Genomic DNA, 57,671 nt, shown 5'->3' with positions numbered 1-57,671 from the left:
CCTTCGACCGCGCCGCCAGCCGCGGCATGCGCCTGAACATTCCCGCCGGCACCGCCGTGCGCTTCGAGCCGGGGCAGAGCCGTGAGGTCGAGCTTGTTGACCTGGCCGGGCATCGCCGGGTGTTCGGGTTTGCCGGGCGGATCATGGGCGACCTATAAATCATGTAGTGCCTGCACCGGCCCCTTCGCTGGCAAGCCAGCTCCTACAAGGGATCGTATTTCACCGGTATTTCCGTGGTGGAATGCCAATTGCAGGAGCTGGCTTGCCAGCGATAGCGAGTAATGCGAGCGGTCTCGAAAACCATTGAATCCCGAGTCAACCCCATGAAAATTTCAAAACAGGCCTACGCCGACATGTTCGGCCCCACCGTCGGTGACAAGGTCCGCCTGGCCGACACCGAGCTATGGGTCGAAGTGGAAAAGGACTTCACCACCTACGGCGAAGAAGTGAAATTCGGCGGCGGTAAAGTCATCCGCGACGGTCAGGGTCAAAGCCAGCTATTGGCCGCCGATGTCGTCGATACGCTGATCACCAACGCGCTGATCATCGACCACTGGGGCATCGTCAAGGCGGACGTCGGCCTCAAGGACGGGCGCATCGCAAGCATCGGCAAGGCGGGCAATCCGGATGTGCAGCCGAACGTGACCATCGCCATCGGCGCCAGCACCGAAGTGATCGCCGGTGAAGGCATGATCCTCACCGCCGGCGGCATCGACACACACATTCACTTCATCTGCCCGCAGCAGATCGAAGAAGCCTTGATGAGCGGCGTCACCACAATGATCGGTGGCGGCACCGGCCCGGCCACCGGCACCAACGCGACCACCTGCACTTCGGGGCCATGGCACCTGGCGCGCATGCTCCAGGCTGCCGATGCCTTCCCGATGAACATCGGACTGACCGGCAAGGGCAACGCCAGCCTGCCCGAACCCTTGATCGAGCAGGTCAAGGCCGGTGCCATCGGACTCAAGCTCCACGAAGACTGGGGCACCACGCCAGCGAGTATCGACAACTGCCTGAGCGTCGCGGACCAATACGATGTCCAGGTGGCGATCCACACCGACACCCTCAACGAGTCGGGCTTCGTCGAAACCACCCTCGCCGCGTTCAAGGGCCGTACCATCCACACCTACCACACCGAAGGTGCGGGCGGCGGGCACGCGCCGGACATTATCAAGGCCTGCGGTTTTGCCAACGTGCTGCCCAGTTCCACCAACCCGACCCGGCCGTTCACCCGCAATACCATCGACGAACACCTCGACATGCTGATGGTCTGCCACCACCTGGACCCGAGCATTGCCGAAGATGTGGCCTTCGCCGAAAGCCGCATTCGCCGCGAAACAATCGCCGCCGAAGACATCCTGCATGACCTGGGCGCGTTCTCGATGATCAGCTCAGACAGCCAGGCCATGGGCCGCGTCGGCGAAGTCATCACCCGCACCTGGCAGACCGCCGACAAGATGAAAAAACAGCGCGGTGCGCTACCGGGTGATGGCGACGGCAACGACAACTTCCGCGCCAAGCGCTACATCGCCAAATACACCATCAACCCGGCGATCACCCACGGTATCAGTCACGAAGTGGGTTCGGTCGAAGTCGGTAAATGGGCGGATCTGGTGCTGTGGCGTCCGGCATTCTTTGGCGTGAAGCCGACGCTGATCCTCAAGGGTGGCGCCATCGCGGCCAGCCTGATGGGCGATGCCAACGCGTCGATCCCGACGCCGCAACCGGTGCATTACCGCCCGATGTTTGCCAGCTACGGTGGTTCTCTGCATGCAACCAGCCTGACCTTTATCAGCCAGGCGGCGCAGGAGGGCGGTCTTCCTGAAACCCTGGGCTTGAAGAAGAAAATCGCCGTGGTCAAAGGTTGTCGCCAAGTGCAGAAAACCGACCTGATCCACAACGACTATATGCCGGACATCGAGGTCGACCCGCAGACCTATCAGGTCAAGGCTGACGGCGTTTTGCTGTGGTGTGAACCGGCGGATGTGTTGCCGATGGCGCAGCGGTATTTTTTGTTCTGACACAGCAAAAACCCCGAATGCTGCAACATTCGGGGCTCGATTCATCCACTCTGCGTCGTCACACAGCGTTGTCGGCGTCTTCCAGATCGAGTATTTCTTGTGGAGTCAGCAGGTCGATGAGCTTACGCTCCGCAACCCTGGCCTCGGCGGCCAGGGCTTTGGACTGGATGTTGTAAGCATCACTCGTCATCGTTGCGCTGGTTATGTCCAGCCGCTCCATGCGCTCATAGATTGACTCATAGGCCAGCTCGAACCTGGAACGATATTTTTCTTTCAGGTACTCACCCCAGAAGTCACGGTGGGCGATCGAATCAATCTCTGCCTTCGAATCTTTCAGGCTGTTCACATGCTGCTCTGCGGCCCGCAGCTGGGCTTGAGTCACGTATTGCAGACCCGTGTATTGAGCCTGCGTGGGCTGCCCCGGCAAATCAAGCCTGTCCCTGAGGCTCACCCGATAAGAAAGCCGCACTTCGATTTGATCCATCAACAATAACTGATTGCCCTTTGCACGTGCAGTTACGCCGGAACGGAGAATCACTTTAATGCGCTCTTTTATGTCTTTCAGTGCAAACGCTTCAAGCTCATCCAGACGAAAAAGACCTTTGGCCAATTTGAGCAACAGAGTACCTGCGCCGTTGTCGCCCACCAGCGCCAAGGCTTTGTGAATCTGTACCTTGATTTCCAGTTGGCTGAACACCAACGCGGCACGATCACTACAAGTCTCTGGTTCACCCGCCGCCTTGAACAGCTCGCTACGCAGTACTGCATTTTCTTCAGCTGCATCCAGCACATCCCAAACCCGCTTTTTGAGATCCGTGTAGGCCTTTTTGTACTCAGCCGTTTCACTCAGCTTTTCCAATAACCTGAAAAACTCCTCGCTTTCACTGACCGTTCGACCAGCCTCTCCTGCGGACGCTTCTCTATCGAGGGCTTCTCTATCAAGGAGCGCCCACTGCGTCTTTCTTGCACCGAGCTCAGCGCGAGGAGTATCTCGTAGCCACCGATCAACCCGCTGGGCCGAGGGCGCTAAAGTGCCACCTCCCGCGCCACGATCCTGCGGGGCATCAGGTGGAACCGGCATCAAACCGGCCTGATCGTTATCCAGATAGATGCGTACCAGGATGTCTGCATACTGCTGCATGCCTTCATCAGAAAGGGGATTGCCGTTCAGCTCGGTAACTCCCAATATGTGATTGATGGCTGGTGCCTGCTCCGGTGACGGGTTCACCGCCCATTCAGGAAACGAGGCGAGCTGGTTATCACGCAGATCGACCATTACCAGACTTGCTTGATCACGCAAGCCCGCCGGCCATTCGGTGATGCCGGTCGCCTGTAATCGGACATCGATCAACGCCGTCATCTGACTGAAGTCCGGTAGTCTCACCAGCGGATTGTGGCTCAGGTGCAAATATGCGAGTTGATTCATTTTGGCCAGAGCGCCGACGGCTTCGTCCGTCAGCGTTAGGTTGTTGCTGGAAACGTCCAGGTAGACTAGCTCAGACATCTCAGCCACCTGAGTCGGGAATTCAACCAGTCCGTTGCCCTGCAGCTCCAATTGCACAATGGAAGGAAATGAATCCAGGAACTCATTGGGTGGCGCGGTAAGCCCCATGCCCCTCAGGTCCAAAAAATCCACATGAGGGAAGTACCCCGTCAGGGCGGGAAGCTCTCCGACGGTTCGACCGCGTAGGCTGAGCTCATAACCCATTCGTTTGCCTTGCTCCGTATATTTGGTTGTCCGTCTTTGCCAGCAGCGCTCGAGCAAATGAGCGACAACTTTCTTGTCAGACTGGTCGACCGCAACGCTACTTCCATCTTGCAGAGTGCGCGTAGTGAGTGTCGACACCCATACCTGCAACTCGTCCTTCAAGTTTTGAAGTTCTGACTCAAAACTGACCAGGTAAAATTCCCGGTCGCTTCCCAACTGTTCCAGAAATCTGTCAATCTGTGCATCGCTGTAGTCGGGAAAAAGTCTGAGCACCCGCTCCTCATCGGTTGCCAGCTGCCGGTTCGCGCCTGCCCCGCGCCCACTCAGTGGATAACCCAAACGGCCATCGCCCCAGCGTGTTGGTGCTTTAAAAAAGGGATTGACCGGCTGCATCTTCAAAACCGCGCGCAACTCATCCCGCGAGAGCGCATGTTGTCTGACCAACGCTTTCAACTCCGGCCCCTGCCCCACATGAGGCAACCCCAACGCGGCGCGATGGGTATCGGGCAAGGCATGCTGAAGGGCGGCGTAGAGATCGTCGGCGCCGTGCAAATGACCGTCATCCTCGTCACGGGCCTCATACCGACCGCCTTCGTTGCGCACCAGAATCTTGCGCCCAGCACTCTCGGGACCGACACTGGCGCGCAGTGTTCCGCTGAATGAACCGTCTCGAACTTCAACGCGCAAATCGCTCGGCCAACCCGGCAGCTTCTCAAGTGTGTTGAGCACGAGGTTCTCAGTATCCGTAGTCGTCAATGCCTCCAGGTACAGCCCCTCGTAGGCCCGCGACAGACGCACTTCGCGCTGGGCCCAGCGCAATTCCTGCGCCAGACGCAGCGGGATGGGTTTGGTTTGCTGTTTGTCGGCAAAATCCCATTTGGCCATTTGTTGTCGTTCAATACTGCTCGCGTCGGTCAACAGCCCTTCGATAACGCTAGTGGGCAAATTGCTATAACGCCCTTGAATCAGGTTTACCCGCGGGTCGCTGCTCCCTCTCTTACTGGCATAGTGGTCAATGAATAGCTCGGCTTTATGGTTTTCGGCAAGGCTGGCGATTTTCCCGCGCAGAGTTTCCACGCGCTCATCCAGGGTACCCAGCGGGGTTCCAGGCCTCTGGCCGAGCAGTATGTTGGTTTCGCGCTGATCGAGGCCTTCCAGGAGCGTTTTCAACAGCCTCCCGTCACGTAGCTGCGTATCGTGTATCTGCACGACCCGCTTCTTGTCCAGCGCCCCATTTGGATCTACGTATTCCCAGGTTGTCTTCGCCTGCATATCGATAACCCGTATCGATACCGTATCCGGCCACTTGCCGTAGCGCGTCATCACATGCAATTGGTCGATCGAATAATCCTTGGCAGGCAACGAGGAGCTATCGCTCTTCATATCAGCGATGAAACCCTCGCACTGCTTATAAGAGTCAAATCGACTGATCGTGTCGGCCAGCAACGGCGCAGGTGGCTCGCTCTCGACATACATCCGGCGCAAGACGCCTTCATGGGTGCCACTGACACGGCGAATTTGTTCCAGCTCCGTGTCGCTGAACTCACTGACGGAGTGCCCCAGGCGCCTCATCAGCCTGGGCCCCTCCCACGTCCGCGGGTTCTCGGCTTCATGGGTCCAGACACCAAGATCGTTGTGTTTCAACTCGGGTGAGTACGCCTCGGGGCGACTTGGATGCTTGATCTGATGATTGCCGGTTTTCGGATCTTTTTGCACGGCGTAGTGTTTGTCGTCCAGCGGCAGAATATCCTGGCCGCCGTAGCGATGCAGACCCAGTTCGTTGGGTGTCGATTTGGGCGGTGCTATTTTTTGTTCGTATGGTTTCAGATCGGGCTTCCACAGAAGACGCTTCCCGTCAGGCATCTTGATGGGTTTCAAAGTATCGACCACCCCTGATCTGTTGATCGCCGGTATTACTTTTGCACCCGTAGCGATAAAAGCGACATTCATCGCCACACTCGAAAAGTGTTCCCACATCTCTTTGTATTCGCCTTGCTCGAAATCCTCGATTCCCTCGAACGCATCGGACATCATCTGAGCGGTGCCAACCGCCAGCATGATTTCGCCAAGCCCCGGTACCACAAAGGCCGCAAGGTTGAACACGCTCTCGACGGCGCTAATGTAACTCTCCATCTTTTTGAGCCGCGCAAGCTTGTCTTCATCGCCGGTAGGGACTGCTACCGCCCGGGCATCATTGATGATTTTGTTGATTCGCTCCTGGCGCAGGTACGTCCAAAGATCACCTGGAACGACCTTTTCCCCTATCGACAGGCGCACGCGGCTCTGATTCGGAATCGGCGTGTAATCCTGGGCCTGTGAATAGGTTTCAGACGGATCAAGCAATCGGCCCAATGACCGGAAAAAATCCCCTTGGCTGCGCTGTGGAACAAAACGGCTAAAAAACCGCCGATAAGCGGACGTATGCAAGCGGGCCTTCAGGTCGACTTCAAAATCCGCAGACGATGCGTATTCTTTGAGAGGCTGAGCCGGATCACCCGGAATATAAGTGACCAGGCGCTCAATACGGTCGCTGTCCTGGCGATCGGGCCCGATCAGCAGGATCCCGCTCAGGTCGACATTCAGCATCTTCAGACCGGCATAGCACACCGCTCTCCCATCCAGAGTGATACTGGATTTATTACCCACTACCTGCAGTACCATCTGGTAGGCATCAGCGCTGATGCCCGACCTCACTCCATCGGCTCCCGGCGTCAGATACTGCATATAGGCAGCGTGGGCCGCCACCGCCAGCATGTGCTGTTGGTTGCGGCTTAGTGTGGTTTCTACTACCGCACGCTCCGAAGCGTCATCTGGCTTGAGAATGGCAAGGATATGCTCCTGATACAGGCGCCCCAGATCCAGGTTGCGACACAACTCGGCAAACGCCTCGGGGGCGATCGGTATGGCATATTCCATGACCACAAACCTGGTCGCCATGACCTCGCCATCGTAAGAGCCCCATCGAGTAATGATTTGACAATCTTCACAACTACTTTTTTGCGTTTCGTCGGGCGCGAAGTTACCCAACGCAGCTTCCAGCAAGGTGATGCCTTTGTAGAAATAGTTCAGTTCAGAATTTGTTTCGTTATCCCACACTAGAAACCCGTAAAGATCGCTCCTTGGTTGGGCCCCGACACGGTATTTACGAGCAAAATAAACGTCTCTGACATTAAGTGTCAGTTTGAATTTATCTTGAATGGCTTGAGTCAATAACGGCTCGGCAAACTCAAAAACATCAAGAATACCACTCATGGTTTTTTCGAGATTATTGAGCGAGCTACGATAGGCGACATGGCTTTCTTTAGAGGCTTTTTTCAGTGAAAACGATGCTTTTTTGTACCACTCGGGAAGAGCCAACAGATGGGCGCCGAGCTCTTTCTGCCTATCGTTGGGTGCATCCATATACCACTGAGGGATTTTTCCCTTCAAGAACTCAAAATTAACCCCATTATTATCGGGCGACAAAGACGGAAAACCTTCCATAGTTTTAACAGCTCCATGATCTGAAATTTACAACAACCTTTGGAATTTATAGGAGCATTCAGCCTACTCCTCGGCACACAAAACAAAGACAAATATCCTCATTTGATTCGCGAGAAACAAGCATGACACTTTGAATAAACTGTCACTAAAAACAACTAAAAACCACCCAATAAAAAAGATCGACTATCCCCCTGAAAACATTGGACCCACTTGCAGAAAATAAAGAGCCTTGAATACAAGACTATACGAATTAAATTCAGGGCTTGATTCGGGGGCAAATCGAAGGTCTGATCCTGCGCCTGAACGGTAGTATTTGACCCTCTCTAAAGAGGCTAAGCTGCCCAGACCTTCTGCCAGGAAACCGGCCATGCACCTCAGCGACTTCATCAGGCAACACGTGGACCGTATCGTCGATGAATGGGAACAGTTCGCCAGAACGATCACCCCGGCGGCCGAAAACCTCGACCGAATGGAACTGCGCGATCACGCCAAGGCGATTCTGCTGGCCGCCGCACGGGACATGACGACCGCGCAAACCAATAGCGAACAAGCCGCCAAGGCCCGTGGCGAAGGCCCGGAGAAAACCCCGAGCCTGGACGAAGCTGGTGCCAGCCACGGTGAGCTACGCCATAACGTGGGCTTCGACCTGGTGCAGATGACCAGCGAATTTCGCCATTTGCGCGCCTGCGTGATTCGCCTCTGGGTCGACAGCCTCGAATCCCCCGACATGGCCTACTTCCAGGACATGATCCGTTTCAATGAGGCCATCGACGAAGCCCTGGCCGAATCCACCGCGGCCTATGCCGAGCAGGTCAATCATTCGCGGGACATTTTTCTGGCGATCCTCGGCCATGACCTGCGCACGCCATTGCAGGCCGTCAGCATGTCCACCGAATTGCTGCTACGCAAAACCACCCTGGAAGGTGATGCACTGAAATGCGCGAACCGCATCAAATTGGGCGCGCGGCACATGACTGCAATGATCAACGACTTACTGGAACTGGTGCGTAGTCGCCTGGGCAAAAGCCTGCCGGTCGAGCCAGCGCCGATGGACCTGGCCGAAAGCGCGCGAGCAGCCATCGCCGAAGCCTGTGCCGGCAACCCGGAATGCGATCCGGCCTTGATCGTGTCCGGGGACACTCACGGGGTATGGGATGCCGCACGGCTGGACCAATTGCTGCAAAACCTGATCGGCAACGCCCTGCAGCATGGCTCGGACAAAAGCGATGTCACGCTCACACTGATCGGCGAACCCGACAGGGTACGACTCACGGTGCACAATTACGGCGTTGCGATTCCCGAGGAGGCCATTGGCACCATTTTCGATCCGCTGGTACGCAACGCCTGCGAAGAACTCGGCCAGCCGACCACCAGTCTCGGGCTGGGGTTGTTTATCGTCAAGGAAGTGGCGGATGCGCACCGGGGAACGATCGACGTGACATCCAGCGATGCGGACGGCACGACGTTTACGGTGGTTTTGCCCAAACGCTTGTAGCGTTCTCACTATCAGTACTGCCAGTTCCCCGGGCTGACCTGTAGTGGCGGCCATCAAAACGTATTCGTCATCAAGCCGCGCGCCGATAGCTTCGGATCAATTACGACCCTACTCCACCACCAACCGCCCCAACCGCTGCCGCAACATCCGATTCTCCGCCCTCAGCTGCTGGACCTCCTCAAGCAGGTCCAGCGCCAGCGCAACCCCTTCCCATTCCAGCTCCAGATCGCGCCGCAGCTTGGCGGCGCGTTTGGCCAGGGTCAGTTCGTAATCGGTGAAGCGCCAATCCTTGGGCTGCCCGCCCTGAGGTTCGAGGATGCCGTGTTCGACGATTTCGATCACGTAGACGTCCGACAGGTCGGTCGCCTCACAGAATTCCGCCAGGTCCAGTTGAACGATCAGGGGGCTGCTCATGATGGGCTACTCCGTCGCTGGGTTCAGAAATTTTCTCGCGGGTTGAAGGCAGCTTTCTTGGCCAGTTCCTGCCACAGCGCCTTGACGTCATCGTCTGCAGCCTTGGGCATCACGGCTTTGAACTGGATGAACAGGTAACCGCGTTCACCCGCCTTGTTCATCAGGCCGTGGCCCTTGGCGCGCATGCGTTGGCCGTTCTGGCTGCCGGCCGGGACCTTGAGGTTGATCTTGCCGGTCAGGGTCGGCACGGCTACTTCGGTGCCCAGCGCCAGCTCCCACGGTGCCAACGGCAAGGTGATGATCAGGTTCTCGCCTTCGACGTCGAATTTCGGGTGTGGCGCAAAGCGAATGGTCAGGTACAGGTCGCCATTGGCGCCCCCACCGACTCCCGGTGCACCCTGGCCCTTGAGGCGGATGCGCTCACCGTCGGTCACCCCAGCGGGGATTTTCACGTTCAGGCTTTTGGGGGTGTTACTGACGTGCTGGCCGGCCGCGTTGTACTGCGGCACCTGGAAGGTGACCTTCTTCGACTCGGTCGACAGGGTTTCTTCGAGGAAAACCCCCAGTTCCATTTCCACGTCCTGTCCTCGACGTCCGGTGCTGCGACGTGATTCTCCCCCGCCGAAGCCAGGGCCACGATTACCAAAGATCGAGCTGAAGAAATCGGAAAAGTCACCGGTGTCCTGGCCACCGCCACCAAAACCGCCACGGCTCTGCCAGCCCGGTGGTCCCTGGAATGGTTGACCATGCTGGCCATAGCGGCGCAGTTCATCGTATTCGGCGCGCTTGTCGGCGCTTTTGAGCGCCTCATAGGCTTCAGAGGCGTCCTTGAACTTGGCTTCGGCGTCCTTTTCCTTGCTGACATCGGGGTGGTATTTACGCGCCAGCTTGCGATAGGCGGCCTTGATCGCCTTGTCGTCTGCCGTCGGTTCCACACCGAGAATCTTGTAATAGTCTTTGAAGTCCATCGCGGGAATCACCATCCGTTATCGAAATCGCGCCACCTGCCCCAGCATGCACGTGTTTGCAGCACAAGGTTAGACCGATCTCAAGGTTGTGACCGGGCGGCGCGTAAGAAGTTTATCGGCAGCGGGCGGTGCGACTTTCGGGTGCTCCGCGGCTACCAGCTTGATGCAGGGTAGTTTGGGGGTCTTGAGCCATCTTTCAAGACGTTGGTTTGCGAGAATTAGCAGATAGTCGGCCTTCGAATCTGTCGCACACTGGCATACACTGCGCGGCCGTTTTTTAACCGGAACCGCAAAGACATGAACAACGCATCTCCAGCCCGTGCCGTGGGCATCGACTTTGGCACGTCAAACTCCACCGTCGGCTGGCTGCGCCCCGGCATGGAAACGCTGATCGCGCTGGAGGACGACAAGATCACCCTGCCTTCGGTGGTCTTCTTCAACATCGAAGAACGCCGCCCGGTGTACGGCCGGCTGGCGCTGCACGAGTACCTGGAAGGTTATGAGGGGCGGTTGATGCGCTCGCTCAAGAGCCTGCTGGGTTCCAAGCTGATCAAGCACGACACCAGCGTCCTGGGCACGGCGATGCCGTTCAAGGACCTGCTCGGCCTGTTCATCGGCCAGCTCAAGAGCCGTGCCGAAGCCGCCGCCGGTCGGGAATTCGAAGAAGTGGTGCTGGGCCGTCCGGTGTTTTTTGTCGACGATGATCCGATGGCCGACAAAGAGGCCGAAGACACCCTGGTGGACGTCGCGCGCAAGATCGGTTTCAAGGAAGTCTCCTTCCAGTACGAACCGATTGCCGCCGCTTTCGACTATGAGTCGACCATCAAGAAGGAAGAGCTGGTACTGATCGTCGACATCGGCGGTGGTACCTCCGACTTCTCGCTGGTGCGCCTGTCGCCGCAGCGTCGGGGTGTGGATAACCGCCAGGATGACATCCTCGCCACTGGTGGCGTGCACATCGGCGGGACCGACTTCGACAAGCAACTGAGCTTGCAGGGCCTGATGCCGCTGTTCGGCTACGGCAGCCGGATGAAGAGCGGCGCCTACATGCCCACCAGCCACCACATGAACCTGGCAACCTGGCACACCATCAACTTGGTGTATTCGCAGAAGTCCCAGCTGGCCCTGGGCAGCATGCGCTACGACATCGAAGACACCGGTGGCATCGACCGTCTGTTCAAGCTGATCGAACAGCGCGCCGGGCACTGGCTGGCCATGGAGGTCGAAGAGACCAAGATCCAGCTGACCCACGCCGACCACCGCCACGTACCCCTGGATCGCATCGAAGCAGGCTTGAGTGTGGAACTGAGCCGTGCCCTGTTCGAATCGGCCATCGATAACCTGCTCGAACGCGTGCGCAATAGCGTCACCCAGCTGCTGACCGACGCCGATGTGCAGGTCGATCAGGTGGACACGGTGTTCTTCACCGGCGGTTCGAGTGGTATTCCGGCGCTGCGCAACAGCGTCTCGGCGATGTTGCCGAATGCGCGGCATGTGGAAGGGAATATCTTTGGCAGCATCGGCAGTGGTTTGGCGATTGAGGCGGCGAAGCGTTACGGTTCGATGGGCTGATCCGAAACCGTGGCGCGACCTTCGCTGGCAAGCCAGCTCCTACAGGTATCACGTCCCTTGTAGGAGCTGGCTTGCCAGCGAAGGGGCCGGCTCAGGCAATAAAGATCCAGCGGATCAAACCATCCCCACCTGCTTCAACTCGCTCTTCAGGTACGCGTAATAAATCGGCCCTGCCACCACCCCCGGCAGGCCGAACGCGGCTTCGAACACCAGCATTGCCAGGAGCAACTCCCAGGACTTGGCACTGATCTGCCCGCCGACGATCCGCGCGTTGAGAAAATACTCGAGCTTGTGGATGACGATCAGGTAGCCCAGCGCGGCCAGCGCCACCCAGATCGACAGCGACAGGCCGACGATCGTGATCAGGGTGTTCGACATCAGGTTGCCGATCACCGGCAACAGGCCGAGCAGGAAGGTCAGCACGATCAGGGTCTTGGTCAGCGGCAGCTTGATGCCGAACATCGGCAGCACCACCGCCAGGAATATCCCGGTAAAGAAGGTGTTGAGCAGGGAAATCTTGATCTGTGCGAACACGATGTTGCGAAACGCCTGCACCAGCAGGTGCAGGCGATCGAACAGGGCCGCGGCCAGCGGTTTGCGTTTGGTCAGGTCCGGTATGCGTTGCAAGGCAATGATCGCCCCCAGCACCATGCCGATCAACAACGTCACAAACATGTGCGCCGCATCCTTGCCCACCAGTTGCAAGTCGCTCAGATGCTTGCTCATCCACTCGCCAATCGCCACGCGGAACTCGGCTGCGCTGGCGGGCAAATAGGCATCGATGAATGGCGGCAATTGCCCACGCGCGCGATCGACCACCCCCATGAACTTGTCGAGGGACGCCCCGGGGTTTTCCGCTTCGTGCAGCAGAAAGCTGATAGCGCCAGCGAAAATCAGGGTCAATACGCTGACCACCAGAGTGCCCAGCAACGCCACCGCCAGCCACCGCGCACGTCGGCCTTCGATCAGCCGCTGCAATTGCGGGGTGAGCATATTGACCAGTTCGAACACCAGCAACCCGGCCAGCAGGCTGGGCAACAACCGCAGCGGGATCACCAGCAGCAATCCGCCAAAGATGATGACCCAGCTAATGACCAGCAACACATGACGTTGAGAAAACGTTGGCATACAGCCTCAAAACGAACGGCGTAAAAGGATTGGCAGTCTGCCAGCGATCCGATGGCAGCACTAGGGAATGTGTGGGTCGACCTTGGTCGGAGGGTGATCGGCTTTTGCGCTGCTCACGAGGGTGCATTCACATTCCCGGCCCAATGTTTATTTTTTCTTCAGGCAGTCACTCATGAACGCCTTGCGCTCATCGCCCTTGAGGGCTTTGGTCGCGGCGTCGGCGTTGCAGGTTTTCATTTTCTCCTGCTGTGGCGTCAAGGCCGGGACGGGTTCAGTGGCCGCCGGTGTCGCCTTGAGGCAGTTGCTCATGAAGAGTTTGCGCTCATCGCCCTTGAGGCTTTTGGCTGTGGCGTCGGCGTTGCAGGTGGTCATCTTGTTCTGTTGGTCAGTGGTGGCGAAACCTTGGGAACACAGGAGCAAACCAATCAGCAGCAAAGGGGCACGCAACATCATCATGGAGATTTCTCCTTGTCACCGCACCGAGGGGAACGGCCTTGTTCAGGAGTGTAGTCAACACTTGATACACCTTCATCTTGTCTCCAGGTGGCTGCGTCGATACTGCTCCGGCGTACACCCGGCCTGGCGCTGGAACATGGCGATGAACGCGGATGCGGTGCTGTAACCCATGTCGAAGGCGACATCCTGAATACTGCGCTGACTGTCCAACACCTCGATCGCCGTCAGAAAGCGCAGACGTTGACGCCATTCACCGAAACTCATCCCCAACTCACGGATAAACTGCCGTGCCAGCGTGCGTTCGCTGACATGAATCTGCGCGGCCCAGTCGGCCAGCGGCCGGTTATCCCCGGGCTCAGCCTGCAGGGCCTCAAGGATTCCAAGCAATCGGTAACTGCTGGCGTAGGGCAGAAAACACTCATGCACTGGCGCTTGTTGCAGTTGATCCACCAATACCTGAGCCAGGCGCTGGTCCGCGGCCTGTTCGGGTATCTTCACGTCCCGGGCGGCAAAGTCCTTGAGGATCGCCTTGAGGATGTCGCTGATGGCCAGGGTGCAAGCCTCTTGTGGCAGATCAGCGCAAAGGGTGGGCGCCAGGCAAACCGCGCGATAGTTGATCGGCTGGTTGCTGTAGAAGCTGTGCTCGGTCTCGGGGGGCACCCACACCGCGTACTGCGGCGGTGACATGAAGCGACTGCCGCCGATTTCCATGTGCAGCACGCCATGGGCCGAGTACTCCAGCGTGCCCCATGGGTGCCGATGCGCCGAGGCAAAGCGATGTGCATCGAAATCCGCGTAGCGGAAGTACACCGGGGCGGGTAGTTCGCTGAAATCCAGCAGGTCGATGTGTTTACTGGTCATGCTGTCCGGAATTGGCCGTTGGTTGTCTGGATCGAAGTATAGGCCTGTAACCAGACAAGGGATAATTACCCCTTATCAACGTTCTGGTTTTCCCCATGCAATACGCTTATCCCCTGCTGGCCATTTTCATCTGGGCCGGCAACACCGTGATCACCAAAATGTCGGCCGGGGCGATCTTCCCCGCCGAGATCGGTTTTTACCGCTGGCTGCTGGCCGGCTTGTTGTTCACGCCCTTCATGCTCAAACCGGTGATTGCCCACTGGTCGTCGATTCGCCCGAACCTGGGCAAGATCTTTGTCCTCGGCGTGCTTGGCATGGCCGTTTACCAAAGCCTGGCGTACTTCGCCGCGAGCCTGACCTCCGCCACCAACATGGGCATCATCCTGTCGTTGATGCCTTTGATGTCACTGGCCATGGCGATTATCAGCCTCGGCCAGCGCCTGACCATCGGCGCGTTGGCCGGTGCAGTACTGTCGTTTGCCGGGGTGCTGGTGGTCGTCTCGTCAGGCAGCCTTGGTGTGCTGCTGGAGCACGGGGTGAACCTGGGTGACGCGATGATGCTGATCGCCACCCTGGCCTACGCGATCTACAGCACGCTGCTGAAAAAATGGCAGCTGCGCTTGCCACCCTTGGTGTTGCTGTATTTGCAGGTGCTGGTCGCGGTGGTGGTGTTGTTTCCACTGTTTCTCGCCTCAGCGAAAACCGGCCTGACTGTGCAGAATATTCCGTTGGTACTTTACGCCTGCCTGCTGGCCTCGATGGTCGCACCGCTGGCGTGGATGCAGGCCGTGGTGCGTTTGGGTCCGAGCCGGACCACGCTGTTCTTCAATTTGCTGCCGTTGATTACCGCGCTGATTGCGGCGGTGGTGCTGCATGAGCAGTTGGCGCTGTACCATCTGGTGGGCGGGATGTCGACGTTGGGCGGGGTGATTCTTTCCGAGCGCTGGACCACCGTTTTGGGTCGCAAGGTTGCCTGAGCAAAAAATCTTAAAGGCCTGCAGCCTTTAGCCGAGCCCCATGCTCGACGAACAACCGGATCGGCTCCGCCCCCTTGCCCACCAACCCCAGCGACTGGTTGACGATGTCGAAATGGTCCAGCGGATACTCATCGCCAATCACCGTCCCGAGGTGCGAGCTATACCGCCCGACCATCCCGTCGCAATGCCCGGCCTCGCGAACGAAGGTCCTGGCAAACAGCCGGCAACTGCGGTTGGTGCCATCCAACAGGTTGCGCCCGCGATCGGTCTTGCCCGGCTGCAAGGTCCCGGACCAGGAGTAATAGCGCACGCCGTTCACCTGCTCCGGCCCTTGCCCACCCCAGGTTTCGGGCAGCCCCTGTGGATAACGTTGATTGAACAGCGCCACGCCCTCAGTGGTAAGCGAATGATGAGTGGCATGGATATCCACTGGCAACTTCGGTCCGCGATAACCGGTTTCCAGCAGGCTCATCAGCGACGCGACGCACCGTATCAAAAAGGTCACCAGCCGCCCCATGGCACTGTCATGCGGATAGTGCTGGTGCAAATAGTCCGCCAGTTCCGAACCATGATTGGGCCCCGCCACCGAGGTCACCGAGGCGACCAGGTCCGGGCGTTTGGCCGCTGCGTAACGCGCGGTCAGCGAGCCCTGGCTGTGGCCGATCAGGTTGACCTTCTCGGCGCCGGTCTCGCGCAGGATCTCTGCAATCCGCGCCAGCAATTGCTCACCGCGCACTTCGCTGGAGTTGAGCGGCGAAACCTGCACCGCAAACACCACCGCACCACCACGGCGCAACGCCTCGGCGATCCCGTACCAGTACGGATAGAGTACCAAACGGATAAACCCGAGCATTCCCGGGACCAGCACCAACGGGTAACGCGTGGCCGAACCTTGCGACATGGGCAAAACATCCTTGTGATCGGTGAGGTGACGCCTGGCGGATGCAAGACATCCGCCAAGCTTCGCCAGCGAACATGACAAACCGACGACCAGTCTAGGACATCCACCTTACTTCAGCCCCACCACACCTGCCACGATCAGCCCGACCGACACCAGCTTGACCGCGGTCAGGCTCTCACCGAGCAAGGCAAAGCCGAGAAACACCGTGCCCAGGGAACCGATGGCGGTCCAGATCGGATAGGCGATACTCACAGGCAACTCGCGCATGGCCAAGGTCAGGAAATAAATCCCGCCAACCGCCGCCACAACGGTGATCAATGACGGCCAGAGCCGGGTGAAGCCCTCGGCGTACTTCATGCCCATGGCAAACGTGACCTCGAACCCGGCGGCGATCAGCAAAAACAGCCAGGCCAACTAGAACTCCCTGGCCAGCGCCAGCAAGCGCTGCTCTGCTTCGGCGGCGGAAACTTCGAACGTACGCGCCTCAGACTCTTCGCCTTCGGCAGCGACCACGGTGACATCGGTGATGCCGATGAATCCCAGCGCGGTGCGTAAAAGTGTGTCTGCATGGTTCATCGCCTCCAGCTCGCCGCCCGGGCCGAAGCCAAAGCCGCCGCGACTGGTCACGATCAAGGCCTTTTTACCCTGCACCAGTGGCGCGTACTGCGCGATACCGTTATCCAGGGAGTGATTGAAGGTCAGCCCGAGCCGCACAATCTGGTCAATCCAGGCTTTCAAGCCACTGGGCACGCTGAAGTTGTACATCGGCGTGGAAATCACCAACAGGTCATGGCCGAGCAATTCGCCGACCAGCTCATCGCTGAACGCCAGGTCGGCTTGCATCGACAGCGGCCGCGCCTCGGGTACGGTGTGAAACGCGGCGGCCACGAAGGCTTCGTTGACTGGCGGAATCAACGCTCGCCCGACTTCGCGGCGGGTCAGTCTCGATTCCGGGTGACGGGCCTGCCAGGCCGCCAGGAACACTTCCGCCAACCGCCGGGAGTGCGAACGATCACCCCGTGGACTGGCATGAATCGCAAGAACTGTACTCATCTGACTCTCCTTAGGACTAAACTCAAATTGCTGGTGGCTTGCAGCTTGGCGCTTTGAGCCATAAACCTACAAATGAACAAAAGTCAGTCTGGATGAATCTGTTTCATCTATGGAGTTTCCATGTTTGCCTCGCTGCCATTGACCGCCCTGCGCGCCTTCGAATCCGCCTCGCGCCTGCTGAGCTTCAAGTCCGCCGCCAAAGAGCTTTCAGTGACCCCGACGGCGGTGTCCCACCAGATCCGCTCCCTCGAGAGTTGGCTGGGTGTGGCGCTATTCGAACGTCTGCCACGCCAGGTGCGCCTGACCGAGGGGGGTGAACGACTGTTCCACAGCCTGCACGGTGCGTTGCTGGAGGTGGCGCAAAGCGTCGACACCCTGCGCCCGCACCGCAGCGGCACGAACCTGACGATCTCCACTACCGCCGCCTTCGCCGCCCTGTGGCTGGTGCCGCGCCTGGGTCGTTTCTATGCCCGACACCCAAACATCGGCCTGCGCCTTGATACCCATTGCGAAGTCATCGATCTGCACCAGGACGCCAGTGTCGACCTGGTGGTGCGCTATAGCCTCGACGACTATCCGAATCTGTATGGCCTTTGCCTGTTCGACGAGTCTTTCGGCGTTTACGGCTCGCCGGAGCAGGTGGCCTTTGCTGCCCATCACACTCCCACGTTGATCAGCGTGCGCTGGCACAACTCCAAGCTTTACGCCCATGGTTGGGAAAGCTGGTGTGCACAATCCGGCGAGGACTGGCTGGCTGGGCAGCCAACCGTGCGTGAATACGATGAAGAGCATTACGCCCTGCAAGCGGCCATTGCCGGTCAGGGTCTGGTGCTGGCCAGCAATATCCTGGTTTCAGAAAGCGTGGCCAGTGGCTTGCTGCTGCCTTATCGGGGCGAAGTGCAGGTGGATGGCGCCGGCTACAGCGCACTGTGTGTGCCGGGACGCGAGCGCCATCCACCGGTTCGGGCGTTTTTTGCGTGGTTGCAAGAGGAAGCGCAATTGTCAGGGCTTCTACCAGGACCGCAGCATTAAGTATGCGATCACAGGCAGAAGGAACTACCGCTCATGGACATCACATTCAGCATTTATATCAAGCACTAGCCCAGTCGTGACTTCGGGAAGGCTGCTTAGCACCTTCTCGCGTATCCGAGCTTTTTCATAGCCCGCCTTATCGAGTACAAGACAAGAAACTGCAATACCAACTTCACCCTTGATTAGTTCGCTTTTAAATTCCTGGGTAAAGAAATCAGATTCAACTTCTTGGCTAGTGTCAAAATAAATAAATGCAGAATATATAGCGGGCCCGCGCCCTACTAGACTGACATGTAGAGCAACTGTCGAAACGTTAGAGGCGTCCCCCTCGATCCGGCGAACCATCGCATATTCTCCAGTTGACGAGGCGATCGCCTCCGTGGCGCAATCTTGCTGAACGCTGTACATCAGTCGCTCAAATTGCTCTAGCTGGAGTAGTTTCGCAAGCAAGCCAAACCTATTTTTAATCAGGCTATTCAAAACAATGGAAACACCCTCATTCAGCTCAATATTAGCAAACCTCCAAACGCCAGACTTCCACTTCAATTTTTCCATTGCCTCGGCATAATACTTACACCACTGTTGCGAACTGGCAAACTTGTCAAGCTTTGAGCTCGCATACAACTGAGAAAACAGAATAGAATTAACCACCTCCTTTCTCCAGATTTCCGAAACGTCGGTTGAAACAGAAACCAGATTACCCGCCACTAATAAAACATCGTCCTTGGCCATATAGCTTTCCCTGCTAAAATATCTCAGTCAAGCAAACTCGCCGAGCATCCGACCGTCCCTGAATCATTTAAACTTAACGCCTTTGAAAAACTCGTCCGAGTTTTTATCAAGAAGTTCAATGATTTGATCTCTCCGACGCTCGTGCTGGCTCATATTGAGCTCCATCACAGTGACTACTCGCTTTATGCTCAAATTAGAAAATTTCCATTTCCAAAACCAAGCCCCGCCTTGTGACATCGAAAGCTCACAATCAACCGCGACCAACGTGGCGATTGCTGTACCTCCTGGAGTTTGGATACAGGGTATGATCCTGACATCTGCGTCTTTGCCCTTCTTGCTATTGCTGTCGAATATGGTAACAAGCTGATCATCGGACTGTATTTTACCAAAGGCGCCTTTCAACACATTCGTTAGCGCAGGTGCGTTCCTGCCCGCCGCCGCCATTACGATATCCAGGATAATAGCGTCCATCGTGATATTAGTTTGCTTGACAACATCATCCTTATACTTATTGTTTGTCAACGACCAGCCACAATGCTTCAATGCCTCAGCGTACTTTTTGTGCCACTCAATGGGAGCCGTGATTTTATCCGCGTATGTATCTGCGAAGCGCTCAGCAAAATGGATGCTATCTGCCGCCGCTTGCTTCTTGTCCTCATCGAGATTATCGGTAAATCCGATGGCGGTTGGGACATTCTCTCCCAACAGAAGATCTGATTTAGTAACCGTTTCATTATTTAACTCAGCGAAAGTCCTGATGCCTTTCGGCTTGTCAGGCAGTGGAGCGAGTTGCGTACTGGCAAAAAATACACGACTTTCTTCGGGGCTAGGCAGTAAAATAGTCATATAAACTCCAAATCCTTGTGGAATATTTTAAGTATCAGCCATTGACTGACAATTACAACTTACCAGTCCACGCTTTACTTACCAAGCTCTTTACGTGACACATTATTACTCTACATTCCCGATCTTAAAAAAGCAGACTTCAACCATTGCCTAACTTGCTTCACTGCTTGACGGTTTTTGGTGCTTTCCCCGCCTTCATCTGCTCCAACAACGGTGCGCACTGGTTCGGTTCGCCACCGCTCGGTGCCACCAACGCCAGCAACCCCGCCGCTGGTGCGGCAATCACACCCAATGCAACCATCCCGGCCCCACGCAACATCAAGGGTACGGCTTTCACGCCAGCATCGGGCTTGATGAACTTGCCGCGCACATAGAGGGGCGAACGCAACGAGATCAGCCGCCAGCCCTTGGATTCCGGCGTGATGGTCAGGTCCAGCTGCTCGGTGGCCATGTTCGCCGTGCCGTCAATGTAGATGATCGCGTTCTCGGTATCGAAGACGAACAGCCGCGTAGTGGCCAGACCGCTCTTGATGTCGAAATCGGCAGCGGCGCAGTTGATCTTCACTTCCTTGTCGCCAAAGATTTTGCCAACCACATAGTTGCCGACGTTCAACCCGGCCAGTTCCATCAATTCGCGACTGATGGCGCCATCGTTGATCAGCATTTTCAGATTGCCATTGGCACTGCCCAGCAACTTGGCCACCGAGTTGCCGCGCCCGGTAATATCGGCATCGCCATTGAGTTCACCGAAGCTGGTTTTCATCGGCTCGAAAGTCGGGAACAACTGCTTGAGCTTGAAGCCCCGGGCGGTCAGTTTTGCCCGGCCTTCCAGTGGTTCGGTGTGGCCGTTCAGGCGAATCTGTGCATCCAATTTGCCACCGGCCACGCCGAATCGCAGCGGCTCGAGACTGAGCACGCCGTCGGTGAGCACCAGGTGTGTGTAAAGATCGTTGAAAGGCAACTTTTCGCTATGGACGATGCGCTTGCCGGTGAATTCGACATCCGCGTCCATGTCGCGCCAGCGATCCGTCTTGAACTCCTCGACGGGCAGTACCTTGTCCGCCGGCTGCTTGCTTTCGCCGCCGCGGGCTTTCTGCTTGGCGTTGGAGTCGGCGCCGATCAACGGGGCCAGGTCGGCAAACAGCAATTGATTGGATAACAGCGAACCGCTGAGTTTGGGCCGTGGCTGGCCGGCGACGTAGGCCAGGCTGCCATGGATGTCACTCGAGCCGATCGTGCCGTTGAACCCTTCATAACGGAAAACCGCCCCGCCCGGCTCATGCAGCTTGGCGATCAGATGACCGTCGGTGGCATAGGGCGGCGTATCCGGCAGAGTCACCCCGGTCAGGGGGTAAAGATTGCCCAGGCTGGTGCCGGCCAGTTTCAGGCGCAGATCCAAAGCACCCAGATTCATCGGATCGGTCAGCGTGCCAGCCAGCTCAACGCTGGTATCGGCGATCTTGGCTTGCGCCTGCAGCGGAAACGGCCGGGCCGAGTCCTGCAGCGCCAGCAAGCCGCCGATTTTGCCCTGGCCCGTGAGTTTCTGGCCGTGGTACTGGCCTTTGACCTTCAGGGCAAACGCATAATCCTGCGGCGCGCCGCCCTGCTCGGTCGCGGTTTTCGCGGCTTTGTCGCCGACGATTTCACTGAAGGGAATCGGCTTGCCCAGGGGGTCGATCAGCAGGTCCAGTTGAGTCTTCAGGCTCTGGTCGTCGAGGGTGACATGCCCCTTGTCGAAGCCGATCGCACCGATATCCACCACCCAGGGTGAGGGCTCGGCGCTTGGGTCTTTCGGGTCGAACTTGAATGTCCAGTTGGCACGACCGTCGGCCAGGCGTTGCAACTGGGCATTGGGTTCGGTGAGGTCGATGCGCGGGATCACCACCCGTTGCGCCAACAAGGCCAGGGGCGAGATGCGCAACTCGACGCGTTTGAGGCTGGCCATCTGCGGTTGCTTCGACCAGTCCGGGTTGCCCAGGCTCAAGTCTTCCGCCACCACGTGCGGCCAGGGCACCCAGGCCCGCCAGCCGCCCTCGTTGGGCTCACGCTGCCAGACCACCGCCAGATTGCCGTTGATGGCGAACGGGCGATGCAATTCTTCGGACACCTTGGCATTGAGGGGCGGTTTGATCCGGTTCCAGTCGAAGAACACGATGATCAACACCAGCACGGCCACCAACACAACGAAGCTGGCCAGGGTCCAGGCGAGAATCTTACGGGTGCGCGTCATTGCACAGAGCTCCTGATACGGCTGAGCGTCACGATCGCGATGCTCAGGCGAAAAGCGGGGCCAGAACCGACCCTTCATGGAGTCTACGACTGGAAAAAGGCCCGCAGGTTTAATTGAAAAGCCGATTTTGCCGCAAATGTCCTTCGGCCGACGTTACCGGCTCCGCACCTTCGAATGGCGCGGTTGAGTCAAAAATACCCACCTCGGTGCGCCGCGAAGGCCCGGTTTACAAGGGCTGCAGAGAACAATCAATTCCGTTGATTATTAACATTGCGTTTATGAACTTTTATATCGACTTATCGAGAGTAGCATTGCCTTCGTACCCAATTTATCGCCCTCCTACGGAGCACCCCATCATGAAACGCCAACTTCTGCTTAGCCTTACACTTTCAATGCTGGCCAGCACCGCTTTCGCATTGCCAGCCGCCGACCAGGCCACCCCGCAAGTCAAAGACACTCACTCGGTGTTCAGCCAAACCGTCGCCGCTGATGGCTCCGACCGCACCCCAGGTCAAACCATTGCCGAAGGTGGAAACGATCGCCTGAAAGAAAAAGGCCTGATCACTGAAGACGGCTACGATAAAACCCCACAAGGTCAAACGGTTGCTGAAGACGGCTACGACCAGACCCCACAAGGTCAAACCGTTGCAGAGGACGGCTACGACCAGACCCCACAAGGTCAAACCGTTGCAGAAGGCGGTGGTGACCGTGTCATCGAACGCAACAGCGCTATGAGCTGAGCCCATGGCGGCCGTGAAAAAAAGCCCAATCACCGGATTGGGCTTTTGACTTTCTGGCCATATCCTTTGTAGAAGTTGCACCTCCCCGCCTGATCTCCCCCTATGTCGTTCGACGCCGGCAAAGCCGATTTGCTAGAGTGCGCCGCAGTCCTTTTCAGAAAACGCCCTTGCGATGCTGCCCCGCGCCGAACAAAAACAACAAACCCGTAATGCCTTGATGGACGCGGCCCGCCATTTGATGGAGGGCGGCCGAGGATTCGGCAGCCTGAGCCTGCGCGAAGTCGCGAAAACCGCCGGAATCGTCCCCACCGGTTTCTACCGCCATTTCACCGACATGGATGAACTTGGCCTGGTGCTGGTGAGCGAGGTCGGCCAGACCTTCCGTGAAACCATTCGCCTGGTGCGCCACAACGAGTTCGTCATGGGCGGCATCATCGACGCATCCGTGCGGATATTTCTCGATGTGGTGTCAGCCAATCGTTCGCAATTCCTGTTCCTGGCCAGGGAACAGTACGGCGGTTCATTGCCGGTACGCCTGGCCATCGGTCGCTTGCGCGAGAACATCAGTTCGGACCTGGCCGCCGACCTGTCCCTGATGCCGAAGCTGCAACACCTGGACATGGCCGGCCTGAGCGTCATGGCGGACTTGATTGTCAAAAGCGTGTTCGCCACCTTGCCGGACATTATCGACCCACCCGTCGAGGCACTGCCTGACCACTTGACGCCGCAAGCAAAGATCACCCAACAGCTGCGGTTCATCTTTATCGGCCTCAAGCATTGGCAAGGGCTAGGCAGTACGGAGTAAGCACCGCAACAGAACACCTGCCCGGCTTCAACCTGGTGCACATGAAAAAAACGTGCACCAATTTCAGCCAAAATCCTTGGCGCTCCGTAACTTTTCCTACGCTTCCTACAGGTATTTCCTACACATCCCCGGATTGGCAAGCCCCTTGCTCTAGCCTGAGCATTGTCCATTGCTGGAAGCTTTCCGATGCTGGTGATTCATCGCAGAATCGACCCTCAACCCGACTGGGCCGCCGAGCTGCACCTGACCTTCGAAGCCCGGAGCAAAAGCCGCTTGCGCTGTTTCAGTGCCGAGGGTGAGGACGTAGGGTTGTTTTTGGAGCGGGGTCAATCGCCCTTGTATGACGGCGAATTCCTGCAAGCCGAAGATGGCCGCGTCGTGCGCGTCTGTGCCCGTCCCGAACAATTGTTGCACGTGACCTGCGCCAATGCCTTCGAACTGACCCGTGCCGCCTATCACCTGGGTAATCGCCATGTTGCCTTGCAAGTGGGCGACGGCTGGTTGCGCCTGCTCGACGACTACGTGCTCAAGGCCATGCTCGAACAACTCGGCGCTGACGCCGTGCCCATCGAAGCTGCGTTTCAACCTGAGCACGGCGCCTACGGCGGCGGTCATCACCACTCTCGCCACGGTGATGAAGATTTCAACTACCCGCCAAAACTGCACCAGTTCGGCGTACGCCCATGAACCCTGCATGGGCATTGCTGCGCCTGGCCAGTCCGCAGTTGCCGATTGGCGGCTACAGCTATTCCCAGGGTCTGGAACTGGCGGTGGATAACGGCCGAGTGCACGATCCCGTCAGCGCGCGACGCTGGATCAGCGATCAACTGCTGCTCAATCTCGCCCGCTTCGAGGCGCCGCTGCTGCTCGCCCATTGCGTGGCGGCGGCTGAGGAAAACTGGAGCGAACTGCTACAGCGCTGCGAAGAACACCGTGCCAGCCGGGAAACCCGCGAGCTGCATCAGGAAAGCCGGCAAATGGGCTACTCCTTGCAGCAGCTGCTCAACGGCCTGCCTGAGCTTGATTCAGCAGCGCGCGCCTTTCTCCAGCAACGACCCGAACCCCACCTGGCCCTGGGCTGGGCGCTGGCGGCTCGTGCCTGGCAGATCAGCCCGCAGGACGCACTGGCCGCGTGGCTCTGGAGCTGGCTGGAAAACCAGCTGGCGGTACTGATGAAAACTCTGCCATTGGGCCAGCAGGGCGCGCAGCGCTTGACCAGCGAACTGCTGCCGCTGCTGCAGCAGGCCCAGCAGGATGCTACCCGAATCAACCCCGAACACTATGGCAGCGCCGCGTTTGGCCTGTCCCTGGCGTGTATGGCCCACGAGCGCCAGTACAGCCGTCTGTTCCGTTCCTAGGGCCTTTTATTTTGGAGAATCACATGAACACCCAACCTTTGCGCGTCGGCATCGGCGGCCCGGTCGGTTCCGGTAAAACCGCCCTGACCCTGGCCCTGTGCCTGGCCCTGCGCGAACGCTACAACCTGGCCGTGGTGACCAACGACATCTACACCCGCGAAGACGCTGATTTTCTAGTGCGCAACGAAGCGCTGGCACCGGAACGCATCATCGGCGTGGAAACCGGCGGCTGCCCGCACACGGCGATCCGCGAAGACGCCTCGATCAACCTCGAAGCCGTGGATCAGCTGAACCGCCGTTTCCCGGGGCTGGACCTGATCCTGGTGGAGTCCGGCGGCGACAATCTCTCGGCCACCTTCAGCCCGGAGCTGTCCGACCTGACCATCTACGTGATCGACGTTTCCGCCGGCGACAAGCTGCCGCGCAAAGGCGGGCCGGGGATCTGCAAATCCGATCTGCTGGTGATCAACAAGATCGACCTGGCGCCGCTGGTGGGGGCATCGCTGACTCTGATGGACAGCGACACCACGCGCATGCGCAACGGCAAGCCTTTCGTGTTCAGCAACCAGAAAACCGGCCAGGGCCTGGATGCGATCATCGCCTTCATCGAACGCCAGGGCCTGCTGACGGCAGCCTGACCATGACTTATCAACAAGGAAGCTTGTGCATGACACTCAAACGCATTCTGGGCGCCATGGCCCTGCTGTTGACACCGGCCATTGCGTTCGCCCACCCGGGTCACGGTGACAACGGACTGTTCGCCGGCATCAGCCACCCGATCGGCGGCCTCGATCATTTGTTGGCAATGCTCGCGGTCGGCTTGTGGGCGGCGCAACAGCACGGTGCTGCGCGCTGGGTGCTGCCCAGCACTTTCGTTGGCACCATGCTGGTCGGCGGGTTGCTGGGGTTTGAAGGGTTGAGCCTGCCGGCAATGGAAAGCGCGATTGCCGCATCGGTGCTGGCGCTGGGCTTGGCAGTGACCTTGGCGGTGCGTCCACCATTGAGTCTGGCGATGGGTGCAACGGCGATGTTTGCCCTCTTCCATGGCGTGGCGCATGGCTTGGAATTGCCGGACATGTCGAGTCCTTGGTCATATGCGGCAGGGTTTGTGGCGGCGACGGCGGCATTGCATGCAGCGGGTTATGCGGTGGTGCGGATGTTGCCTCAGGCGGCTGCGCCGTTGGTTCGACTGGCGGGTGCGGCCTCGGCGGCGACTGGGGCCTGGTTGTTGGCGGGCTGATTTTTTTCGACTGTTCTGGCCTCTTCGCGGGCAAGCCCGCTCCTACAGGATTGTGCTGTTCTTGTAGGAGCCGAGCTTGCTCGCGATAGCGGTCTGACAGACACCGCAACGCTCACGCCGGCCTCTCTGCTAACATGTCGCGCAATCGACCCTGCCGTGACGACGCCAGCCAATGCCGCCTGTTTCCCGCTCCACCTCCCAGCCTGAACTGACCGCCCTGTTTGCCTCGGTGCAACAGCACTTCCAGGACGTGATCGTGCCGCTCTGGCAAGGTCCCGGCTGGAATGCCGACATGGCGCTGCCCTATGAGGCGCTGGACGCCAAGCACACGCCGCTGCCCCCGCAACGCTACCGGGCGATGGCCTGCGCGCGGCAGTTGTACCTGTTCGCCAGCCTGATCGACCAGGTGCCAGGCGCCCAGGAGCGCGCGGCGGCGCTCTTCCGCTCCTTGCAGCGGCACTTCCACGACGCCGAGCACGGCGGCTGGTTCTACAGCATCGACCCGCAGGGCGCGCCGCTGGATCAGCGTAAAGACCTCTACACCCACGCATTCATTCTGTTCGCCTGCGCCCATTACTGGGACAAAGTCCGCGAGCCGCTGGTGGAGTCCGTGCTCAACGCTGCCCTGGAAGTGATCGCGCAACGTTTCGCCAGCGGCGACGGCCTCTACGAAGCGAGCCTCGATCGTGACTGGTCATCGCTGAACAGCGGGCCGCTGCAGAATCCGTTGATGCACCTGGCCGAAGCCTTCCTCGCCACACTGTCGGTGCGTGAGGACCTCGCCGTGCAACAGGCGCTTGTCGATTTATGCACAGGGATGCAGAAGCGTTTTATCGATCCGCAGCACGGCGTGCTGATGGAAAAACCGCTGGGCGCTGTGGATAACTGGTTCGAACCGGGACATCAGTTCGAGTGGTATTTCCTGCTGGAGTCGTCCGGGCTGCTGTGCGGTTCACCCTTGCATGCTTCGCTGGAGCGCGCATTTGCCTTCACCGAACAACTGGGCGTCGATCAACAGACCGGTGCCGTGCGGGCCATGCTCGACCTGGCACCGGAAGGTGGTTCACGGGACGCGACGCAGCGAATCTGGGCCCAGGCCGAGTACCTGCGTGCATTGACCCTGCGGCCGGGCAGCGAGGCTGCGGTACTGCGCCAGTTGCAGGCCTTGCAACAGCGCTGGCTGCACGCCGGTGGCTGGTTCGAGTGCCGTGACGAGCACGCAGAAGTGAGCCGTCGGGACATGCCGTCGACTACGCCTTATCACTTGGCGACTTGTTATCGCGGGCTGGCCGAGTACCTCGACTGATATCGAAAGGATCGCAAGTTACTCAATCCATTTCCGGTCCCCGGTAAAGCTGATGGTCAGCCATCGCGCCGTGTCCGGCTTGCCGAGCTTCGCGGAAATCTCCTCGCGCAAACTGTCCAGTTGGCCCACACCGTCCAGCCAATAATCCTTCGGCAATACGATGTGAATTTCGATAAAACAGGCCCGTCCGTGTTTCTGCACGTAGGAAATGTAATCGTCGAAACCATGTTCGACCTTGGCCAAGTCCATCACTTGACGCACCTTGTCGTCCAGTTGATCCGGGGCAATCCCCAGCACATCGCGCAATGCCGGGCCGAGGATCTTGTACGCAGGGGGGAGCATGCCCAAGGCCAGCAGAATCAGAATCATCGGGTCGACGTACACCGCCCATTTGTCATAACCCTGGATCTTGAGCAGCAGCGCGATGAGGAAACTCACCAGCAGTCCCGCCGACAGCATCGCGTCCACCAGCCAACTGATGTTGTCGAACTGGATCAGCGATGATTTGAGTGTGCGATTGCGTCGGCGGACGTAGAAAAAATAGATGAGCTCAACGACAGTGAAGAATGCCGCGTAGAAGATCACCAGCCCCAGTTCGACCTCGCGGCCACCACTGATGATGCCGAACACACCGTTGAGAAAGGCATAAATGGCGACCAGGAAAATGAAACTGCCCTCGATCACCAGCACCATGGGCTCCAGATGCCAGGAGCCGAACTGGAAACGCTGATTGCTCTCCTTGGCGATCATCCGGGCGGTGATCAGCATCAGCACCTTGATGAAGGCCGCGATTAACGAAAAGAAGCCATCGAACAGGATCGATTGGGCGCCCGAGACAAAACCGGTGATGATCCCGGCGATTGTCACGGCCAGCATCAGAAAGGTCGATTGCTTGAGCAGCGCCTGCTCGCCTCGATTGCTCACATGGTCTCCTCGAACCGTTGAAAGCGGGTTGTTGGGTGAGGAGTCTAGCTGATGTCCTGCGCTGTCAATTCCGGCCCCTTCGCGAGCAAGCTCGCTCCTACAGGTTCAGCGCGAACCCTGTGTGAGCGAGCCTGCTCGCGATTGGCCGTAACGCGGTCTTACGCCTTGCCACCACTGCGATCAATCGCAAACCCGGCCCAGGTCTGGCTCACCGGCATTAGCTCCAGGCTGTTGATATTGATATGCGCCGGCGCATTGAGGACCCAGAAAATGGTGTCGGCAATGTCTTGCGGCTGGATCGGCTCGGCACCGGCGTAGGTGGCGTTGTAACGCTCCTGGTCACCGGCGAAACGCACCAGCGAGAACTCGCTCTCGCACAGCCCCGGCTCGATGTTGCTGACCCGCACGCCGGTACCCTGGAGGTCGCAACGCAGGTTCAGGGAGAACTGTTTGACGAACGCCTTGCTCGCGCCATACACGTGGCTGCCCGGGTACGGGTAGTTACCGGCGATGGACCCCAGGTTGACGATGCCGGCGCCACGGCCATGGGCGATCAGGCGCGGCAGCAGTAGACGCGTGCTGTACATCAGGCCTTTGATGTTGGTATCGACCATGGTGTCCCAATCGTCCAGGTCGCACTTCGGCGCCGGATCAACGCCCAGGGCCAGGCCTGCGTTGTTGATAAGCCCGCGCAGCTTGGCGAAGGACGGCGGCAGGTTGGCAATGGCTTCTTCCATGGCCTTGCGGTCGCGCACATCGAGCACCAGGCCATGCACCTCGGTCTGCTTCGACAGTTCGGCACACAGGGCGTTGAGGCGTTCTTCACGACGCCCCGTCAGCACCAGTTTCCAACCGGCCTCGGCAAAACGACGGGCGCAGGCTTCACCAAAACCGGAAGTCGCGCCGGTGATAAACAGGGTGTTGGACATGGTGTTCTCCTTGCTACGGCTGATCGGCAGCCATTGGAATAGAAAATCAGCAGGCAGCATGCCCGGCCTTGCGCACAGCGGCAACCGCCGCGCTATCTGTACAAAAAACGAGCAAAGCTTGCAACGCCTTGTCGGCCGTGGCTTGCAGACATGTGCGCGCACGTTATCCACAAGCCGGTCCACAGTCTTTGGGGGCAAGTGGAAAAGCTGAAAGCCGCTATCCACAAGGCTTTGCGGGGTGATTTGAAACTTTTTTGCTTGACCCGCATTGGCTTGCTGTGTAGCCCGGGGTCAATTTCCCGACCGGGCGGTCAAGCCTACGGTGGCGCCAAGCCAGTAATTACGGCCCTCAGCCGAGTCTTTCCAGAGTTTAATCACAGACTTATCCACAGGCTTGATCACTGCATTGCAGCGCACTTTCCTCTCCGAGAAAAAGGTTGACAAAGCCACCTTGAAGGTCGGAAAAAACGCCTGATCAAAAAACAACCATAGCGCTGCAAGCCCCGGATTCAATGGCGCTCAGCCAGCTACTCCCACGTTATTCACAGCCAGCTCCACAGCAAACGGGGACAAGTCAAAACCGTGACAAAACAAGTATTTGCAGCGGCTTTATGTCGCGCTTTCGGAGCTCGACAATATTGTTTTCCACAATTTCCCGCTGGCAGAAATCGGGGATACAAAAAAGCCCCGGCGATTGCTCGTCGGGGCTTGAGTGACTTCAGCCGGGTATCAGTGCCCGCCGAGATACGCGTTACGCACGTCCTCGTTGACCAACAGCTCCTTGCCGGTACCGGTCATGCGAATCTCGCCGTTGACCATCACATAGGCCCGGTCCGACAACCGCAGCGCGTGGTTGGCGTTCTGCTCGACCAGGAAAATGGTCATGCCGGTCTTCGCCAGTTCCCGCAGGGTCGCGAAGATCTGCTTGACCACGATCGGCGCCAGCCCAAGGCTAGGTTCATCGAGCAAGAGCAACTTTGGCCGGCTCATCAGGGCCCGGGCAATGGCCAGCATCTGCTGCTCGCCACCGGACATGGTCATGGCCCGCTGGGTACGCCGCTCTTCGAGCCGCGGAAACAGCTGGAACATGCGCTGCATGTCTTCCTTGGCGTACTTGTCACCGATAGGGATGGTGCCCATCAACAGGTTTTCCTCGACGGTCATATCGGGGAATACCCGCCGCCCTTCCGGCGACTGTGCGATGCCGTTGGAGGCGATGTAGTGGGACGACTTGTGGGTGATGTCCACGCCCTGATAGAGAATCTGCCCGTCCGCCGCCCGGGGCTGACCGAAGATCGACATCAGCAGGGTCGACTTGCCGGCACCGTTGGAGCCGATCAGGCTCACGGTTTCCCCTTCGTTGATGTGCAGCGAGACGCCCTTTAGTGCCTGGATAGGCCCGTAGAACACATCCAGGTCCTTGAGTTCGAGGATGGGTTGGGTCATACCACCTCCTCTTCATCGGCGCCCAGGTAGGCGGCAATCACTTTCGGGTCGTTGCGAATCGCATCGGGCCCGCCCTCGGCGATGACGATGCCGTGGTCCAGCACCACGATGTGGTCGGAAATACTCATTACCATGCCCATGTCGTGTTCGATCAGCACCACGGTCAGATCGTGCTCGTCGCGCAGCAGCCGGATCATCGCGCTCAGCGCTTCGGTTTCCTGAGGGTTGAGGCCGGCGGCCGGCTCGTCGAGGCAGATGATCTGCGGACGGGTGCACATGGCACGGGCGATTTCCAGGCGGCGTTGCTGGCCGTAGGACAGCTCACCGGCCAGGCGGTTGGCGCAGTCCACCAGGTCCACCACTTCCAGCCAGTAGAAGGCATGGTCCAGCGCATCGCTTTCGGCCTTGCGGTAGCCCTTGGTGTTGAGGATGCCCGCCAGCATGTTGCGGTTGACCCACATATGCTGGGCCACCAGCAGGTTTTCCAGCACCGACATTTCCTTGAACAGGCGAATGTTCTGGAACGTCCGCGCCAAGCCGGCGCGGTTCACCAGGTGGGTGCCGCCGAACATCTTGTAGCGCAGCCGGGTGATGAAGTTTTTTGGCGAGACAAAATCGGTCGGCTTGAACGATTCGCCCAGCAACTGGATGACGTTGGTCTGCTGCCCGCGCACGTTGAGTTCGATCTTGCCGCCGGAGGCCTTGTAGAACCCGGTCAGGCAGTTGAACACCGTGGTCTTGCCCGCGCCGTTGGGGCCGATCAGGGCGAAGATCGAGTTGCGCTTGACCTTCAGGCTCACATCATTCAACGCCTTGATGCCGCCGAAGTGCATCATCAGCTTCTCTACCGAGAGTACGACTTCGCTCATGGCGCTACTCCTTTACGCGGGGTCACACCGGTACGGCTGATCCGAATCAGGCCGCGCGGTCTCCAGATCATCATCAACACCATCAGGATGCCGAACAGCAGCACGCGGTACTCGGCAAAACCACGCAGCAGTTCCGGGGCCACCGTCAGGACGAAGGCCGCAATGACGACGCCTATGGTCGAGCCCATGCCGCCGAGGACCACGATGGCGAGGATCAGCGCCGATTCGAAGAAGGTGAACGAGGTCGGGTTGACGAAACCCTGGTAAGTGGCGAAGAACACGCCGGCCAGACCGGCCGTCGATGCGCCGATGGTGAAAGCCGAGAGCTTGACCAGCACATGGTTCAGGCCCATGGAGCGGCAGGCGATTTCGTCTTCACGCAGGGCTTCCCAGGCGCGGCCGACCGGCATCTTGACCAAACGATGCTTGATGTACAACACGGCCAGGACCACCAGGAACAACACCGCGTAGATGAAGTAGTACTTCACGTCCGGGTTGTAGGCGATGCCGAAGAACTCATGGAACGGCACACCGCCATCCTTCGCGCGCTTGCCGAATTCCAGGCCAAAGAAGGTTGGCAGGGGTGCCGGCATGCCGTTCGGGCCACCGGTCAGGGACAGCCAGTTGTTGAGGATCAGCCGGATGATTTCGCCAAAACCCAGGGTCACGATCGCCAGGTAGTCGCCGTGCAGGCGCAACACCGGGAAACCGAGGATGCAACCGGCCAGCCCGGCGGTGATCGCCGCCAGCGGCAGCACCGTCCAGAAGCCCAGCCCCAGGTACTGATAGCCGAGTGCCAGGCCGTAGGCGCCGATGGCGTAGAACGCCACGTAACCCAGGTCGAGCAGGCCGGCCAGGCCGACCACGATGTTCAGCCCCAGGCCCAGCAGCACGTAGATCAGCCCGAGGATGACCACGCCCAGCAGGTAGGAGTTGGAGAAAAATGGGAACACCACGGCGAGGACGATCAACAACGGGATGATCCAGCGCAACCGTGATTTGTAGTCAGGTGCCAGTACATGCACCCCGGAACCGGTGCTTTCAAAACCTTCGAGGATGCTCAAACCCTTGGGGGTCTGCAGGAACAGGCTCAAGGCAAAGCGACCGGCCATGACGATGGCGACAATCCAGGCCACGCGGGTGGTTTCCAGGTTGAAGCCATAGCCATCGAGGACAACGCCGACAATCGGCCCGAACACGATCAGGGCGATGAGGCCGGCAAGAATCGCGTCAACCAGACTTTTTTTGAGATCAATGGTTTTTTTAGTGGTTGAGGACATCGCTTACACCTTCGACACAAGAGGACGGCCGAGCAGGCCTTGGGGCCGAAAGACCAGAACGAGAACCAGCAGCGAGAAGCTGAAAACGTCTTTGTAGTCCGAGTTCACCAGGCCTGAGAACAGCGACTCGGAGATCCCGAGGATGATCCCGCCCAGCATGGCGCCTGGCAGTGAGCCAATGCCGCCGAGCACCGCGGCGGTGAACGCCTTGATGCCGATGATGAAGCCGGCATAGAAATCGAACGTGCCGTAGTTCATGGTGATCAGCACGCCGGCCAGGGCCGCCATCGCTGCACCGATGATGAACACATAGGAAATCACCCGGTCGGTGTTGATCCCCAGGATCGAAGCCATCTTGCGGTCTTGCTGGGTTGCACGGCACATGCGGCCGAGCTTGGTGTACTTGATGATGTAGGTCAGCGCGGCCATGCCGACAAAGGCGGCGACCAGGATGAACACCTTGGTGTAGGTCAACTGCACGAAACCTGTGCCGACCTCGACACGCCAGGCCCCCGTGAGCAACGTGGGAACACCCTGTTGCTTGGCGCCCTGGGCGATCTGCGCATAGTTTTGCAGGATCAGCGAGATACCGATGGCGCTGATCAGCGGTGCCAGTCGGGTGGAGTTACGCAGGGGCTTGTAGGCGACGCGCTCGATGACCCAGCCATACACCGCCGTGACCACGATGGTGAAGATCAGGGTGCCGAGCATCAGCAGCGGGAAGGATTCAATACCGAAGTATGCCAGCAGAGCCAGACTGATTGCCGCGAGGTAAGCGGAAATCATGTAAACCTCGCCGTGGGCGAAGTTGATCATGCCGATGATGCCATAGACCATTGTGTAGCCGATGGCGATCAGGCCATAGACCGACCCGAGGGTCAGGCCGTTGACCAGTTGCTGCAGGAAAATACCATCCATAACGCAATCTCACGCAATGAGAACCTGCACATGTGGCTGTGCGGTTCCTCTAAGGAAAATACAGATTTACGTCGGAGCAATGTCAATCACGATCAGGCTGGACACCACGTCACCCTGTAGGAGCTGGCTTGCCAGCGAAAGCGGTGTTCCAGCCAACATTGATGTCGACTGAACGGGCGCATTCGCGGGCAAGCCCGCTCCCACAAGGGATCTGTGGGGTTCAGGTGATCGGGTCAGCCCTTACTTCTGTTTTTCCAGCTGGTGGTATTTGCCGTCCTTGTCCCACTGGTAAACCACGTAGTCGGAGATTTTCAGGTCGCCCTTGCTGTCCCAGGTCTTATCGCCCATGACGGTCTTGACCGTGTTCTTCTTCAGCCACGCAGCTGCTTCTTCGCCTTTATTGGACTTGGCGCCGTTGAAGGCTGCAGCCAGGGTCTGGACCGAAGCGTAGGCGTACAGGGTGTAGCCTTCAGGCTCGGTACCGGCCTTGCGGAAGGCGTCTACCACAGTCTTGCTGTCTGGCAGCAGGCGTGGGTCGGCACCGAAGGTCATCAGCACACCGTCGACGAATTGCGGACCGCCAGCGGTAGTCACCAGCTCGTCGGTCACGATACCGTCGTCGGACATGAACTTGACGTCTTTCAGACCTTGTTCACGCAGTTGGCGAACCAGAGGACCGGCTTCCGGGTGCAGGCCACCGAAGTAGACGACGTCAGCGCCGGCACCGCGAATCTTGGTCACGATGGTGCTGAAGTCTTTTTCGCCACGGGTCAGGCCTTCGTACAGCACAGGCGTTACGCCGCGCTTGACCAACTGGGCCTTGGTGGCGTCAGCCAGGCCCTGGCCGTAGGTGTCCTTGTCGTGCAGCACGACAACCTTCTTGCCCTTGAGCACGTCGACGATGTAGTCGCCGGCCACGATGCCTTGCTGGTCGTCACGCCCGCACATGCGGAACATGGCGCTCAGGCCGCGTTCGGTAACCTGTGGGTTGGTGGAACCCGGAGTGATGGCGATGATGCCCGCTTCGTCGTAGATCTCGGAGGCCGGGATGGTCGACGAGGAGCAGAAGTGACCGACCACGCCGGCGACTTTCTGGTTGGTCAGGTCCTTGGCGACTGTCACCGCCTGTTTCGGTTCGCAGGCGTCATCGCCCTTGACCAGTACGATTTTTTCCCCGTTGACGCCGCCCGCTGCGTTGACCGCATCGGCTGCTGCCTGTGCACCCTTCATGTACTGCTCGCCAAATGCCGCGTTGGCGCCCGTCATTGGTCCCGCTACGCCGATCTTGATGTCAGCCTGAGCAAACGCAGAAACACCCAACGCAGCTGCCACTGCGAGGGCCAGAAAACCTTTCTTGTAAAACGTCTGGGACATGAGGTGGTGCTCCATGGTTTTTTTAATTGGCACTGCGACTTCACTGACTGCTCAGAGCAAGGGCCGTGCCATCGGTTTTTTATTCTGAAAAAAGTCGCTGCTTTATTATTATTTCGACTGTCTCGGGCCCATTTTCATTGGGCGTGCAACCGTCTAAACCGCGGAAGGTAAAACCATTATTTTTTTGAGGCGCAACCCGCCTGCGCCATCATTGCAACCGCGGCACTAAACGACGTGCAACCAGCCTGTAACAACGTGCGTCACCGAAGTGCACACTGCTGGTGCGGGACTGCTACAACCCGCACCATTACAGGCTAGCCGCTGATCGAAAAAGCGCCGCTTTCGACTACAAAAATCAACACTCAGATCACGATCCGCAAGCACTGGCCCGCGTGATACAGCGAAAAACCCGCCTCGTACAGACAGCTGCGCAACCCCACCCCGGCCAATGGCTGCATGGGCGCGAAGGGAATCGGTAGCGCTTGAGGATTTCCGTTACACAGGTAATCGGCAAAAGCCTTGCCGACCACCGTCCCCGTGGTCACGCCCCGGCCGTTGTAACCGGTGACTGCCACTAAACCGGGCGCCGGCTCGAACAGGCGCATCAGATGATCGGGGGTAAAGGCGATGCAACCGGTCCAGGTGCACTCCCATTCCACCGGTTTGAGGTAGGGAAAGTAATGCTGCTGCACCCGATCGGCCCAGGCCTTGAGAAACCAGGCCGGCTTCTGGTTGCCATTACCGAGGCTGCCGAGCAGCAGGCGCCCGTCTTTGTCCCGGCGAATACTGCTGAGCACCTGGCGGGTGTCCCAGGAACCCTGGCCACCAGGCAATATTTGTTGCGCGGCGTCTTCGGTCAGAGGAGCCGAGGCGACCTGATAGTAATAACCGGGGAAGAAATTGCGCCGCAGCTCGGTCCAGTCGCCTTCGGTGTAGGCGTTAGAGGCGATCACCACTTGCTCGGCCAGCACCGAACCCTGCGCGGTTTGCACCGACCAGCGCTGCCCCTGACGTTCGAGTCGGGTTACCGGGGAATGATCGAACAACTGACCGCCCAGGCCAATGGCCGCCTTGGCCAAACCCGTGGTGTAGGCCATCGGGTTGAGGGTGCCGGCGCGGCGATCGAGCAATGCGGCGGCAATCTTCTTGGTCCCGGTGGCTTGTTCGCACGCTTGTCCGGTGAGCAATTCAACCGGTGCACCACGGCGCTTCCATTGTTCTTCACGACTGCGCAAATCAGCTTCGCCACGGGCGTTGTGCGCCATGTGCAGCGTACCTTCGCGGCGCAACTGGCAATCGATGTTGTACTTGTCCACAAGGCTGAACACCAGGGATGGCGCCCCCCCCAGCATACGGTTGAGCTGGCTGCCGACCGCCTCGCCAAACCCGGCTTCGATTTCGTCCGGGGGAATCCACATCCCGGCATTGACCAGCCCGACATTGCGCCCCGAACCACCATGGCCGGCGCGATGGGCCTCCAGCACACAAACGGTCTTGCCTTGCTCCAGCAGATGCACCGCCGCCGACAATCCGGTAAACCCGGCGCCGATTACGCAGACATCAACCTTCACCTCACCCTTGAGCGCCGCATTGTCAGGCCTTTGTGGCGTCAATTTTTCCCACAGACACTCTTCGCGTAACGGCATTGCCAGACTCCAACAGAAACCTAACCAACACACCATTTACCTGTAGGAGCGAGCTTGCTCGCGATGGACGTCAACGATAACGCGTGTTTGCTGCATAAACGCGTTGCCTTGAAGTTTTTCGCGAGCAAGCTCGCTCCTACAAGGGATCACCGATTAGTCAAACGTAATCCCTTGAGCCAACGGCAACTCCAGCGAATAGTTCACGGTATTGGTCTGACGGCGCATGTACCCGCGCCATGCATCGGAGCCGGATTCACGACCACCACCCGTTTCTTTCTCACCCCCAAACGCACCACCGATTTCCGCCCCGCTCGGGCCGATGTTGACGTTGGCGATACCGCAGTCGCTACCCACCGCCGACATGAACTGCTCGGCTTCACGTACGTCGGTAGTGAAGATGCACGACGACAGGCCTTGCGGTACGGCGTTGTTCAAACGCAGTGCTTCGTTGAAATCGCTGTAGCCGACCACGTACAGGATCGGCGCAAAGGTTTCATGGCAGACCACATCGCTCTGCTCCGGCATTTCGACGATGGCTGGCGAAACGTAGTAGGCATTGGGGAATTTGTCTTCCAGCTGACGCTTGCCTCCGAATACCCGCCCGCCTTCGCTCAGTGCCTGTTCCAGCGCGTCCTGCATGTTGTCGAAGCTTTGCTTGTCGATCAGCGGACCGACCAGGTTGCCTTCAAGCGGATGGCCGATACGCACTTTGGAGTAGGCGGCCTTGAGGCGGGTGACGATCTCTTCTTTCACCGACTCATGGGCAATCAGGCGACGCAGCGTGGTGCAGCGCTGACCGGCAGTGCCGACGGCGCTGAACAGGATCGCGCGAACGGCCATGTCCAGATCGGCGCTTGGGCCGAGGATCATCGCGTTGTTGCCGCCCAGCTCGAGAATGCTGCGGGCGAAACGCGCGGCGATTTTCGGCGCCACTTCACGGCCCATGCGGGTGCTGCCCGTGGCGCTGACCAGCGCGACACGCGGGTCATCGACCAAGGCTTCCCCGGCATCGCGGCCGCCAATGATGACTTGGCTCAGACCCGCCGGTGCATCGCTGAAGTTCTTCAGCACGCGGTCGAACAGCGCCTGGCACGCCAGCGCGGTCAGCGGAGTCTTTTCCGACGGCTTCCAGATCACCGGGTTGCCGCAGACCAGCGCCAGCGCAGCGTTCCAGGCCCAGACCGCGACCGGGAAGTTAAAGGCGCTGATCACGCCGACGACGCCCAGCGGGTGCCAGGTCTCGCGCATGTGGTGGCCTGGGCGTTCGGAGGCGATGGTCAGACCGTACAGTTGACGGGACAGGCCGACGGCGAAGTCGCAGATGTCGATCATTTCCTGAACTTCACCCAGGCCTTCCTGGGTGATCTTGCCCGCTTCCCAGGACACCAGCTCGCCGAGATCGGCCTTGTATTCGCGCAGGATGTCACCCAGTTGGCGCACCAGTTCGCCGCGACGCGGTGCTGGAACCTTGCGCCACAATTCGAATGCATGATCTGCACGACTGATGTGCTGCTCGACTTCAGCGGCACCTTCCCAGTTGACGGCGGCAATGGTGCTGCCATCGATCGGCGAATGCACCGGCACCTTGCCGTTCTGGTACAGGGCCGGGTTTACAGCAAGACGATCAAGCAATGCGGCAACCATGGGTCACTCCTCAAGCAAAAAACGGAACGTGTGCAGCCGCCGAATCACGACTGATCAGACCTGTAGTTTTAGCGCTCCCGAGGTTACTCAACAAACGACCATTAAGAGAGATATCATTCCGTTTATTCATGCTGTGCATTGCTGGCAATAAAGAAACAAGCAAAAAGGATCGCCCATGCTGAACAAACGCTATTTGCCCTCGATCGCTGCGCTGCAGTGTTTCGAAGCCGTGACCCGCCACCTGAGCTTCACCCGGGCCGCGGAAGAGCTGAACCTGACCCAGAGCGCCGTCAGTAAACAGGTGGCGCAACTGGAAGAGCTGTTGCAGCACCTGCTGTTTCGCCGGGTTCGCCGACGCCTGCAAATGACGCCAGCGGGCGATCTGTACCTGGTGGAGGTACGAAAAATCCTCACCCAGGTTGAGATGTCGACCCATTACCTGCGTTCCTACGGGGGTGAAACCGAAGTCCTGCGCGTCTCTACTCCCTCGACCTTCGGCGCACGCTGGTTGGTGCCACGTCTCAAGGGCTGGCGTCTGCGCCATCCGTCGATCCACCTGGACCTGTGCAATGAACAGGAAGCCGACGATCTGCTGCAAGGGCGCAGTGACCTGGCGTTCTACTTCGGCCAGGGTTCACGCCCCGGTACCGAATGCCTGAAACTATTCAGCGAAGAGCTGGTGCCTGTGTGCGCGCCAGGTAGCCTGCCCGACACGCCGTTCACCGACCCGACGCAACTCACCGACCTGGTCCTGCTGCAAAACGCCTCCCGCCCCCAGGCCTGGCACGACTGGTTCGACAGCCAGGGCTACCACACCGAACACAGCTACCACGGCCCGCGTTTCGAAACCTTCTACATGTGCATCCGCGCCGCGCAAGTCGGCTGCGGCGTGGCGCTGCTGCCACGGTTTCTGGTGGAGGAGGAACTGGCGGACGGCAAACTGGTCATTCCCTGGCAGCACGCGATGCCCAGCACCGACGCCTATTACCTGGCTTACCCGGAACATTCGGCGGAAGTGCCCAAGGTACGCGATTTCGTGAAGTGGATGCTGGAGCAGGTGTAGGTATAGGTGTAGCTACGATTCAAAAATCGCTGGCAATACCCACCACCGATATGCGCCACTAGCCTTATTCCATGTGGAGAACCCCCGTTATGAGCGAGAGTGTGTTTGCCGATCGCATCGTGCAGAACCTGCTCGACACCGACTTCTACAAACTGACGATGATGCAGGCGGTGCTGCACAACTACCCCAACGTAGAAGTCGAATGGGAGTTTCGTTGCCGTAACAGCGAGGATTTGCGCCCGTATCTGGCGGAGATTCGTGTTCAGATCGAACGGCTGGCCGAGCTAAGCCTGAGCGCCGACCAATTGGGTTTTCTGGAGCGCATCAGCTTCCTGAAGCCGGATTTCCTGCGTTTTCTCGGGCTGTTTCGCTTTAACCTGCGCTACCTCCACACCGGTGTTGAAAACGGTGAGCTGTTCATCCGCCTGCGTGGCCCGTGGTTGCATGTGATCCTGTTCGAAGTGCCGATATTGGCGATCGTCAGCGAAGTGCGTAACCGCTATCGCTATCGGGAAATCGTCCTCGAGCAGGCCCGCGAGCAGCTTTATCGCAAATTCGACTGGCTGACCGCCAACGCCGGCAGCGATGAATTGTCCGAGTTGCAGGTCGCCGACTTCGGCACGCGCCGGCGCTTTTCGTACCGGGTGCAGGAAGAAGTGGTCAACGTGCTCAAGCACGACTTCCCCGGGCGTTTCGTTGGCACCAGCAACGTGCACCTGTCCCGGGAACTGGACATGAAGCCGCTGGGGACCATGGCCCACGAATGGATCATGGCTCATCAGCAACTCGGTCCGCGGCTGATCGACAGCCAGATCGCCGCCCTCGATTGCTGGGTGCGCGAATACCGCGGTCTGCTGGGGATCGCCCTGACCGACTGCATTACCATCGATGCCTTCCTCGGCGACTTCGACCTGTTTTTCGCCAAGCTCTTCGACGGTTTGCGCCACGATTCCGGTGATCCGGTGCTCTGGGCAGAAAAGGCCATCGCCCACTATCACCAGCTCGGCATCGACCCGATGAGCAAGACCCTGACTTTCTCCGACAGCCTGACGCTGCCCAAGGCTCTGGAAATATTCCGCGCGCTGCGGGGTCGTATCAATGTCAGCTTCGGCATCGGCACCAACCTGACGTGCGATATTCCAGGTGTCGAACCCATGAGCATCGTGCTTAAAATGACCGCCTGCAACGGCGCGCCGGTGGCGAAGATCTCCGACGAGCCCGGCAAGACTCACTGCAAAGACCCGAATTTCGTCGCCTATTTGCGACACGTTTTCCAAGTTCCTGCCCCCCTCTAGCAAGGAGTGAATTCATGCAAGCCGTACAGCGTGAGATTGCTGAACAGCTCAAGGTACAACCGCCGTTCGCCGACGAAGCCGCCCTCGAAGCTGAAGTCGCAAGGCGGATTACCTTCATCCAGGACTGCCTGGTCAATTCCGGGCTCAAGACCCTGGTGCTGGGCATCAGTGGCGGCGTCGATTCCCTGACCGCCGGCCTGCTGGCCCAGCGCGCCATGCGTGAACTGCGCGAGCGCAGCGGTGACGACAGTTACAAGTTCATCGCCGTGCGCCTGCCGTACGAAACCCAGTTCGATGAACATGACGCCCAGGCCTCGGTGGACTTCATCAAACCGGACGAGCGCCACACGGTGAACATCGGCCCGGCGGTCAAATCCCTGGCCAACGAAGTCGCGGCGTTCGAAGGCAAGCACGCGGTGTCAGTGGATTTCGTGCTCGGCAACACCAAGGCGCGCATGCGCATGGTCGCCCAGTACACCATCGCCGGCGCAGCCCATGGCATGGTGATCGGCACCGACCACGCGGCGGAAGCGGTAATGGGTTTCTTCACCAAGTTCGGTGACGGCGCCTGTGACCTGGCACCGCTCAGCGGCCTGGTGAAAAACCAGGTCCGCGCCATCGCCCGCAGCTTCGGTGCAGCGGAATCGCTGGTGGAGAAAGTCCCGACCGCCGATCTTGAAGACCTGTCGCCGGGCAAACCGGACGAAGCGTCACATGGCGTGACCTACGCCGAGATCGACGCCTTCCTGCACGGCGAGCCGGTGCGTGAGGAAGCGTTCAAGATCATCGTCAATACGTACAACAAGACCCATCACAAGCGCGTGATGCCGTTTGCGCCTTGAGTAACGTGGCGTCTGGACCGACGCCATCGCTGGCAAGCCAGCTCCTACAGGGGTATCTGTCGTTGCCCGATGACGGGATCGACACCAATCTGTGGGAGCCGGCTTGCTGGCGATGAACGATAACGCAGTGAAATATCAGGTACAAAAAAAGCGTCCCATGTGGACGCTTTTTTCATGTGCGCGACTCGATTACTTCAGGGTAACCGTGCCTTTCATCATCGAGATGTGGCCCGGGAACGAGCAGAAGAAGCCGTATTTTTCATTGGCATCGAGCTTGGACACATCGAAGGTCACCGAGTCGGTTTCCTTGGCGCCGATAACCTTGGTGTGGGCGATAACGCGCGCGTCACCTTCCTTCAGGTAGTTCTTGTCGATGCCAGCACTCAGGCCGTCGGTGGCGATCGGCTGCATGTCGGCTTCTTTACTCAGCACCCAGTTATGGCCCATGACGTTTTTCGGCAGGTTGCCGGAGTGCTTCAATTCCACGGTGAACGTTTTGCAGCTCTTGTCGATTTCAATGGCCTTCGTGTCGAAAGACATTTGGTCAGTGGAGTCAACGGTGACTTTGCACTCGGCAGCCATCAATTGGCTGCTGGCCAGCGTCAACAGGGATACCGCAACAAGTTTGGCAAACATGGTGAATCTCCAAGGCAGGGTGAATGAAAAATGCGAATGGACAGAAGACTGCCTGAAAACTTCGCAAGTTCCTATGACCTGAAGCAAAAATTGTATACAACTTTCGGGCTATGAGATCGATCGAGACAATCTACCAGCCAGGCGTCTGCCCCGGCCCTATCATCAGACCATCCTCATTTTTCGGAGCGTCTGTCATGTCCATCAACAGCCTGTTGTGCAGCTTGCTCGCCGCGTATGCCAGCGGTGCCAGCGGTACCTGCGAAACGCCCAAACGCGAAGTTTAGCCCTTGGAGCGCAGCGCGCCTGCCTTTACTCTGTGGCCCTGATCGACCCTGGAGTAAGGCATGTCTTTAACATCCGTTTGTGTATTCTGCGGCGCCAGCACTGGCACCAACCCCGCTTATCGTGAAGCAGCCGTGGCCCTTGGCCAGGCATTGGCCGAACGCAAGCTGACCCTGATCTATGGCGGTGGGGCCGTGGGGCTGATGGGCATTGTTGCCGACGCGGCATTGGCAGCCGGCGGCGAAGTGATCGGCATCATCCCGCAGAGCCTCAAGGACAAGGAAATCGGCCACAGCGGCCTGACCCGCCTGGAAGTGGTCGACGGCATGCATGCGCGCAAGGCACGGATGGCCGAACTCAGCGATGCCTTCATCGCCCTGCCCGGAGGCCTGGGCACCCTGGAAGAATTGTTCGAAGTCTGGACCTGGGGCCAATTGGGCTACCACGGCAAACCGCTGGGTTTGCTGGAAGTAAATGGTTTTTACAGCAAACTCACCGGTTTTCTCGATCACATCGTCGGCGAAGGCTTCGTTCGCGCGGCACACCGTGACATGCTGCAGGTGAGCGAATCGCCGCAGATGCTGCTCGACGCCCTCGATCGCTGGCAGCCGACCGTTGCGCCCAAGTGGGTCGAGCAAAAACCCGACTAACGACTTGGCACCGATACAGGGCAGAATACGCGCCGCTCAAACCTCACCTTCGACCCCAGAGGATCGCCCATGGCCAAACCCAATTACTCCTTCGCCAAACGTCAGAGAGACCTGGCCAAGGAACAGAAGAAAGAGGAAAAACTTCAGCGCAAGAAAGCAATGGCTGACGAAGCGGCACTGAACCCTGACGGTGAAGTCGCGGCAGATGACGATGTTGATGCACCGAAAGATCAGGCGCCCGACGCCTGAGTCCCTCCGGGCCGGATGATCTGATCAGGCCCACGGATCTGTGACCGGGGTTGGCAGCGTTGCTGCTGACCCCCGCTCCTACAATGGCATTACTGTGACGCGGACTTCCGGATCATGGTTGCCACCCCCCAGAATGACGCCACGCAACGGTGACACATCGGAGAAGTCCCGGCCCCAGGCCAGGGTGATGTGTTCCAGCGCCGGTTGCACATTGTTGGTGGGATCGAAATCCACCCACCCCGACACCGGGCAATACACCGACACCCAGGCATGGGACGCATCGGCGCCGATCAAGCGCGGTTGGCCAGGCGGTGGCTGGGTCAACAGGTAGCCGCTGATATAACGCGCGGCCAATCCACGCGAGCGTACGCAAGCGAGCATCAGGTGGGCGAAGTCCTGGCAAACCCCGCGCCGCCGTTCCAGCACTTCCACCAGAGGTGTCGCGACCTGCGTTGCTTCGGCATCGAAAGTGAATTCGCTGAAGATTTTCTCCATCAAGGCCTGGACGCCCAGCAACAACGGCCGCCCTGCCGGAAAGCAGCTCTCGGAAAACTCTACGAAGTTGCGCTTCAGATGCACATAAGGGGATTCGAACCGGTAACGGCAGGCGTCGAGCAATAGCGGCGAAAGCGCCTGGCTGCTGTAGGTCAGCGCGCTGCGGGTCTCTTCCCACGCTGGAGACTGGTTGAAGTCTACCAAGGGCCGGGGCAGTACTTCGATCGTCAGGCTGGCGTTGACCAACAGTTCATCATGGGGACGCTCGAACGCCAGGCGGGTCAGCGGGTTGCCGAACACATCCAGCTCATCGCGGCGCGAAGTCGGGTCCGGACTGATCTGCAGTTGCTGATCGGAACAACGCTGCCACGCACAAGGCCTGGGCCACAAATGCGCCAGTTGCTGGGCCAGGGACACCGGGCTGTCGTAGTGATAATGGGTATCGTGGAAAATCTGGTAGTGAGCGCTCATCAGACGGACACCGTGCGCTGGCTGACATCATCGACGTGGGCAAAGTGACGCAAGGCCAGGCGATCCGATACTTGCCCGCTGGCATCGGCGATTTCTTGCAGCAGATCGGCCAGCCCTTCGATGGCGGCGCGCACGCTGGCTGTGCCAAACAACGGGTTTTCCAGGCAGGCCAGATCGAAGCGCGCCAGACGCTCCACCAAAACCGGCAGGCCCGTTTCGCGAGGTGTACCAAAGTCATCGCACAGGTGTTTGAGCGTGCGGGTCACCAGTTTCAACTGGAACAGCACCGCGTGCGGGTTCTGCTCATCGAGCAACAACAAGTCGAGCACCGGGATCAATTGCGCCACCGCGAGGTACCGCGATCGATAGGTGATGCTGCTGTTGCCCAGCTCCAGCAGCCATTCCAGTCCCGCCTGATCGAAGGCCCCGGCGCCCCGCAGGAACGCTGCCAGGCTGCCGCTGAGAAATTGCAGGCGCTCGATCCGCCGGCCGATCATCAGGAATCGCCAGCCTTCGTCCCGGGTCATGTCGTCCAGGGCAAAACCGGACAGCGCCGCCAGGGACATCACCAGCCGGTTGAGGAAATCCAGTAGCTCTCCGAAGTCCGGTTCCTCGGTCTCGAGCTCCATCGCTTCGCGTTGCAACTCCACCAGCGCCTGCCAGTTTTCCCGCGAGAGCTTGCCACGCACCTGCGAGGCCGCCCATTGCAAACGCTGCAGGTTGGAACGCAGGCTGAACGGCCAGTCAGCGCCGAGTATTGCGGCCAGCAACCGCTCGGGCAGTTCACCTTCATCAGGTAGCAGGTTCAGTCGTTCGCCAAGATCAACCGCAGCGTCCAGGGCCTGCGGATCATCGCCGTCGACATACCGCGCCAGCATGATGCGCAGCAACCGCGCGCTGTCATCGCAGCGTTCGCAGTAGCGGCCGAACCAGAACAGGTTTTCCACCACCCGCGATGGCAGATACGGATCGCGACGCACCAGATCATGCACGCCGATGTTACGTTGGGTTTTCCACTGTTCACCGCTGGGTGGGCGATTGCCCAGCACCCAGGTGTCTTTGCTCGCACCGCCGCGCTGCATCGACACCACTTCGGCATCCGCCTCGGCGGCCACTCGCGTCAAACCACCTGGCAATACCCGGTAACCTTCGCGACTGGCCACCGCATACACGCGCATGCCGATGGCCCGGGGTTGCAATTGGCCGTCCTCGGCCTGCCAGACAGGCGCTTGGGACAGCTGGGCCAGTTCTTGCGCCACATAAGCATAAGGGCGCGCCTGCATGCGCTCGGCGAGCTCATCGCGCTGTTTTTCACTCAAGTCCCGACCGAACACCGGAGCAAAGCTCTGCGACGGAAATGCTGGCTTGATCAGCAGCTCCGGCAATTTTTCCAGGGCCTGGGCCAGTACCGGCGCTTCACCGCACCACCAGGTGGCAATGGACGGCAGGATCAGTTCTTCACCAAACAGGAACTGATTGATCTTCGGCAGGAAACCCAGCAAGCCCGGTGACTCCAGCACCCCGCTGCCGAGGGCGTTGGCCACCAGCACCCGCCCCTGCCGCACGGCCTCGAGCAGGCCCGGTACGCCCAGGGCCGAATCGGTGCGCAATTCCAGCGGGTCGCAGAAGTCGTCGTCGAGCCGGCGCATGATCGCGTGGACCCGACGCAGGCCACTCAGGGTCTTCAGGTAGACCGTGGCATCGCGCACCGTCAGGTCCCCGCCCTCCACCAGCGGATAGCCTAGCTGCCGTGCCAGGTACAGGTGTTCGAAATAGCTTTCGTTGAAACGCCCCGGTGTCAGCAGGACGACCAGGGGGGCCTCTTCGTCGCTGGGCGCTTGGCGGGCCAGGGTCTCCTGGAGGGTGCGGAAAAATCCGGCCAGGTGCTGCACCTTCAAGTCACGGTACAACTCCGGAAAGGCTCGGGACACGATGGTGCGGTTTTCCAGGGCGTAGCCAGCCCCGGACGGCGCTTGGGTGCGGTCCGCCGTTACCCACCAGCGACCATCGGGTGTACGCGCAAGATCCACGGCGTACAGATGCAAAAAGGCTCCGTCAGGCGGCTGGATACCCTGGCAGGGCCAGAGGAAATTGTTGTGGCCAAACACCAGTTCGGCCGGCAGCAGACCTTCGGCGATCAAGCGTTGCGGGCCATAGAGATCGGCCAGCACGGCATTGAGCAAACGTGCACGCTGGGCGATGCCGGCGGACAATTGCTCCCACTCGTCGGCGGCAATCACATGGGGCAGCAAGTCCAGCTCCCAGGGTCGATCGGCGCCCTTGGGATCGGCGTAGACGTTATAGGTGACGCCGTTTTCCTGAATCTGCCGGGCCAGCAGCGCCTGACGCTGCACCAACTGCGTGGGCGTGCTGCGCTGCAACTGGTCGAACAGCCGACGCCAGTGCGACCGTACGGCACCACTGTCGTCGAGCAATTCGTGATAGGTGCCCGCCGTCAGCGGGTAGCGGTCTAGCAGGTCAGGCATGGAAAGCTCGGCAGACAGCAATGATCGGTCAGACTAACGCACGCTCATGACACCCGGATAGACGAAAAATCCGGGCGTCGCGTACGAATTAGAAACGTCGTAAATCGAGCGTCATCGGCAGCTCGTCGTTAATTTCCATATTCGGTATCGGAAGTTTCCCCGGCGTGTGTCCGATACGGAAGAAACGCGCCATTCGCCGGCTCTCGGCTTCATTGGCGTTGACTGGCAAAGTCTCGTAGTTGCGCCCGCCCGGATGGGCGACGTGGTATTGGCAACCGCCCAGCGAACGCCCCATCCAGGTGTCGAGCAGGTCGAACACCAGTGGCGCATGGACCGGGATGGTCGGCTGCAGGCAGTTGGCCGGTTGCCAGGCACGGAAGCGCACACCGGCGACGAACTCGCCAACCCGCCCGGTGGGCTGCAACGGCACTGGTATGCCGTTGCAGGTCAGCAGATAGCGTTGCGGTGGCAATCCGCTGAGCTTGACCTGCAGGCGCTCCAGGGACGAGTCCACGTAACGTACCGTGCCACCGACCGCGCCCTCCTCGCCCAGCACATGCCACGGCTCAAGTGCCTGGCGCAGTTCCAGCTCGATGCCATTGACGGCGTAGTCGCCGACCTTGGGAAAGCGAAATTGCAGGTGCGCGGCAAACCACTCTGCCCGCACCGGATAACCGGCGGCGTTGAGGTCGTCGATAACGTCGGCGAAATCCTGTTCGATGAAGTGCGGCAACAGGAACCGGTCGTGCAACTCCGTACCCCAGCGCGCCAGTTTCGGCGGCGCATAAGGCGCGCGCCAGAAGCGTGCGACCAACGCCCGCAGCAATAGCTGCTGGGCCAGGCTCATGCGCGCATGGGGCGGCATTTCAAACGCACGCAACTCCAGCAAGCCCAGGCGACCGGTCGCGCCATCCGGCGAATACAGTTTGTCGATGCAGAACTCGGCGCGGTGGGTGTTACCGGTCACGTCGATCAACAGGTTGCGCAGCAGTCGATCCACCAGCCAGGGCGCGCACTCCTCCCCCGGCTCAGGCATCTGGGCGAAGGCAATTTCCAGCTCATACAAGGCGTCGTTACGCGCTTCGTCGACTCGCGGGGCCTGGGACGTCGGGCCGATGAACAACCCGGAAAACAGGTAGGACAGCGACGGGTGGTTATGCCAGTAGCTGATCAGGCTGCGCAGTAAATCCGGGCGCCGCAGAAACGGTGAGTCAGCCGATGTCGCGCCACCCAGTACGAAATGGTTACCGCCACCGGTGCCGGTGTGCCGGCCATCGATCAGGAATTTCTCGGTGGTGAGTCGGGTCTGGCGCGCTTCTTCGTAAAGAAACTCGGTGCGCTCAACCAGTTCGTCCCAGGTCGCCGAAGGCTGCACGTTGACTTCGATCACGCCGGGATCAGGGGTGACGCGAAAGTTGCTCAGGCGCGGATCGCTCGGCGGCTCGTAGCCTTCCAGCAACACCGGGCAATGCAGCTCCTCGGCCGTGGCTTCGATGGCGGCGACCAGCTCCAGATAGTCTTCAACCCGCTCCAGCGGTGGCATGAACAGGTACAACCGGCCTTCCCGAGCTTCGGCGCAGAACGCGGTGCGGGTCAGCCAGTCGGCGGACTCATCGACCTGGGGTACTCGATCTTCAGTCAGCGCCGCCGCGCCTTGGCGCTGCAGTTGCCCGGTTTCAGGCAGCGGCGGGAAATCCTGGTTGGGATCGTTGGGGTGAATGAACGGATACTCCGCCGCCTTCACCCACGGTTGCGAACCCAGTGGCAGACGATACCCCAGCGGCGAGTCCCCCGGCACCAGGCGGCAGTGCTCGTCTCGCAGATACCAGCGGCCACTTTGCCATTGATCGCCCTTGGCGGTGCGCGCGAGCGGAAGGACCTGGCCAATCACCTTGTCCAGGCCCTGGCTGAAGACTTTGCGCAAACGCGCACGCTCCAGGGGCTCCTCGAGTCGCGAGTCTTCGGCGCTGACGTTCTGTGGCAAAGCGCCTTCGCGCCAGAGGTAATAGAAATTGTCTTCGTACGCTGGAAACACAAAGCGTGTCGCAATTTTCAATCGCTCGGCGACACTCGCCAGGAAACGCCCGGCCAGCTCGCCGTTGGCGCCGTAATCCTGTTGCTCGTCGGCGATCAACGCGTTGTTGTGCCAGATCGGCACACCGTCGCGGCGCCAGTAGCAATTGAGCGACCAGCGCGGCAGTTGCTCGCCGGGGTACCATTTACCCTGGCCAAAATGCACCAGGCCTTGCGGGGCATAACGTTTACGCATGCGCTGGAACAGCTCGGCGGACAGCCGGCGCTTGGTCGGCCCCAGCGCCGCGGTGTTCCATTCGGCGCCGTCCGGGTCATCGATGGACACGAACGTCGGCTCACCGCCCATGGTCAGGCGCACATCGCCCGCCAGCAGGTCGGCGTCGATCTGCCGGCCAAGGGCCTGGATAGCTTGCCACTGCTCTTCGGTGTAGGGCTTGGTGACCCGTGGGGCTTCCCAGATCCGCTCCACCGACATTTCGTGGCTGAATACACACTCGCACGGTTCCACCAAGCCACTGATCGGTGCCGCAGAGGATGGATCGGGACTACAGGCCAACGGAATGTGTCCTTCACCGGCAAACAACCCCGAGGTCGCATCCAGGCCGATCCAGCCGGCACCGGGCAGATACACCTCGCACCAGGCGTGCAGGTCGGTGAAGTCCACTTCGGTCCCCGAAGGACCGTCGAGGCTTTTCAGGTCGGCGGTCAGTTGAATCAGGTAACCCGACACGAAACGCGCCGCCAGTCCCAGGTTGCGCAGCAGTTGTACCAGCAGCCACGCCGAATCGCGGCAGGAACCGCAAGCCTGCTCCAGGGTGTGCTCGGGCGTTTGTACCCCCGGCTCCATGCGGATCAGGTAGTTGATGTCTTCGCTCAGGCGCTGGTTGAGCGCGACGAGGAAATCCACGGCCGGCAATGGCGTGCGGTCGATGCCGTCCAGATAGGCCTGGAACTTCGGCGTCAGGGGCAGGGTTTCCAGGTACGGCGCCAGTTCCTTGCGCTCGTCGGTGGCGTAGGCGAATGGAATCTTTTCGGCGTAGGGCTCGAGGAAAAAGTCGAACGGATTGAACACCGCCATTTCCGCCAGCAGATCGACTTCGATGCGCAGTTCTTCGGTTTTCTCCGGGAACACCAACCGCGCCAGGTAATTACCCTGGGGATCCTGCTGCCAGTTGATGAAGTGCTGTTCGGGCGAGACTTTCAGCGCATAGGAGAGTATTCGCGTGCGACTGTGGGCAGCCGGACGCAGGCGAACAATCTGCGGACCCAGTTCGACAGCGCGGTCATAGCGATAATGTGTGACGTGGTGCAATGCGACATGAATCGACACGGCGTGCCTCCTGCGAGCCCTAAGCGTATTGGAAAGCGCGCAAGACTTATGCCATCGCGCAGTGCTGGCGCTTTCTCCGGTTGCAGGAGGCAGTACAGCACCAAAATCGGGCGATGCGGGAAATTGGTTTAGCGCCATTGCACATAAATGTTGCGGCGCTCCCTGTAGGAGCTGGCTTGCCAGCGAAGCTTTTGGCGGCAGGAAGGACGCCTTCGCTGCGATGCGGCGACCCGACAAGCCAGCTCCTACAGAGGTCCGTTTGCTGATTCGCAGCAGAATGCAAAACGCCAACCCGAAGGTTGGCGTTCTGTTCAGCTCAAGCGCGGCTTAGCGCGGCACGACCGGCTTGTGGGCAGGCTTGGGCCCTTTGCCTTTGGCCGCTTCCTTGCGCTCCTTGGCCGCCTGCTGGTTGCGGGCGAACGCCGCCGCCTTGGCTTGCTCACGCTTGTCCCACGGGTTGCCGCCATCGCTGGCGCGCGGTGGCAGGCCGGTGTGCTGGGTCAGGATCTTGGTGGTCTTTTCCCCGGCAACCTTGTGGCTGCCGGCCGGCGTCGAATTCTTGCGACGGGCGCTCTGGTAGCTGTCGGTGGACGGCTGGTGCAGCGGGATCAACTGGTTCTTGCCCGGCCCGATCAGGTCGGCGCGGCCCATGCGGGTCAATGCTTCACGCAGCATCGGCCAGCCCTTCGGGTCGTGATAACGCAAGAACGCCTTGTGCAGACGGCGCTGCTCTTCGCTCTTGACGATGGTCACCGCGTCGCTCTTGTAGGTGACCTTGCGCAACGGGTTCTTGCCCGAGTGGTACATCGCGGTGGCGGTGGCCATCGGCGACGGGTAGAACGCCTGCACCTGGTCGGCACGGAAACCGTTGCCCTTGAGCCACAGCGCCAGGTTCATCATGTCTTCGTCGGTGGTGCCCGGGTGGGCGGCAATGAAGTATGGAATCAGGTACTGCTCCTTGCCTGCTTCCTTGGAGTACTTCTCGAACATGCGCTTGAACTTGTCATAGCTGCCGATGCCCGGTTTCATCATCTGGTTGAGCGGACCTTCCTCGGTGTGTTCCGGGGCGATCTTCAGGTAACCACCGACGTGGTGGGTCACCAACTCTTTAACGTACTCCGGCGACTCGACCGCGAGGTCATAGCGCAGGCCGGAGGCAATCAGGATCTTCTTCACACCCGGCAATTCACGGGCGCTGCGGTACAGCTTGATCAGGGCAGAGTGGTCGGTGTTCAGGTTCGGGCAGATACCGGGGAACACGCAGGATGGCTTGCGGCACGCGGATTCGATTTCCGGGGTCTTGCAGGCGATGCGGTACATGTTCGCGGTCGGGCCGCCCAGGTCGGAGATCACGCCGGTAAACCCAGGAACCTTGTCACGAATTTCTTCGATCTCGCGAATGATCGATTCGTGGGAACGGTTCTGGATGATTCGGCCTTCGTGCTCGGTGATCGAGCAGAAGGTGCAGCCACCGAAGCAGCCACGCATGATGTTCACCGAGAAGCGGATCATGTCGTAGGCCGGGATTTTCTCCTTGCCATACGCCGGGTGCGGAATGCGCGCATAAGGCATGCCGAACACGTAGTCCATCTCTTCGGTGGTCATCGGAATCGGTGGCGGGTTGAACCATACATCGACTTCGCCATGCTTTTGCACCAGGGCACGGGCGTTGCCCGGGTTGGTTTCCAGGTGCAGCACGCGGTTGGCGTGGGCGTAGAGCACCGCGTCGTTACGGACTTTCTCAACCGATGGCAAACGAATCACGGTCTTGTCGCGAGTCATGCGCGGGCTTGCCAGGATCTGCACGACCTTGGCTTCCTGCGGATCGTCAACCGGCCCCTTTTCCTGCTCGATGGCGCAGGCCTGGGTGTCCTGGGTGTTGACGTACGGGTTGATGATCTTGTCGATCTTGCCCGGACGGTCGATGCGCGTGGAGTCGACTTCGTACCAGTCTTTTGGCGTGTCGCGACGGATGAACGCGGTGCCGCGCACATCGGTGATGTCTTCGATCTTGTGGCCGTAGGACAAGCGCTGGGCGACTTCGACGATCGCACGCTCGGCGTTGCCGTAGAGCAGGATATCGGCGCAGGCATCGATCAGGATCGAGTTGCGCACCCGGTCCTGCCAGTAATCGTAGTGGGCGATGCGGCGCAGGGACGCTTCGATGCCGCCAAGAACGATCGGCACGTTTTTGTAGGCTTCCTTGCAACGCTGGCTGTAGACCAGGCTCGCGCGGTCCGGACGTTTGCCGGCCATACCACCCGGGGTGTAGGCGTCATCGGAACGGATTTTCTTGTCGGCGGTGTAGCGGTTGATCATCGAGTCCATGTTGCCGGCCGCGACACCGAAGAACAGGTTCGGCTCGCCGAGCTTCATGAAGTCGTCTTTGGACTGCCAGTTCGGCTGGGCAATGATGCCGACGCGGAAGCCCTGGGACTCCAGCAGCCGGCCGATGATCGCCATGCCGAACGATGGGTGATCGACGTAGGCATCACCGGTGACGATGATGATGTCGCAGGAATCCCAGCCAAGCTGATCCATCTCCTCCCTGCTCATGGGCAGGAATGGCGCTGGCCCGAAACATTCGGCCCAGTACTTGGGATAGTCAAATAACGGCTTGGCTGCTTGCATGTCGATAACCGGTGTTGGCTTTCATTGAATTTCGCGGGCGCGGAATATAGCACAAATTTTGACCAATTCCGACGGCTGTGGTCGGAAATTGCGTCGCCCCTATCGCGAGCAAGCTTGCTCCTACAGGTACGACGCGCGCCCTGTAGGAGCTGGCCTGCCAGCGATGGGGCCCTTCAGGATGCCAAATAACTTACTCGTCGTCGTCGAAGTTATAGCTACCCGGCGCCAGGTTTTCGAAGCGCGTGTACTTACCGATAAAGGCCAGGCGAATAAAGCCGATCGGCCCGTTCCGCTGCTTGCCGATGATGATTTCGGCAATGCCCTTGTGCTCGGTCTCGGGGTGATACACCTCGTCGCGATACACGAACATGATCACGTCGGCGTCCTGCTCGATCGCTCCGGATTCGCGCAAGTCGGAGTTCACCGGGCGCTTGTTCGGGCGCTGCTCCAGGGAACGGTTGAGCTGGGACAGTGCCACCACCGGGCAGTTGAATTCCTTGGCCAGGGCTTTCAGGGACCGGGAGATCTCGGAAATCTCGTTGGTCCGGTTGTCACCGCTGGAACCCGGGATCTGCATCAGCTGCAGGTAGTCGATCATGATCAGGCCGACTTCGCCATGCTCACGCACCAGGCGGCGGGTCCGGGCGCGCATTTCCGACGGGCTGATGCCGGCGGTATCGTCGATGAACAGCTTGCGATCGTTGAGCAGGTTGACCGCCGAGGTCAGGCGTGGCCAATCGTCATCTTCCAACTGACCGGAACGGACCTTGGTCTGATCGATGCGACCCAGCGATGACAACATACGCATGATCAGCGATTCGCCTGGCATCTCCAGCGAGTAAACCAGAACCGCCTTCTCGCTGCGTAACACGGCGTTTTCCACCAGGTTCATCGCAAAGGTGGTCTTACCCATGGACGGACGGCCAGCGACGATGATCAAGTCGGACGGCTGCAGGCCGCTGGTCTTCTCGTCGAGGTCGGTGTAGCCGGTGGACAGGCCGGTGATGGCGTTGTCGGTGTTGAACAGGGTGTCGATACGGTCGATGGCCTTGGTCAGCAGGTCATTCACGCCCACCGGGCCACCGGTTTTCGGCCGGGCCTCGGCGATCTGGAAGATCTGCCGCTCGGCCTCGTCGAGAATCTCGGCGGCGGTACGGCCTTCAGGATTGAAAGCGCTGTCGGCGATTTCGGTGCTGATGCCGATCAGCTGGCGCAAGGTTGCCCGTTCACGAACGATCTGCGCATAGGCCTTGATGTTGGCGACCGATGGCGTGTTTTTCGCCAGTTCGCCCAGGTAACCGAGGCCGCCGACCTGGGACGTCTGACCTTCCTTGTCCAGTTGCTCGGACAGGGTCACGACGTCGATCGGCATGTTCTGATCGGCCAGCTTGGCGATCGCACGGAAGATCAGACGGTGGTCATGTCGATAGAAATCGCCGTCGGAGACTTGATCGAGCACGCGTTCCCAGGCGTTGTTGTCCAGCATCAGACCACCGAGTACAGCCTGTTCGGCTTCGATGGAATGCGGTGGCACCTTCAGCGCGGCGGTTTGCAGATCGTATTGCTCGGGAGCGGAGATTTCGTTCATGGCCACTTGGTTTGTTAAGGAAAAGCAGGGGTTTGAAAACGGGTGTTACCAGAAAGACAAAGGGCACGACCTGTAAACAGGATCGTGCCCGATGTTACCGGCAAGCACCCGAGGGTGCCAGCCGACAAGTGCTGCTTAAGCTGCTACCACGACAACGCGTACGGTGGCTTCAACTTCGGCGTGCAGGTGCACGGCCACGTCGAATTCACCTACGTTGCGGATGGTGCCGTTCGGCAGACGAACTTCGCTTTTCGCTACTTCAACGCCGGAGGCGGTCAGTGCGTCAGCGATGTCGTGAGTACCGATCGAACCGAACAGCTTGCCTTCGTCGCCAGCGGTGGCAGTGATGGTCACTTCCAGCTCGGCCAGTTGGGCAGCGCGGCTTTCAGCCGACGATTTACGATCTGCTGCGGCTTTTTCCAGCTCAGCACGACGCTCTTCGAACGCAGCCAGGTTGGCTGGGGTCGCAGCGGTAGCTTTGCCGTAAGGCAGCAGGTAGTTACGACCGTAACCAGCCTTAACGTTCACTTTGTCACCCAGGTTGCCCAGGTTGGTGACTTTTTCCAGAAGGATCAGTTGCATGTGAAAATCCTCTTAACTTTTAACCTTCACCGTTCGCATCATCGGCGTCTTTCGACGCCAGACGACCGCGAAAATCAATCAGGCTGTCGACGATGGCCAGGACCACCAGCAACGGATAGATCAGCTGCATGAACAGCAACAGCGTGACGTACAACCCCACCAGCCAGAATTTGGCCAGTCGCTTTTGCGCCACCAGCCCGTGAATCAGGGCCAGCCCGGCGAAAACCAGCGGTACGCTGCACAGCGGTACAAGCATGGACATCTGGACACCGAGATTCGGTGACACAACCATGCCCGCCAGCAGCAACATCGCGGGACCCAGCGGGATTCGGACGGCGCGAAACTCGCGACCAAAACCACCGGGGTTGTACAACAACGCCTGCCAGTAGCGCCCGACAATCAGGCTCAGCACACTGACGATTTGCAACAAGGCCGCAATCAGGCCGGTCAGGATCGGTGTAATCAGGGACGCGAAACGCGCTTGCTCGTCTACCGACATCTGCTGGTAGACATCACCGAGTAGCGACGGCATGACTTTTATCAAAGCCTGCGCCAGCATCTCGATCTGAGGACCAAAAACCATCCCCAGCACCACTGAAAACACCACTCCCATCGCTATGCTGACCAGCAGCACGCGGTTCCAGGACTCGCTTGCGCGCAAAACCAACGCAAGGCTCGCAGACCCCAGCAGCACCAGAAGTGCCCGTGGATCGTCAGAGTAAAGCCACCAGATCAATGCCGGCAGCAGTCCCAGAGCAAGAACGCCCAGGGCGTCCTTCAATCCGCGCCGCAGGAGCACAAGGCATCCAGCGGCAGCACCCAACCAATACAACAACGGCAATGCCGCGCATCCAGCCACTACGAGAGTGGCCTGCATACGGCCCCGCATGATGAACTCAGCTAAGGCACGCATACATTCAATCCTTTGCTACGTGTCGACTGCCCGGTCTCAGCGGCCGTGGCTGTCGGTGTAGGCCAGCAGGGCCAGGAAGCGGGCGCGCTTGATAGCGGTGGCCAGCTGACGCTGATAACGTGCTTTGGTACCGGTGATGCGGCTTGGAACGATTTTGCCGGTCTCGGATACGTAGGCTTTCAGAGTGTTGAGATCTTTGTAATCGATCTCTTTCACGTCTTCAGCGGTGAAGCGGCAGAATTTACGACGACGGAAGAAACGTGCCATTTGATAGGCTCCTTAAAAGGTCCGTGGATTACTCGTCAGCGTTATCGCTGTTGTCGCTGTCATCACTATCAGCGCTTTCAGCGCCTTCGTGCTCAGGACGGTCGCGACGCTCACGGCGCTCACTGCGGTTTTCTTCAGCCTTGAGCATCTCGGATTGGCCGGTAACGGCTTCTTCGCGACGGATGACCAGGTTACGGATCACTGCATCGTTGTAGCGGAAGTTGTCTTCCAGCTCGGCCAGGGCCTTGCCAGTGCACTCAACGTTCAGCATCACGTAGTGAGCCTTGTGAACATTGTTGATTGCGTAGGCCAGTTGACGACGGCCCCAATCTTCCAGACGGTGGATTTTGCCGCCGTCTTCTTCGATCAGCTTGGTGTAACGCTCAACCATGCCGCCGACTTGCTCGCTTTGATCCGGGTGGACCAAAAAGATGATTTCGTAATGACGCATGAATGCTCCTTACGGGTTGTAGCCTGCCGCTCAAAAGCGGTCAGACAAGGAGTGAATGACACTTATGGACTTGAGGACGCTAGACACGTGGGTGCCTGCCATCACAGCAAGGGGCGCAATTGTAGAGAAGGGGCGTGGGAGGCGCAAGGGAATTGGTGATTATTTGAACAACCCCCATTGAAACCGCACCTGTAGGAGCCAGCTTGCTGGCGATCGATGCGATGCGGTCCGCCAGACGGACCGAGGCGCTTCAATCGCTGGCAAGCCAGCTCCTACAGGTTATGGGCGTATCAGGTTTTTTTGGCGGCAGCCTTGGCTTTGACGCTGCGCTGGCGCTGGGCCTCGAACAGGCACACACCCGTCGCCACGGACACGTTGAGACTGCTGACGCTACCGGCCATCGGCAAGTTCACCAGATAGTCGCAATGCTCGCGGGTCAGGCGACGCATGCCTTTGCCTTCGGCGCCCATGATCAGGATGGTCGGGCCGGTCAGGTCCTGGTCATACAGGCTGACCTCAGCCTCACCGGCCGTACCCACGACCCACAGGCCGCGCTGCTGGAGTTTTTCCAGGGTGCGCGCCAGGTTGGTCACGGCCACCAGCGGAATCACTTCCGCCGCACCGCAGGCGATTTTTCGTACTACCGGAGTCAGGGTCGCCGACTTGTCCTTCGGCACGATCACTGCCAGCGCACCCGCGGCATCGGCGGAACGCAGGCAGGCGCCGAGGTTGTGCGGATCGGTCACGCCGTCGAGCACCAGCAACAACGGCGCGCCGTCGGTGCGATCGAGCAACTCGTCAAGCATCGCCTCGCCCCAGACCTGGCTCGGACTCACGTCCGCGACCACGCCCTGGTGCACGCCTTCAACCCAGGCGTCCATCTCGCGGCGCTCGGCCTGGCCGACCTGGACCCGGTTTTCGTTCGCCAGCTCGATCAGCGTCTGGACCCGGGGGTCATTGCGACCTTCGGCCAGCCAGATCTGCTTGACGCGCTTGGGGTGGTGACGCAGCAACGCTTCGACAGCATGCACGCCGTAGATTTTTTCC

The 57,671-nt window shown here is 59.4% G+C and carries 50 protein-coding genes (2 of these 50 only partly in view); 18 read left to right on the top strand and 32 right to left on the bottom strand.

The genetic code is table 11. The features are described from left to right. Together ACYP2Q_RS13940 and ureC are read left to right on the top strand one after the other, a co-directional pair. On the top strand, positions 1-158 hold the 3' portion of the coding sequence (locus ACYP2Q_RS13940) for an urease subunit beta (RefSeq protein ID WP_008146494.1). 148 nt of this gene lie to the left of the window's left edge; only the last 158 of its 306 coding nucleotides appear in the window; the start codon falls outside the window, past its left edge; its stop codon occupies positions 156-158. A gap of 165 nt (positions 159-323) precedes the next feature. Continuing rightward, entirely contained in the window at positions 324-2,024 is a 1,701-nt protein-coding gene (gene ureC / locus ACYP2Q_RS13935) for an urease subunit alpha (RefSeq protein WP_459730984.1), read from the top strand. Between the two features lie 58 nt (positions 2,025-2,082). Here ureC and ACYP2Q_RS13930 read toward each other — a convergent pair whose 3' ends face one another. Beyond that, a complete protein-coding gene (locus tag ACYP2Q_RS13930) occupies positions 2,083-7,215 on the bottom strand; it encodes an NEL-type E3 ubiquitin ligase domain-containing protein (protein ID WP_459730983.1) in 5,133 nt (1,710 codons plus the stop codon). Between the two features lie 367 nt (positions 7,216-7,582). On the opposite strand from ACYP2Q_RS13930, the gene ACYP2Q_RS13925 reads away from it, so the two are divergent. Further along, positions 7,583-8,710, top strand: coding sequence for a sensor histidine kinase (locus ACYP2Q_RS13925; RefSeq protein ID WP_459730982.1), 1,128 nt, complete (start codon positions 7,583-7,585; stop codon positions 8,708-8,710). A 108-nt stretch (positions 8,711-8,818) separates the two neighbouring features. On the opposite strand, the gene ACYP2Q_RS13920 is transcribed toward ACYP2Q_RS13925, so the two are convergent. Both ACYP2Q_RS13920 and ACYP2Q_RS13915 read right to left on the bottom strand, forming a co-directional pair. After that, positions 8,819-9,124: a chaperone modulator CbpM gene (locus ACYP2Q_RS13920; RefSeq protein ID WP_459730981.1), complete on the bottom strand. Its 306-nt coding sequence runs from the start codon at positions 9,122-9,124 to the stop codon at positions 8,819-8,821. A gap of 23 nt (positions 9,125-9,147) precedes the next feature. Further along, entirely contained in the window at positions 9,148-10,092 is a 945-nt protein-coding gene (locus ACYP2Q_RS13915) for a DnaJ C-terminal domain-containing protein (RefSeq protein ID WP_459730980.1), read from the bottom strand. 297 nt (positions 10,093-10,389) lie between these two features. Between ACYP2Q_RS13915 and ACYP2Q_RS13910 the strand changes: the two genes are divergently transcribed. Continuing rightward, the gene (locus ACYP2Q_RS13910) at positions 10,390-11,664 is read left to right on the top strand and encodes an Hsp70 family protein (RefSeq protein ID WP_459730979.1); all 1,275 of its coding nucleotides are present in this window, start codon (positions 10,390-10,392) and stop codon (positions 11,662-11,664) included. Positions 11,665-11,778: 114 nt separating this feature from the next. Here ACYP2Q_RS13910 and ACYP2Q_RS13905 read toward each other — a convergent pair whose 3' ends face one another. The 3 genes from ACYP2Q_RS13905 to ACYP2Q_RS13895 all read right to left on the bottom strand — a co-directional run bounded on the left by ACYP2Q_RS13905 (position 11,779) and on the right by ACYP2Q_RS13895 (position 14,109). Beyond that, a complete protein-coding gene (locus ACYP2Q_RS13905) occupies positions 11,779-12,792 on the bottom strand; it encodes an AI-2E family transporter (RefSeq protein WP_459730978.1) in 1,014 nt (337 codons plus the stop codon). 147 nt (positions 12,793-12,939) lie between these two features. Next, positions 12,940-13,248, bottom strand: a complete 309-nt coding sequence (locus ACYP2Q_RS13900) for a PsiF family protein (protein WP_459730977.1) — start codon at positions 13,246-13,248, stop codon at positions 12,940-12,942. Positions 13,249-13,320: 72 nt separating this feature from the next. Next, complete coding sequence (locus ACYP2Q_RS13895) at positions 13,321-14,109, bottom strand: AraC family transcriptional regulator (protein WP_459730976.1); 789 nt, start codon at positions 14,107-14,109, stop codon at positions 13,321-13,323. A gap of 95 nt (positions 14,110-14,204) precedes the next feature. On the opposite strand from ACYP2Q_RS13895, the gene ACYP2Q_RS13890 reads away from it, so the two are divergent. Then, on the top strand, positions 14,205-15,086 hold the full coding sequence (locus tag ACYP2Q_RS13890) for a DMT family transporter (protein ID WP_459730975.1): 882 nt from the start codon (positions 14,205-14,207) through the stop codon (positions 15,084-15,086). 10 nt (positions 15,087-15,096) lie between these two features. Here ACYP2Q_RS13890 and ACYP2Q_RS13885 read toward each other — a convergent pair whose 3' ends face one another. The 3 genes from ACYP2Q_RS13885 to ACYP2Q_RS13875 form a co-directional block, all read right to left on the bottom strand. Further along, entirely contained in the window at positions 15,097-15,987 is an 891-nt protein-coding gene (locus tag ACYP2Q_RS13885) for an esterase/lipase family protein (protein ID WP_459730974.1), read from the bottom strand. 108 nt (positions 15,988-16,095) lie between these two features. Continuing rightward, complete coding sequence (locus tag ACYP2Q_RS13880) at positions 16,096-16,401, bottom strand: DMT family transporter (RefSeq protein WP_034149667.1); 306 nt, start codon at positions 16,399-16,401, stop codon at positions 16,096-16,098. Beyond that, a complete protein-coding gene (locus tag ACYP2Q_RS13875; protein ID WP_459730973.1) occupies positions 16,402-17,040 on the bottom strand; it encodes an FMN-dependent NADH-azoreductase in 639 nt (212 codons plus the stop codon). Positions 17,041-17,160: 120 nt separating this feature from the next. Here ACYP2Q_RS13875 and ACYP2Q_RS13870 point away from each other — a divergent pair, with 120 nt between their 5' ends. Next, positions 17,161-18,072, top strand: coding sequence for a LysR substrate-binding domain-containing protein (locus ACYP2Q_RS13870; RefSeq protein WP_459730972.1), 912 nt, complete (start codon positions 17,161-17,163; stop codon positions 18,070-18,072). A 24-nt stretch (positions 18,073-18,096) separates the two neighbouring features. On the opposite strand, the gene ACYP2Q_RS13865 is transcribed toward ACYP2Q_RS13870, so the two are convergent. From ACYP2Q_RS13865 to ACYP2Q_RS13855, 3 genes are all read right to left on the bottom strand, one after another. Beyond that, positions 18,097-18,804 (bottom strand): hypothetical protein, encoded by a 708-nt coding sequence (locus ACYP2Q_RS13865; protein ID WP_459730971.1) that lies wholly within the window; start codon positions 18,802-18,804, stop codon positions 18,097-18,099. Positions 18,805-18,867: 63 nt separating this feature from the next. Further along, a complete protein-coding gene (locus tag ACYP2Q_RS13860; RefSeq protein ID WP_459730970.1) occupies positions 18,868-19,650 on the bottom strand; it encodes a hypothetical protein in 783 nt (260 codons plus the stop codon). A 160-nt stretch (positions 19,651-19,810) separates the two neighbouring features. Next, positions 19,811-21,880, bottom strand: a complete 2,070-nt coding sequence (locus ACYP2Q_RS13855) for an AsmA family protein (RefSeq protein WP_459730969.1) — start codon at positions 21,878-21,880, stop codon at positions 19,811-19,813. A 356-nt stretch (positions 21,881-22,236) separates the two neighbouring features. Between ACYP2Q_RS13855 and ACYP2Q_RS13850 the strand changes: the two genes are divergently transcribed. The 7 genes from ACYP2Q_RS13850 (at position 22,237) to ACYP2Q_RS13820 (ending at position 27,329) form a co-directional block, all read left to right on the top strand. Beyond that, on the top strand, positions 22,237-22,620 hold the full coding sequence (locus ACYP2Q_RS13850) for a hypothetical protein (RefSeq protein ID WP_459730968.1): 384 nt from the start codon (positions 22,237-22,239) through the stop codon (positions 22,618-22,620). 172 nt (positions 22,621-22,792) lie between these two features. Further along, positions 22,793-23,425 (top strand): TetR family transcriptional regulator, encoded by a 633-nt coding sequence (locus ACYP2Q_RS13845; protein ID WP_459730967.1) that lies wholly within the window; start codon positions 22,793-22,795, stop codon positions 23,423-23,425. Positions 23,426-23,611: 186 nt separating this feature from the next. After that, positions 23,612-24,112 (top strand): urease accessory protein UreE, encoded by a 501-nt coding sequence (gene ureE / locus ACYP2Q_RS13840; protein WP_459730966.1) that lies wholly within the window; start codon positions 23,612-23,614, stop codon positions 24,110-24,112. After that, complete coding sequence (locus tag ACYP2Q_RS13835; RefSeq protein WP_459730965.1) at positions 24,109-24,783, top strand: urease accessory protein UreF; 675 nt, start codon at positions 24,109-24,111, stop codon at positions 24,781-24,783. Before ureE ends, ACYP2Q_RS13835 begins: the two co-directional genes overlap by 4 nt. Before the next feature lie 23 nt (positions 24,784-24,806). Then, entirely contained in the window at positions 24,807-25,421 is a 615-nt protein-coding gene (ureG, locus tag ACYP2Q_RS13830; RefSeq protein WP_008058937.1) for an urease accessory protein UreG, read from the top strand. A gap of 29 nt (positions 25,422-25,450) precedes the next feature. Beyond that, entirely contained in the window at positions 25,451-26,023 is a 573-nt protein-coding gene (locus ACYP2Q_RS13825; protein WP_459730964.1) for a HupE/UreJ family protein, read from the top strand. A gap of 172 nt (positions 26,024-26,195) precedes the next feature. After that, a complete protein-coding gene (locus tag ACYP2Q_RS13820) occupies positions 26,196-27,329 on the top strand; it encodes an AGE family epimerase/isomerase (protein WP_459730963.1) in 1,134 nt (377 codons plus the stop codon). Between the two features lie 18 nt (positions 27,330-27,347). Here ACYP2Q_RS13820 and ACYP2Q_RS13815 read toward each other — a convergent pair whose 3' ends face one another. The 9 genes from ACYP2Q_RS13815 to amaB form a co-directional block, all read right to left on the bottom strand. Beyond that, complete coding sequence (locus ACYP2Q_RS13815; RefSeq protein ID WP_459730962.1) at positions 27,348-28,253, bottom strand: cation diffusion facilitator family transporter; 906 nt, start codon at positions 28,251-28,253, stop codon at positions 27,348-27,350. A gap of 158 nt (positions 28,254-28,411) precedes the next feature. After that, complete coding sequence (locus ACYP2Q_RS13810) at positions 28,412-29,182, bottom strand: SDR family oxidoreductase (protein WP_274076822.1); 771 nt, start codon at positions 29,180-29,182, stop codon at positions 28,412-28,414. 729 nt (positions 29,183-29,911) lie between these two features. Next, on the bottom strand, positions 29,912-30,628 hold the full coding sequence (locus ACYP2Q_RS13805; protein WP_459730960.1) for an ABC transporter ATP-binding protein: 717 nt from the start codon (positions 30,626-30,628) through the stop codon (positions 29,912-29,914). Next, on the bottom strand, positions 30,625-31,497 hold the full coding sequence (locus ACYP2Q_RS13800; protein WP_459730959.1) for an ABC transporter ATP-binding protein: 873 nt from the start codon (positions 31,495-31,497) through the stop codon (positions 30,625-30,627). The genes ACYP2Q_RS13805 and ACYP2Q_RS13800 overlap by 4 nt, the downstream gene beginning before the upstream one ends. After that, the gene (gene livM / locus ACYP2Q_RS13795) at positions 31,494-32,777 is read right to left on the bottom strand and encodes a high-affinity branched-chain amino acid ABC transporter permease LivM (protein ID WP_459730957.1); all 1,284 of its coding nucleotides are present in this window, start codon (positions 32,775-32,777) and stop codon (positions 31,494-31,496) included. The genes ACYP2Q_RS13800 and livM overlap by 4 nt, the downstream gene beginning before the upstream one ends. Positions 32,778-32,780: 3 nt before the next feature. Beyond that, positions 32,781-33,695: an ABC transporter permease subunit gene (locus ACYP2Q_RS13790; RefSeq protein ID WP_046819754.1), complete on the bottom strand. Its 915-nt coding sequence runs from the start codon at positions 33,693-33,695 to the stop codon at positions 32,781-32,783. A 240-nt stretch (positions 33,696-33,935) separates the two neighbouring features. Further along, positions 33,936-35,069, bottom strand: a complete 1,134-nt coding sequence (locus tag ACYP2Q_RS13785) for a branched-chain amino acid ABC transporter substrate-binding protein (protein WP_459730956.1) — start codon at positions 35,067-35,069, stop codon at positions 33,936-33,938. A gap of 362 nt (positions 35,070-35,431) precedes the next feature. Beyond that, entirely contained in the window at positions 35,432-36,715 is a 1,284-nt protein-coding gene (gene amaA, locus ACYP2Q_RS13780; protein ID WP_459730955.1) for an L-pipecolate oxidase, read from the bottom strand. Positions 36,716-36,868: 153 nt separating this feature from the next. Further along, entirely contained in the window at positions 36,869-38,359 is a 1,491-nt protein-coding gene (amaB, locus tag ACYP2Q_RS13775; RefSeq protein WP_459730954.1) for an L-piperidine-6-carboxylate dehydrogenase, read from the bottom strand. 175 nt (positions 38,360-38,534) lie between these two features. Between amaB and ACYP2Q_RS13770 the strand changes: the two genes are divergently transcribed. The 3 genes from ACYP2Q_RS13770 (at position 38,535) to nadE (ending at position 41,559) form a co-directional block, all read left to right on the top strand. Next, the gene (locus ACYP2Q_RS13770; RefSeq protein ID WP_020797622.1) at positions 38,535-39,422 is read left to right on the top strand and encodes a LysR family transcriptional regulator; all 888 of its coding nucleotides are present in this window, start codon (positions 38,535-38,537) and stop codon (positions 39,420-39,422) included. An 89-nt stretch (positions 39,423-39,511) separates the two neighbouring features. Continuing rightward, positions 39,512-40,717: a nicotinate phosphoribosyltransferase gene (pncB, locus tag ACYP2Q_RS13765; RefSeq protein ID WP_459730953.1), complete on the top strand. Its 1,206-nt coding sequence runs from the start codon at positions 39,512-39,514 to the stop codon at positions 40,715-40,717. A 14-nt stretch (positions 40,718-40,731) separates the two neighbouring features. After that, positions 40,732-41,559: an ammonia-dependent NAD(+) synthetase gene (gene nadE, locus ACYP2Q_RS13760; RefSeq protein ID WP_459730952.1), complete on the top strand. Its 828-nt coding sequence runs from the start codon at positions 40,732-40,734 to the stop codon at positions 41,557-41,559. 189 nt (positions 41,560-41,748) lie between these two features. Here nadE and azu read toward each other — a convergent pair whose 3' ends face one another. Continuing rightward, positions 41,749-42,195, bottom strand: coding sequence for an azurin (gene azu, locus ACYP2Q_RS13755; protein WP_459730951.1), 447 nt, complete (start codon positions 42,193-42,195; stop codon positions 41,749-41,751). A 344-nt stretch (positions 42,196-42,539) separates the two neighbouring features. Between azu and ACYP2Q_RS13750 the strand changes: the two genes are divergently transcribed. Both ACYP2Q_RS13750 and ACYP2Q_RS13745 read left to right on the top strand, forming a co-directional pair. After that, positions 42,540-43,127 (top strand): LOG family protein, encoded by a 588-nt coding sequence (locus tag ACYP2Q_RS13750; RefSeq protein WP_459730950.1) that lies wholly within the window; start codon positions 42,540-42,542, stop codon positions 43,125-43,127. 69 nt (positions 43,128-43,196) lie between these two features. Beyond that, positions 43,197-43,376 (top strand): hypothetical protein, encoded by a 180-nt coding sequence (locus tag ACYP2Q_RS13745; protein ID WP_046819824.1) that lies wholly within the window; start codon positions 43,197-43,199, stop codon positions 43,374-43,376. A gap of 78 nt (positions 43,377-43,454) precedes the next feature. On the opposite strand, the gene ACYP2Q_RS13740 is transcribed toward ACYP2Q_RS13745, so the two are convergent. The 10 genes from ACYP2Q_RS13740 to rlmB all read right to left on the bottom strand — a co-directional run. Continuing rightward, positions 43,455-44,342 carry a transglutaminase family protein gene (locus tag ACYP2Q_RS13740; RefSeq protein ID WP_459730949.1) on the bottom strand — a complete coding sequence of 296 codons (888 nt, stop codon included), beginning with the start codon at positions 44,340-44,342 and terminating at the stop codon, positions 43,455-43,457. Next, on the bottom strand, positions 44,342-46,828 hold the full coding sequence (locus tag ACYP2Q_RS13735; RefSeq protein ID WP_459730948.1) for a circularly permuted type 2 ATP-grasp protein: 2,487 nt from the start codon (positions 46,826-46,828) through the stop codon (positions 44,342-44,344). Before ACYP2Q_RS13735 ends, ACYP2Q_RS13740 begins: the two co-directional genes overlap by 1 nt. An 88-nt stretch (positions 46,829-46,916) precedes the next feature. Next, positions 46,917-50,192 carry a transglutaminase family protein gene (locus tag ACYP2Q_RS13730; RefSeq protein ID WP_459730947.1) on the bottom strand — a complete coding sequence of 1,092 codons (3,276 nt, stop codon included), beginning with the start codon at positions 50,190-50,192 and terminating at the stop codon, positions 46,917-46,919. Between the two features lie 327 nt (positions 50,193-50,519). Beyond that, on the bottom strand, positions 50,520-52,823 hold the full coding sequence (locus tag ACYP2Q_RS13725; RefSeq protein ID WP_459730946.1) for a YgiQ family radical SAM protein: 2,304 nt from the start codon (positions 52,821-52,823) through the stop codon (positions 50,520-50,522). Positions 52,824-53,013: 190 nt separating this feature from the next. Then, positions 53,014-54,411 (bottom strand): replicative DNA helicase, encoded by a 1,398-nt coding sequence (dnaB, locus tag ACYP2Q_RS13720; protein WP_150705315.1) that lies wholly within the window; start codon positions 54,409-54,411, stop codon positions 53,014-53,016. 135 nt (positions 54,412-54,546) lie between these two features. Then, the gene (gene rplI / locus ACYP2Q_RS13715; protein WP_008058981.1) at positions 54,547-54,993 is read right to left on the bottom strand and encodes a 50S ribosomal protein L9; all 447 of its coding nucleotides are present in this window, start codon (positions 54,991-54,993) and stop codon (positions 54,547-54,549) included. Between the two features lie 19 nt (positions 54,994-55,012). Beyond that, the gene (locus ACYP2Q_RS13710) at positions 55,013-55,906 is read right to left on the bottom strand and encodes a YybS family protein (protein ID WP_459730945.1); all 894 of its coding nucleotides are present in this window, start codon (positions 55,904-55,906) and stop codon (positions 55,013-55,015) included. A 36-nt stretch (positions 55,907-55,942) separates the two neighbouring features. Continuing rightward, the gene (gene rpsR / locus ACYP2Q_RS13705) at positions 55,943-56,173 is read right to left on the bottom strand and encodes a 30S ribosomal protein S18 (protein WP_002551829.1); all 231 of its coding nucleotides are present in this window, start codon (positions 56,171-56,173) and stop codon (positions 55,943-55,945) included. Between the two features lie 28 nt (positions 56,174-56,201). Continuing rightward, on the bottom strand, positions 56,202-56,624 hold the full coding sequence (gene rpsF / locus ACYP2Q_RS13700; RefSeq protein WP_003217491.1) for a 30S ribosomal protein S6: 423 nt from the start codon (positions 56,622-56,624) through the stop codon (positions 56,202-56,204). Between the two features lie 290 nt (positions 56,625-56,914). Next, positions 56,915-57,671, bottom strand: the 3' portion of a protein-coding gene (gene rlmB / locus ACYP2Q_RS13695; RefSeq protein WP_459730944.1) for a 23S rRNA (guanosine(2251)-2'-O)-methyltransferase RlmB. Its footprint extends 11 nt past the window's final position; only the last 757 of its 768 coding nucleotides appear in the window; the start codon falls outside the window, past its right edge — the gene reads right to left on this strand; its stop codon occupies positions 56,915-56,917.

The organism is Pseudomonas sp. MHK4, from assembly GCF_054600775.1.
This window is presented reverse-complemented; position numbering and strand designations above follow the sequence as displayed.

Coding starts and splice junctions, on each gene's coding strand:
- ureC (WP_459730984.1), top strand. CDS start 324: ATGAAAATTTCAAAACAGGCCTACGCCGACATGTTCGGCCCCACCGTC.
- ACYP2Q_RS13930 (WP_459730983.1), bottom strand. CDS start 7,215: ATGGAAGGTTTTCCGTCTTTGTCGCCCGATAATAATGGGGTTAATTTT.
- ACYP2Q_RS13925 (WP_459730982.1), top strand. CDS start 7,583: ATGCACCTCAGCGACTTCATCAGGCAACACGTGGACCGTATCGTCGAT.
- ACYP2Q_RS13920 (WP_459730981.1), bottom strand. CDS start 9,124: ATGAGCAGCCCCCTGATCGTTCAACTGGACCTGGCGGAATTCTGTGAG.
- ACYP2Q_RS13915 (WP_459730980.1), bottom strand. CDS start 10,092: ATGGACTTCAAAGACTATTACAAGATTCTCGGTGTGGAACCGACGGCA.
- ACYP2Q_RS13910 (WP_459730979.1), top strand. CDS start 10,390: ATGAACAACGCATCTCCAGCCCGTGCCGTGGGCATCGACTTTGGCACG.
- ACYP2Q_RS13905 (WP_459730978.1), bottom strand. CDS start 12,792: ATGCCAACGTTTTCTCAACGTCATGTGTTGCTGGTCATTAGCTGGGTC.
- ACYP2Q_RS13900 (WP_459730977.1), bottom strand. CDS start 13,248: ATGATGATGTTGCGTGCCCCTTTGCTGCTGATTGGTTTGCTCCTGTGT.
- ACYP2Q_RS13895 (WP_459730976.1), bottom strand. CDS start 14,109: ATGACCAGTAAACACATCGACCTGCTGGATTTCAGCGAACTACCCGCC.
- ACYP2Q_RS13890 (WP_459730975.1), top strand. CDS start 14,205: ATGCAATACGCTTATCCCCTGCTGGCCATTTTCATCTGGGCCGGCAAC.
- ACYP2Q_RS13885 (WP_459730974.1), bottom strand. CDS start 15,987: ATGTCGCAAGGTTCGGCCACGCGTTACCCGTTGGTGCTGGTCCCGGGA.
- ACYP2Q_RS13875 (WP_459730973.1), bottom strand. CDS start 17,040: ATGAGTACAGTTCTTGCGATTCATGCCAGTCCACGGGGTGATCGTTCG.
- ACYP2Q_RS13870 (WP_459730972.1), top strand. CDS start 17,161: ATGTTTGCCTCGCTGCCATTGACCGCCCTGCGCGCCTTCGAATCCGCC.
- ACYP2Q_RS13865 (WP_459730971.1), bottom strand. CDS start 18,804: ATGGCCAAGGACGATGTTTTATTAGTGGCGGGTAATCTGGTTTCTGTT.
- ACYP2Q_RS13860 (WP_459730970.1), bottom strand. CDS start 19,650: ATGACTATTTTACTGCCTAGCCCCGAAGAAAGTCGTGTATTTTTTGCC.
- ACYP2Q_RS13855 (WP_459730969.1), bottom strand. CDS start 21,880: ATGACGCGCACCCGTAAGATTCTCGCCTGGACCCTGGCCAGCTTCGTT.
- ACYP2Q_RS13850 (WP_459730968.1), top strand. CDS start 22,237: ATGAAACGCCAACTTCTGCTTAGCCTTACACTTTCAATGCTGGCCAGC.
- ACYP2Q_RS13845 (WP_459730967.1), top strand. CDS start 22,793: ATGCTGCCCCGCGCCGAACAAAAACAACAAACCCGTAATGCCTTGATG.
- ureE (WP_459730966.1), top strand. CDS start 23,612: ATGCTGGTGATTCATCGCAGAATCGACCCTCAACCCGACTGGGCCGCC.
- ACYP2Q_RS13835 (WP_459730965.1), top strand. CDS start 24,109: ATGAACCCTGCATGGGCATTGCTGCGCCTGGCCAGTCCGCAGTTGCCG.
- ureG (WP_008058937.1), top strand. CDS start 24,807: ATGAACACCCAACCTTTGCGCGTCGGCATCGGCGGCCCGGTCGGTTCC.
- ACYP2Q_RS13825 (WP_459730964.1), top strand. CDS start 25,451: ATGACACTCAAACGCATTCTGGGCGCCATGGCCCTGCTGTTGACACCG.
- ACYP2Q_RS13820 (WP_459730963.1), top strand. CDS start 26,196: ATGCCGCCTGTTTCCCGCTCCACCTCCCAGCCTGAACTGACCGCCCTG.
- ACYP2Q_RS13810 (WP_274076822.1), bottom strand. CDS start 29,182: ATGTCCAACACCCTGTTTATCACCGGCGCGACTTCCGGTTTTGGTGAA.
- ACYP2Q_RS13805 (WP_459730960.1), bottom strand. CDS start 30,628: ATGACCCAACCCATCCTCGAACTCAAGGACCTGGATGTGTTCTACGGG.
- ACYP2Q_RS13800 (WP_459730959.1), bottom strand. CDS start 31,497: ATGAGCGAAGTCGTACTCTCGGTAGAGAAGCTGATGATGCACTTCGGC.
- livM (WP_459730957.1), bottom strand. CDS start 32,777: ATGTCCTCAACCACTAAAAAAACCATTGATCTCAAAAAAAGTCTGGTT.
- ACYP2Q_RS13790 (WP_046819754.1), bottom strand. CDS start 33,695: ATGGATGGTATTTTCCTGCAGCAACTGGTCAACGGCCTGACCCTCGGG.
- ACYP2Q_RS13785 (WP_459730956.1), bottom strand. CDS start 35,069: ATGTCCCAGACGTTTTACAAGAAAGGTTTTCTGGCCCTCGCAGTGGCA.
- amaA (WP_459730955.1), bottom strand. CDS start 36,715: ATGCCGTTACGCGAAGAGTGTCTGTGGGAAAAATTGACGCCACAAAGG.
- amaB (WP_459730954.1), bottom strand. CDS start 38,359: ATGGTTGCCGCATTGCTTGATCGTCTTGCTGTAAACCCGGCCCTGTAC.
- ACYP2Q_RS13770 (WP_020797622.1), top strand. CDS start 38,535: ATGCTGAACAAACGCTATTTGCCCTCGATCGCTGCGCTGCAGTGTTTC.
- pncB (WP_459730953.1), top strand. CDS start 39,512: ATGAGCGAGAGTGTGTTTGCCGATCGCATCGTGCAGAACCTGCTCGAC.
- nadE (WP_459730952.1), top strand. CDS start 40,732: ATGCAAGCCGTACAGCGTGAGATTGCTGAACAGCTCAAGGTACAACCG.
- azu (WP_459730951.1), bottom strand. CDS start 42,195: ATGTTTGCCAAACTTGTTGCGGTATCCCTGTTGACGCTGGCCAGCAGC.
- ACYP2Q_RS13750 (WP_459730950.1), top strand. CDS start 42,540: ATGTCTTTAACATCCGTTTGTGTATTCTGCGGCGCCAGCACTGGCACC.
- ACYP2Q_RS13745 (WP_046819824.1), top strand. CDS start 43,197: ATGGCCAAACCCAATTACTCCTTCGCCAAACGTCAGAGAGACCTGGCC.
- ACYP2Q_RS13740 (WP_459730949.1), bottom strand. CDS start 44,342: ATGAGCGCTCACTACCAGATTTTCCACGATACCCATTATCACTACGAC.
- ACYP2Q_RS13735 (WP_459730948.1), bottom strand. CDS start 46,828: ATGCCTGACCTGCTAGACCGCTACCCGCTGACGGCGGGCACCTATCAC.
- ACYP2Q_RS13725 (WP_459730946.1), bottom strand. CDS start 52,823: ATGCAAGCAGCCAAGCCGTTATTTGACTATCCCAAGTACTGGGCCGAA.
- dnaB (WP_150705315.1), bottom strand. CDS start 54,411: ATGAACGAAATCTCCGCTCCCGAGCAATACGATCTGCAAACCGCCGCG.
- rplI (WP_008058981.1), bottom strand. CDS start 54,993: ATGCAACTGATCCTTCTGGAAAAAGTCACCAACCTGGGCAACCTGGGT.
- ACYP2Q_RS13710 (WP_459730945.1), bottom strand. CDS start 55,906: ATGCGTGCCTTAGCTGAGTTCATCATGCGGGGCCGTATGCAGGCCACT.
- rpsR (WP_002551829.1), bottom strand. CDS start 56,173: ATGGCACGTTTCTTCCGTCGTCGTAAATTCTGCCGCTTCACCGCTGAA.
- rpsF (WP_003217491.1), bottom strand. CDS start 56,624: ATGCGTCATTACGAAATCATCTTTTTGGTCCACCCGGATCAAAGCGAG.